Genomic DNA, 55995 nt, shown 5'->3' on the forward strand with positions numbered 1-55995 from the left:
CCGGTCGGCGGGCGCGGTGCCGGTCGGCAGCTTGTACGCGAGGGCGTCGAAGAGGTCGGTGTTGTCGTGGGCGTCCACGTACTCCACCGCCTCGCCGGGCTTCGCCGCGTACCCGGTCGGGGCGCCGTTGTAGTCGACCTGGGCGCCGGTGACGGACTTTCCGGAGCTGTCGGTGAAGGAGTAGCCGGCCAGATTGCCGGTCAGCCCGACCTTCAGCTGGTCCATCCCGTGCAGCAGCCGGGCCCTCTGCTCCTCCGGGGTGCCGTTCGCGGCCGAGCCGTTCGGGTCCGTGAACAGACCCGAGGCGAAGCCCTGCTGCGGGGCGGAGTTCAGCATGAAGTTGCCGCCGCGGGCGGCGTCCCGGATCCGGTCGTCGAAGGTGGCGATCCCGGTGCCGGCCATGTTGGCCTGGGTGGCCTGCTCGAACCGGGCGTTGTCGGCGACCGCGCCGAAGTTCCAGCCCTCGCCGTACAGGAAGACGTTCTTCCCGTCCACGCCGTCCGAGTCCGGCGTCATCCTCCGCAGCGCGGACTGCACGTCCAGCATGGTGGACTTCGGGTCCAGGCCCATCAGGTCGAAGCGGAAGCCGTCCACCTTGTACTCGCGCGCCCACAGCGTCACCGAGTCGACCACCAGCCGGTTCATCATGGCGTGCTCGGGCGCGGTGTCGGCGCAGCAGCTGTCCGTCGTCACCTTGCCGTCGGCGTCGAGCCGCTGGTAGTAGCCGGGGACCACCTTGTCCAGCACCGAGTGCTCGGCCTGGCCCGCGGCCGCGGTGTGGTTGTAGACCACGTCGAGCACCACCCGCAGCCCGGCCGCGTGCATCGCCTGCACCATCTGCCGGAACTGCACGGTGCGCGCCGTCCCCCCGGGGTCGGTGGCGTAGGAGCCCTCCGGCACGTTGTAGTGCAGCGGGTCGTAGCCCCAGTTGTACGCGTCGTCGGCGGCGACGGCCGCCACGCACTCCTGCTGCTTCGGGCCGTCCGGGGGAAGGGACTTGAGGTCGCAGGCCGGCAGCTTCTGGTCGGCCCGGTTCTCCCGGACGGTGGCGATGTCGAAGGTCGGCAGCAGGTGGATCGTGGTCACCCCGGCGTCGGCGAGCTCCCGCAGGTGCCGCATGCCGGCCGAGTTCGACTCGGTGAACGCCAGGTAGGTGCCGCGCTCGGCGGCCGGGACGGTGGGGTCCTCCACCGAGAAGTCCCGGACATGCAGCTCCTGGATCTGCTGCTGCGCGGGCGGGACGGCCTGCGGTCGGGCGTGGTCGTCCCAGCCCGCGGGCTTGAGCTCCCTGGCGTCGAGGTCGGCGACCAGGCTGCGCCGGGAGTCGGTGGACAGTGCCACCGAGTACGGGTCGGTGACGGTGTTGACCACCAGCTGCTGGGTCGAAGGAGCCCAGACCTTCACCTGGTACAGGTAGTACTTGCCGTCCAACTCGCGCTTGTCACGGACGACTTCCCACACTCCGGTCTCGTCGTCGAGCTTCAGCGGCAGCGTCTTCGGGGTGCCCCCGGTGGCGCTGTCGAAGACCTGGACGGAGACCTCCTGCGCGGTCGGCGCCCACAGCGACAGCGCCACCTTGCCGTTGTAGTGGGCCGGTCCGAAGTCCACCTTGCCGGTCCGCCCGGCGTACAGGTCGTCCAGCACGCCCGGGATCTGCACCCCGGTGGCGGCCAGGACGGCGCCGCTGGGCAGGTGTTCGGTGAACAGCAGCTGGCCGCGCAGCGCGGCCGGGACGCGGGCGGCGTCCCGGCCGTCCACGGTGAAGGCCCGGTAGCCCGCCAGGTGCGGGTACTTCGCCTTCTGGGCGTCGGTCGGCCCGCCCTTGACCGGGGTGAGCCGCAGCCACTGGCCGGGCTTGGTCAGCACGCCCTTGTCGGCCTTGATGCCGCCGGCCGGGTCGTACACCAGCTGGGCGCTGGTGCCGCCGGCCAGGGCCTCGTCGCCCGCGCCGTAGTTCGCCGGGACGAGGACGGTCCGCGCGTCGATCCACTGGGCCTTGGCCCCGGTGAGGTCGATCTGCGCGGAGGCGGCCGGGTTCTGCGGCAGCAGGTAGCCCTCGCGGCCGCCGAGGATCCAGACCTCCTTGCCGTTGACGGCGAGGTCCAGCGACTGGTCGGCGGGCAGGTCCTTGTCGTTGCCCTTGTGCAGGATGTAGCTGAGGCTGGTCGCCCCGGGGGCCAGCGGCACCTCGAAGACGGCGCCGAAGGCGTCGCGGCGCACCGGTGCCAGCGGCTTGCCCCAGTCGGTCGGGGTGGCCGCGCCGGTCCAGTCGTGCAGTCCCCAGCCGTCGTAGTCGCCGTCGGCCCGGTTGTAGTGGATGACGGCGGTGTTCGCGGGCTGGGTGTTGCCCGGGCCGGGGTCGGCGGTGCGCACGGCCGGGTCGCCCTGCTTGAGCCACACCTCCCCGGTGCTGCCGACGTCGAGGTGCCGGTCGGCGTCGACGTCCTTGACGCCGTCCTTCTCCACGACGAACCCGACGTCCGAGGCGCCGGGCTTCAGCCGCACGTAGGCGAAGGCGCCGTACGCGTCCCGTCCGGTGAAGGGGTGCCCGGCCGGCCACGGGGTGGCCTCGCCGTCGGCGAGGTCGCCCCAGGCGTAGAGGTTCCAGCCGTCGTAGTCGCCGTCCGGCCGGTTGTAGTGGACGACGGCGTACGGGCGGGAGCCCGCGGTGGGCACCGGCTTCGGTGCGGGGGCGCCGGTGGTGAAGCTCGCGGTGGCGGAGCGCAGGTGGCCGCCGGGGTCCTGCACGACGGCCTTGTAGCGGACCACCGTGCCGGGGGCGACGGCGCCGAGGTCCTGGGTGACCTTGTACACGCCGTTGTCGGCCGTGCCCAGGGTCTGCCAGGGCCCGTTGCCGATCTGGGCGGCGAAGCTCACCCGGTCGAAGCCACCGCCGTCGACCTTCGCACCGACCGTGACGAGTCCGCTCGAACCGTCCGCCGGCGGCCGCACCGCGAGCTGCGGAGCCGGGCCGACGGCCGCGAGCCGGGCGCCCGCCTTGAACACGACGGAGGACAGCGCCGGCACGGTGACGGTCACCTTGCGGTCGGCGCCGCTGGTGATCCGGTCCCCCGCGGACGGGTAGATCCGGTCGAAGCCCGTTCCCGCCGAGAAGGTGTCCAGAGTGACGGTCTTCGCCTCGGCGGCGTTGTTGACCGCGACCAGGTACTCGACCTGCTGCCCGGCGTCGATCCGGGAGAAGGCGTACACGCCCGCGCCGTCGGCGGCGTACCGCTCGACCTGGGCGCCGTCGGCCAGTGCCGGGTTGTCCCGGCGCAGCCGGGCCAACCCGGCGATGCCCTGGTAGAGCTCGCCGCCCTGCCCGTAGCGGTCGGCCGGGCCGGAGGGTCCGCCGAGCACCCGGTCGCCGTTGTAGGAGGCGGTCTTCGAGGCGAACAGGTCCTGCCGGGCGTCCTTGTCGCCGCCCGCGCCGGTGAAACCCTGCTCGTCGCCGTAGTAGACGACGGGCTGGCCGCGGGTGAGGAACTGCAGCTCGTTGCCGAGCCGGTCCTTCTTCAGCAGCGTGGCGTCGTCGGCGCCCGGGTTGTCGGCGAGCAGGAAGGAGCCGAAGCGGCCCATGTCGTGGTTGCCGAGGAAGGTCGGCAGCTCGTACGCGTCGGTGTCGGCACCGGTGTAGCGGTAGTCCTGGCCGTAGACGTCGGCGAGGCCGCGCGCCGAGCCGCCCTGGGAGACGTAGGAGCGGGCCGCGCCCTGGAACGGGAAGTCCAGGGTGGCCTGGAGCCTGCCCTTGGTGACGTACGGCGAGGTGACCGCCGGGTCCCCGGAGTAGACCTCGCCGAACATGAAGAACTTCTTGTTGCCCTGCTTGGCGGCGAAGTCCTTGAGGGCGGGCGCCCACTGCTGCCAGAAGGCCATGTTGACGTGCTTGACGGTGTCGATCCGGAAGCCGTCCACGCCGGCGTCCTTGACCCACTGCTGGTAGACCTTCTCGAAGCCCTTCACCACCTTGGGGTTCTGGGTGTCGAGGTCGTCCAGGCCGCTGAAGTCGCCCTCGGTGGCGGATTCGCCGACGAAGGTCGAGTCGCCCCGGTTGTGGTAGAGCGCCGGGTCGTTGAGCCAGGACGGGGTCTTGGCCCCGGCGTCGGCCGGGGTGCGGAAGACCGGGGTGTAGGGGAAGGAGTCCTTGGTGGTCCGCGGCCAGGGGGCTCCCGCGTCGGCGACGGCGGTCTCGTCCACCGGGTTCCCGTCCGCGTCGAGCGTCGGGTAGGCGCCGGCGGAGCGGTAGCCGTACTGCTTCTCGGCGTAGTCGACGACGTCGGCGGTGTGGTTGGTGATGACGTCGAAGAAGACCTTGATGCCGCGGGCGTGCGCCTTGGCTATCAGTTCCTTGAGCTGCTCGTTGGTGCCGAAGTGCGGGTCGACCTGGGTGAAGTCGGTGATCCAGTAACCGTGGTACCCGGCCGAGGCGTCGGCCCCGCTGCCCTGCACGGGCTTGTTCTTGAAGATCGGGGCCATCCAGATCGCGGTGGTGCCGAGGTTCTGGACGTAGTCGAGCCGCTGGATCAGCCCGGCGAGGTCGCCGCCGTGGTAGAAGCCCTTGTCGGCGGGGTCGAAGCCGTTCTCCAGCCGCCCGCCGGTGATGCCTCCGCCGTCGTTGGCGACGTCGCCGTTGGCGAAGCGGTCGGGCAGGACGAAGTAGAACTGTTCGCGGGTGAGGTCGTGCCGCCCGGCGGTGGCCGCCAGTGCGGCGTCCGAGGGCGGGGCCGGCGGGGCGGCGGCGAGGGCCGCGGGGGCGCCGCCGAGGGTGGCGGCGGTCAGTGCGACGGCCAGCAGGACGGCGGTGCGGCCCGGCGGTCTGCGGCGGCCGGTGGTTCGTCGGGCGGTGCTCCGTCGGGGACGGAGCGGGGCATCGGCCACTGAGGGCTCCCTTAGGGGAAGGGGCGATCGATTTTCCCAGGAAGCTAGCGGCCTGCAATATGTTTCAGCAAGATGCTGAAACCGTTTCGTGCCGGGAAATTCCAGGTCGGCGACCGTCTCCGACCACCCCGATTACTTCCTCGGAGCGACGGGCGTGACAATGGGACGTATGTCCGTCCCACCGGTACGCACCGAACCCCAGAGCACCCCCTACCCCGGTGGGAGCCGGCCCCTAGCCCTCAAGGGGGACAGCCGGTGAAGAATCCACTTCCAGAGGATGAGCAGACGGCTACGAGCGGTCTGGCAGACTTGCCGTCCATGGGGGAACCGACCGAGATCCAGCGAGGCGACGCCGGGCGCGCCGACGCGGCCAGTGGTGGCGGTTCCGAAGCAGCGAAGGCCCTCCCCGGCCGCCTGCCCGATGGAGCCACCCGTGCCGCACAGTCCCGTACCGCCGTCCTGCGCGACCGCATCGGCGCCCAGCGCCGGTCACCGGCCAGACCGCGGATCTGGTTCGAACTGGCACTGATCGGGATCAGTTACTGGATCTACTCGATCGTGCGCAACGCGGTTCCCGAACAGGAAGCGATAGCCCAGAAGCACACGCGCTGGATCTGGGACCTCGAACAGCACCTCGGCATCGCCGTCGAGCGCTCGATCAACCACGCCGTGGACAGCGTCGGGTGGCTCATCACCGGGATGAACTACTACTACGCGACGCTGCACTTCGTGATCACGATCGGCGTGCTGGTCTGGCTCTACCGCAGCCACCCCGGGCGCTACGTCGCGGCCCGCACCGTGCTGTTCGTGACCACCGGGATCGCCCTGGTCGGCTTCTACTTCTTCCCGCTGGCCCCGCCCCGGCTGATGACCGACGGCGGCTTCATCGACACCGTGAAGGTCCACGGGACCTGGGGCTCGATGGCCTCCGGGCCCGCCGCGCACGTCTCCAACCAGTACGCGGCCATGCCCTCGATGCACATCGGCTGGTCGATGTGGTGCGGCCTGGCGATCTTCTTCCTGGCCCGCCGGACGTGGGTCCGGGTGCTCGGCCTGCTGTACCCCGCCGCCACCCTGGTGGTCATCGTCTCCACCGCCAACCACTTCTGGATGGACGCCGTCGGCGGCGAGCTCTGCCTGGCCGTGGGCTTCCTCGCCGCCCGCTGGCTCTACCACGAGTGGGTCTACAAGCTGCCCAGGGTGCCCGCCCGGGAGACGCCGGCCGAGCAGCCGGTCACCGTGCCCGAGCAGTGGAGCGAGCCCGCGGTCAGCAGCGCACGCCGCTAGCGGCGCAGCGCCGGCCGGGCCCGCACGCCGGCCGCCCGGAACACCGAAGGGGCCCCGCACGGGGCCCCTTTCGCGTGCCCGTCAGCCGGAGCCGTAGAACAGCCGGTCCACCGCGCCCCGGGCCCGCCGGGTGATCCGCCGGTAGTCGTCCAGCAGCTCGCCGCTGTGCCCGGAGCCGTACCCGAGGTAGCGGGCCACCCCGGCCAGCTCCCGGGCCTCCCCCGGGAAGCTGTCCCCGGGCCGGCCGCGCACCAGCATCACCGCCGCCCGCACCCGGGAGGCCAGCACCCAGGCCGCGTCCAGCACCTCGGCGTCCTCCGACCCGACCAGCCCGGCCTGCGCGGCGGCCGCCAGTGCCGCCCTGGTCCGGGTGGTGCGCAGGGCCGGCAGCTCGTGCCCGTGCCGGAGCTGCAGCAGCTGCACCGTCCACTCGACGTCCGCCAGCCCGCCCCGGCCGATCTTGGTGTGGGTGGTCGGGTCGGCCCCGCGCGGCAGCCGCTCGGCCTCGATCCGCGCCTTGATCCGGCGGATCTCCACCAGGTCCCGCTCCGGCACCCCGCCGCCGGGGAAGCGCAGCGGGTCGATCAGCTGCCGGAACCGCGCGCCCAGCTCCTCGTCCCCGGCCACCGGCTCGGCCCGCAGCAGCGCCTGGCTCTCCCAGGCGTGCGACCAGCGCCGGTAGTAGGCCGCGTACGAGGCCAGGGTGCGCACCAGCGGGCCGCTGCGGCCCTCCGGCCGCAGGTCGGCGTCGACCAGCAGCGGTGGCTCGGTGGAGGGCGCGCCCAGCTGGGTGCGCAGCTCGTGGCAGACCGCCTGGGCGGCCCGGGCGGCCTCCTCCTCCAGCGAGCCCAGCAGCGGCTCGTGGACGAAGAGCACGTCCGCGTCCGAGCCGTAGCCCAGTTCGTGGCCGCCGAAGCGGCCCATCGCGATCACCGAGATCCGGGTCGGCAGGTCCCCGTGCTCGGCCTCCCACCCGGCGACGCAGGCGCGCAGCGCGCCGCCCAGGGTGGCGGCGTTGAGCGCGGTGAGCGCCTCCCCCGCGGTGTCCAGCGCCTCGGCGGGGTCCTCCCCGAGCCGCCCGAGCACGTCCGCCGCGGCGGTGCGGAACAGCTCCCGGCGGCGCACCGAGCGGGCGGCGGCCACCGCGGCGTGGGTGGATCCGGCCCGGCCGACGGCGGCCAGCACCTCCGACTGCAGCGCCGCCCGGCCGCGCGGCTCCAGGCCGCGCGGATCGCCCAGCATGGCCACCGCCTCGGGGGCGCGCAGCAGCAGGTCGGGGGCGAGCCGGCCGGCCGACAGCACCCGGGCCAACTGCTCGGCGGCGGCGCTCTCGTCCCGCAGCAGCCGCAGGTACCAGGGCGTGCGGCCGAGCGCGTCGGAGACCTGGCGGAAGTTGAGCAGCCCGGCGTCCGGGTCGGCGGACTCGGCGAACCAGCCGAGCAGCACCGGCAGCAGGGTCCGCTGGATCGCGGCCTTGCGGCTCACCCCGGAGGCGAGCGCGCTGAGGTGCCGCAGCGCGGCCGCCGGGTCCGCGTAGCCCAGCGCCTCCAGCCGCGCCCGGGCCGCGTCCGGGCTCAGCCCGGTGGCGCCCTGCGGCAGTTCGGCGACGGCGTCCAGCAGCGGCCGGTAGAACAGCTTCTCGTGCAGCCGCCGGACCTCCATCGCGTGCCGCTTCCACTCGCGCTGCAGCGCGGCCACCGGGTCGGCGCGGGTGTCGTCGTTGATCAGCGCCGCCAGCGAGCGGGCCAGCCGGCGCAGGTCCTCGTCGGCGGTGGGCATCAGGTGGGTGCGGCGCAGCCGGTACAGCTGGATGCGGTGCTCCAGCGAGCGCAGGAAGCGGTACGCGGCGTCCAGCGAGGCGGCGTCCGCCCGGCCCACGTACCCGCCCCGGGAGAGGGCGGCCAGCGCCTCCAGGGTGTTGCCGCTGCGCAGCGCCGGGTCGGTGCGGCCGTGCACCAGCTGGAGCAGCTGCACGGAGAACTCGACGTCGCGCAGCCCGCCCGGGCCGAGCTTGAGCTGGCGGTCCAGCTCGGTGGCCGGGATGGAGTCGACCACCCGGCGGCGCATCTGCTGCACGTCGGCGACGAAGTTCTCCCGGGCGGCGGCCTGCCAGACCATCGGGGCGAGCGCCTCGACGTACGCGGCGCCGAGTTCCTCGTCCCCTGCGACCGGGCGGGCCTTGAGCAGCGCCTGGAACTCCCAGGTCTTGGCCCAGCGCTGGTAGTAGGCGAGGTGGCTGGCGAGGGTGCGTACCAGCGGGCCGTTGCGCCCCTCGGGGCGCAGGTTGGCGTCCACCGGCCAGATCGTGCCCTCGCCGGTGGTGTCCGCGCACAGCCGGGTGAGGGCGGCGGCCAGCCGGGTCGCGGCCCTGATCGCCTCCGCTTCGTCCACGCCCTCGCGCGGCTCGGCGACGAAGACCACGTCCACGTCCGAGACGTAGTTGAGCTCGCGGCCGCCGCACTTGCCCATGCCGATCACGGCGAGCCGGCAGGCCGCGGCGGCCTCCGGGTCCTGCTCGGCGGCGAGGTCCAGGGCGGTCTGGAGGGTGGCACCGGCCAGGTCGGCGAGTTCGGCGGCGGTCTGCGCGAGGTCGGTGGTGCCGGTGAGGTCGCGGGCGGCGATGGCGAGCAGGCAGCGGCGGTAGGCGACGCGCAGCGCGTTGGCGGGGCCGAGCGCGTTGGCGGGGCCGAGGGCGTCGCCCCGGACGCCTTCGGCGAGGGCCCGGCGGAAGTCCTCCGGGCCGGGGTGCATGTCGCGCAGTTCGAAGGTGACCAGCACGTGCCAGTCGTGCGGGTGCCGGGCCAGGTGCTCGCCGAGCGCGGTGGAGACGCCGAGCACGCCGAGCAGCCGGTCGCGCAGCGGCTTGGAGGTGGTGAGGGTGTCGCGCAGGGTGTGCCGGTCGGCCTCGTCGGCGGCCTCCAGCAGCCGGGCCAGGCCGAGCAGCGCGAGGTCGGGGTCGGCGGTGGCGCCGAGCGCGTCCAGCAGCAGCGGGTCGTCGGCCAGGCCCTCCAGCCCGGGGCCCTCCAGCAGCCGCACCGCCCGCGCCGGGTCGGTGAACCCGCGCCGGACCAGCCGGTTCTCCGGCCGGCTGACCCGGCTCCCGGCCCGTTGCTCCTCGACCGCCATCGACCCCTCCGTCCGTCCGAGGACCGCCCTCGCACCCGCGTCCTCAGGGCCCGCCCCCGGATTCCCTGCCGGGTCCGAGCCGCGGGCCCTAGCAGGCTACGCGCCCCCGGTGCCCGCCGCCGGACGCGCCCGCCGGGTGGACACGGCCGGCCCCTCGACCGCCGTAGGCGTGACCTCGTCCCGGCCGCGCTCGTTCAGCCGGGCGCCGCAGCACGGCCTGCGGCCCCGCCCCCTCCCCCGCCCCCCGGAGCGCCGATGCCCACGACCGGCCCCGCCCGCCTGCCCTCGCTCACCGGGCTGCGCTTCTGGGCGGCCCTGCTGGTGGTGCTCTACCACCTCTCCCACAAGGTGGGCACGCTTCCGGTGCTCGGCCCGCTCGCCTGGTACGGCCGTTCGGGTGTGACGTTCTTCTTCGTGCTCTCCGGCTTCGTGCTGGCCTGGACGTACGGGGCCTCGCCCGCCCCGGCCGGGGCCCTGACCTTCGCCCGCCGCCGCTTCGCCCGGATCTGGCCGCTGCACCTGCTTTCCACCGTGCTGTCCCTGGGTGCGGACGCGGCGATCGGCGCGGTGCTTCCGGTGGTGGCCGCGCTCTGGTCGCTGGGACTGGTGCACCCGTGGGCGCTGCCCACGGTGTACGGCGGCAACCCGGCCTCCTGGTCGCTGGGCGCCGAGGCCTGGTTCTATCTGCTGTTCCCGCCGCTGCTGCGCCTGCTGGCCCCGCGCCGGCGCGCCTGGCTGCCGCTCGCGGCCCTGTGCACCGCGCTCGGCCCGGTGCTCTGGGCGGCCGGTGCCCTGCTGCCCGCCGACCCGACGGTGCGCGGCTGGCTGCTGGACTATCTGCCGCTGACCCGGACCCCGCAGTTCGTCCTCGGCGTGATCACCGGCCTGGCCGTGCGGCACGGCGCGCTCCCCCGGGTGCGGTCGGCGCGGTCGGGGCTCCTGCCGGCGGCCGCCGCCGTGGCGCTCTGGCACCTGCTGCTGGTCCCCTGGCACGCCGCCGTCCCGGACGCCCTCTGGTACGGCCCGTACAGCGCCTCCCAGTTGCTCCCCGCGCCGCTGTTCGCGGCCCTGCTGGCGGCCGCCGCCCGGCGCGACGCCGCCGGGTGCCCGCCCCGGCCGCTGGCGGGCCGCACGGCCGTCCGGCTCGGCGAGTGGTCGTTCGCCTGGTACCTGGTGCACGAGATCGGCATCCGCTGCTGGCTGTCCGTCCAGGGCCGCCCGGCGCCGGGGGCCGCGACGTTCGGTGTCTGGCTGCTGCTGGCCGGCGGTTCGCTGGCCGCCGCGGGCGTGCTGTACCGCTGGGTGGAGCGCCCCTGCGAGCGGCTGCTGCGCGGTGCCGACCGGGGCCGGGACGCGGCGGCGCCGCCGGCGCCCCGCGCGGTGCGGGTGGGGCGGCAGCGGCGCCGTGGTGCGACGGGGGATCAGCCCTCGGTGGAGCCGTCCAGGTTGATGTAGGCGTAGAAGACGCCGAGGTCGTAGCCGTCCTTGTCGGTGTCGAACAGCACCTTGATGTCGGTGTCCCCGTTGCGCAGGAACGGCGAGATGTCCCAGCGGTTGGAGTCGTAGCCGAAGTTGTTGCGGTTGTACGGGGTGCGGACGAACTGGTCGGCCGGGGTCAGCTCCTCGATGGTGGAGTTGAACGCGTCGTTGGAGGCGTGGTTGAGGTCGGAGAAGAGTGACAGGGGGCCGTTGGTGGACTTGATGGCGAGGGTGTCGCCGGTCCACTTGAGGTCGCCGTCGTAGACCACGAAGCCGAGCTTGCCCGCCACCGGGCCGGCGGCCGGGGTCCGGAGCCCGGTGAGGTCGAACTCGCGCGGCGGGCTGTCGGGCAGCTCGACCCGGAAGCCGTCCCACAGGTGGACGTGCCGGTAGGGCTTGCACTCGTTCTCGTAGGCGACCACGATCGTCCAGCCGCCCCAGCTGTGCGGCTTCACCACCGAGTCCATGTTGGCGACGGTGTAGGTGCCGTTGCCGGCCTGCCTGACCAGGTCGGTGATGTCGGCGGAGGCCTGGTAGCTGCTCTCCACGTCGGTGGTGATGTAGCCGATGGAGGGCTGGTCGTTGGCGATGTTGCGGTACTCGGGCTCGCCCGGGACCTTCAGGTACACCTCGTCGATCTGGTTCTCCGGCAGCACGACGTCGTCGATGCCGCGGGTGCCGCCCCAGTACAGCCGGGCGTACTTGACCCGGGAGCCGTCGATCAGGCCGAGGTCGGCGGAGCTGGCGGAGTAGATCGCGTCACCGAGCGGGCCGACCGAGCCCGGGTCGATGTTGATGTACTTCATCTCGTACTTGTTGTTGATCGGCCTGGGTCCGAGGCCCTTGCGGGCGTCCAGGCAGGGCGGCTGCTCCGGGTCGAGCGGCGCCTTGGTCTCGTCGCAGGTCATCAGCGAGTTGCTGATCCGGGTGATGGAGCCGTGGAAGTCGCCCTCGAAGCGGGTGGTGAACGGCAGTTGGTTCTCGGCGATCGTGGTGGCCCGCTGCTTCGCGCGCTGTGCGGGCTGGGCTTGCTGTGCATGCTGGACGCCCGCCTCCGGCCCGGGGGCCGTGCCCGAGCCACGGGCGTCGGCGATGGTCGGGGCGGCCAGCAGTTGGCCGGCGACGGCGGCGAAGGCGGCGCCCGCGACGCAGGTCCGGCGGAGGAGCAGACGGGTGGCGGTGGCACGACTGACGGAGGAGATCATGTGATCCTCTTTCAGGATGGACGGACGAGCAGGCCGGTCGGACCACAACCCTCCGTCACATAAGCATCACATTCCGCCACCGGTGCGGCGATTCCGCCGCAGGTCCACTCCATAGCAGGGCCCGCTGCCGCCCTCCTGGGCGACAGCGGGCCGACGGGGGTTTGAGCGGCCGTCACCCGCTCACAGCACCTGGAGGTTCTTCCGCAGCTCGAACGGCGTGACCTCGGAGCGGTACTCCTCCCACTCCTGGCGCTTGTTGCGCAGGAAGAAGTCGAAGACGTGCTCGCCGAGGGTCTCGGCGACGAGTTCGCTGCGCTGCATCAGGTCGATGGCCTCGCCGAGGTTCTGCGGCATCGGCTGGATGCCGAGGGCGCGGCGCTCGGAGTCGGACAGCGCCCAGACGTCGTCGTCGGCGCCGGGCGGGAGCTCGTAGCCCTCCTCGATGCCCTTCAGGCCGGCTGCGAGGGTGACGGCGTAGGCGAGGTACGGGTTGCAGCCGGTGTCCAGGGAGCGGACCTCGATCCGGGTGGAGCCCTGCTTGCCCGGCTTGTACATCGGCACCCGGATCAGCGCCGAGCGGTTGTTGTGGCCCCAGCAGATGTAGGACGGCGCCTCGCCGCCGGCCCCGGCGGTGCGCTGGGAGCCGCCCCAGATCCGCTTGTAGGAGTTCACCCACTGGTTGGTGACGGCGGCGGTCTCGGCGGCGTGCTTCAGCAGGCCCGCGATGAAGGACCGGCCGACCTTGGACAGCTGGTACTCGGCGCCGGACTCGTGGAACGCGTTGCGGTCGCCCTCGAACAGCGAGACGTGGGTGTGCATGCCGCTGCCGGGGTGCTCGGAGAACGGCTTGGGCATGAAGCTCGCGTGCACGCCCTGCTCCAGCGCGACCTCCTTCATGACCAGCCGGAAGGTCATGATGTTGTCGGCGGTGGACAGCGCGTCGGCGTAGCGCAGGTCGATCTCCTGCTGGCCGGGGGCGCCCTCGTGGTGCGAGAACTCGACCGAGATGCCCATCGACTCCAGCATGGTGATCGCCTGTCGGCGGAAGTCGTGGCCCACCCCGCGCGGGGTGTGGTCGAAGTAGCCGGAGTGGTCGGCGGGGATCGGCGGGGTGCCGTCGCCGGGCAGGTTCTTCAGCAGGAAGAACTCGATCTCCGGATGGGTGTAGAAGGTGAAGCCCTGCGCGGAGGCCTTCTCCAGGGTGCGCTTGAGCACGAACCGGGGGTCGGCGTAGGACGGCGATCCGTCCGGCATCAGGATGTCGCAGAACATCCGGGCGGTGCCCGGGGTCTCCGAGCGCCACGGCAGGATCTGGAAGGTGGTCGGGTCCGGCTTGGCGATCATGTCGGACTCGTACACCCGGGCGAAGCCCTCGATCGCCGAGCCGTCGAACCCGATGCCCTCCTCGAAGGCCTGCTCCAGCTCGGCCGGCGCCACCGCGACCGACTTCAGGAACCCGAGCACGTCGGTGAACCACAGCCGGACGAACCGGATGTCACGCTCTTCGAGCGTCCGAAGCACGAACTGCTGCTGCTTGCCCATGGGGACAGTCTCACCTCTGCTCTTTACGCTCGTGTTACGCCCCGGAGGCCGTGGAAAGACCTCGTAAAGCGGTTGCCCCCATCATGGCCGATCCCCGCCCGGCCCGGCAGCGCCGACCCCCGCCGCAGGCTCCCGCCCAGGACATCGCGTCAGTTGGACGATTACACTCGGGGCATGCCCAATCTCCGTCTCGCCCTGAGCCAGATCGACCCCTGGGTCGGTGACCTCGTCCGCAACGGCGACGAGGTGGTGCGCTGGACCAAGCGGGCCGCGGAGGCCGGCGCGCAGCTGGTCGCGTTCCCCGAGATGGCCCTCACCGGGTACCCGGTGGAGGATCTCGCCCTGCGCCACTCCTTCGTCGAGGCCTCCCGCGCCGCGCTGGTCGGGCTGGCCGGCCGCCTGGCCGCGGAGGGGCTGGGCGAGGTCCCGGTGCTGGTCGGCTACCTCGGGCGCTCCGAGCACGCCTCGCCGCGCTTCAACCGTCCGGCCGGCTCCCCGCAGAACTGCGCCGCGGTGCTGCACCGGGGCGAGGTGGTGACCCGGTTCGCCAAGCACCACCTGCCCAACTACGGCGTGTTCGACGAGTTCCGCTGGTTCGTCCCCGGCGACCAGCTGCCGGTGCTGCGGCTGCACGGGGTGGACGTCGCGCTGGCCGTCTGCGAGGACATCTGGCAGGACGGCGGCCGGGTCACCGCCGCCCGCGAGGCCGGCGCCGGGCTGCTGCTGGTGATCAACGGCTCCCCGTACGAGCGGAACAAGGACGACCAGCGGCTGGAGCTGGTGCGCCGCCGGGCGGCCGAGGCGGGCTGCACCCTGGCGTACGTCAACATGGTCGGCGGCCAGGACGAGCTGGTCTTCGACGGCGACTCGATCGTGGTCGGCGCGGGCGGCGAAGTCCTGGCCCGCTCCCCGCAGTTCGAGGAGCACCTGCTGGTGCTGGACCTCGACCTGCCGGCCGCCGCGGGGGACGACACCGACGGACTGCTGCTGAGCGACGGGCTGCACCTGGTCCGCACCGAGCTGGGCGGCGAACCGCAGGCCGCGCCCGCCATGGGGGTCCCCCCGGCCGAAGGCTGGGGGAGGCTCACCGCCGAGGTGGCGCCGCGGCGGTCCGACGAGGCCGAGATCTGGGCCGCGCTGGTCTCCGGCACCCGGGCGTACGTGACCAAGAACGGCTTCTCGTCCGTGCTGATCGGCCTCTCCGGCGGCATCGACTCGGCGGTGGTGGCCGCGATCGCGGTGGACGCGGTGGGCGCGCGGAACGTGCACGGCGTCTCGATGCCCAGCCGCTACTCCTCCCAGCACTCCCGGGACGACGCGGCCGAGCTGGCCCGCCGCACCGGACTGCCCCTGCGGACCGTCTCCATCGCCCCGATGTTCGACGCCTACCTGGCGGCGACCGAGCTGACCGGCCTCGCCGAGGAGAACCTCCAGTCCCGGCTGCGCGGCACCCTGCTGATGGCGATCTCCAACCAGGAGGGGCACATCGTGCTCGCGCCCGGCAACAAGAGCGAGCTGGCGGTCGGCTACTCGACGCTGTACGGCGACTCGGTGGGCGCCTACGGACCCATCAAGGACGTCTACAAGTCACTGGTGTTCCGGCTGGCCCGCTGGCGCAACGAGGAGGCCGTGCGGCGCGGCGAGGTGCCGCCGATCCCGGAGCACACCATCACCAAGCCGCCGTCCGCCGAGCTGCGGCCGGACCAGGTGGACACCGACTCGCTGCCCGACTACGACCTGCTGGACGGCGTGCTGGCCCGCTACATCGAGGGCGACGAGGGCCGGGACTCGATCGTGGCGGACGGCTTCGACCCGGCCGTGGTGGACCGGGTGGTCCGGCTGGTCGACACCGCCGAGTACAAGCGGCGCCAGTACCCGCCGGGCCCGAAGGTCTCGGCCAAGAACTTCGGCCGGGACCGCCGCCTGCCGATCACCAACCGCTGGCGGCGCGGCTGACCGCTACGCCGAGTACCGGTAGGTGGCGGCCACCGCGAGGTGGTCGCTGCCGTCCCGGGACAGGGTGCGGGAGTCCACCGGCGTGAGCCCGCCCTTGCTCATGATCTGGTCGATCCGGGCCATCGGGAAGGCCGCCGGCCAGCTGAAGCCGAAGCCGTCGCCGGCGGCGCCCTGGGCCGAGCGCATCTGCGAGGTGACCGGCGCCAGGCTGCGGTCGTTCATGGTGCCGTTGAGGTCGCCGAGCAGCAGGACCTTCTTCAGCGACTCGGCCTGGATCGCGTCGCCGAGCGCCTGCGCGCTGAGGTCCCGCTGGTTGACGGTGAAGCCGCCCTCGGCCTTCAGCCGCACCGAGGGCAGGTGCGCCACGTACACGGCGACCGGGCCCTGCGGGGTGGTGACCTCGGCCCGGAAGGCCCTGGTCCAGCCCATCTTGAGGTCCACCGGGGAGGCGTCCCCGATCGGGTACTTCGACCAGAGCCCGACCGTGCCCTCCACGGTGTGGTACGGGTAGGCGCCGGCGAGCCCGGTCTCGTACGAGCGCAGCTGCCGGCCGGCCAGCTCCTGCAGGGCGACGATCTGGGCGCCGGAGTCCACCAGGGTGCGGACGGTGCCCGGCACGTCGGTGTTGGCGGCGGCGACGTTGTGGCTGACCACCGTCCAGTCGCCCTTGCCGCCGCTCCTGTCGGACAGCAGCCCGCCGAACAGGTTGACCCAGAGCACGACGGGCAGCAGCAGGGCGAGCAGCGCGGTGGCGGAGCGGCGCAGCAGCGCGGGTACCAGCAGCACCGGGACGGCCAGGCCCAGCCAGGGCAGGAAGGTCTCCAGCAGGCTGCCGAGGTTGCCGACGCTGTTGGGCACCTCGGCGTGGAAGGCGAGCAGCGCGGCGGTGAGCACGGCCAGCACGGCGACCACCAGGCCGCGCCGCCAGGTGCCGCTGCCGCGGGCGTCCCGGCCCCAGTGGCGCAGGCCGAGGAAGCCGCCGCGACGCACCGCGGGGGCCGGGCCGTCGGCGTCGCCCCCGGGGGCCGCGATCCGCTCGGTCCTGTCCGCCTGCGCCATGAAGTGGCTCCCGTCGCTCGTGCCGTCGCCGCTCCGGTGTCCGGCCCGTCGTCGGGCGGGCAGGCACCGGACCGGTGCCGGTTTGATCGATTGTCCGGCTCAGCCTATGCCGGGACAGACGTCGGTCCCGCTGAGCGGGTTCCGGCGTGGCCCGGTTTGGTGAGCGAGGCCACGTTCGGGGCCGGGCCGGGCCGGGTCGGGCGGGGTCAGCGGGGTGCGAGGCCTTCGAGCACGGAGTCGACCAGCTTGCGGGCCAGGTCCGGGTCCTCCAGGTCGGAGTCGTCCCACAGGATGCTGCGGTAGAGGATCGGCCCCATCAGGAGGTCGTTGAGCAGTTCCAGGTCGAGGTCGTCGCGGATCACGCCCTCGGCGACGGCCTGGCCGATCAGGCGGAGCCCGACCTCCCGGCGCGGCTTGATCACCCGCTCCCGGTACGCGGAGTACAGCTCGGGCAGGGTCTGCATCTGGCCGAGGGCGGCCTTGAGCACCCAGCGGGTGCGCTTGGCCAGGCCGCGCCGGCGGACGTGGTCGACCAGGGCGATCAGGTCGGCCCGGGCGCCGGCGCCGGTGGGCTCCGGCAGCGGCTCCTCCAGCCGGCTGACCACGTCGACCAGCAGGGCCTCCTTGTTGGACCAGCGCCGGTAGATGGTGGCCTTGCCGACGCCGCCGGCGGCGGCGATGCCCTCGATGGTGAGCTCGGACAGCGCGGTACCGCCGGCCATCAGGTCCTCGACGGCCGTGAAGATGGCCTGCTCGGCGGCCTCGCTCCGGGGCCGGCCACGGCGTACCTCCGCGCAGTGCTGCCCGGTGTCGGCGGTCGGCGTGTCCGTCTTCATCCCCGCTGTCTCTCCCTCGCTCTCCCCTGCGGCGCTGGCGCCGTGGGGTGTCCCTCGGTGGGTCCGCGGCGGGGGCCCGCCCCGGACCGAGGCCCTGCCGCCCGGGGCGCACCCGGGCGACAGGGCCATTGTCGCTCAGTCACGGTGGGCCCGGCCGCTGGTCAGGCCTCCGCGGCCGCGGCCTCGCGCTCCTGGCCGCGCTGTTCGGGGGCCGGGCCGGCGGGGGCGGCCGAGCGGCGCGGCAGCAGGAACCAGGCGACGACGGCCCCGATCACCGAGACGCCCGCCGAGAGCGAGGCCACCACGTGCATGGCGTGGACGAAGGCGTCGTTCGCCGGGGCGATCAGCGCCTGGCCGCCGGGGATGCGGTCGGCGATGGCCAGGGTGGCCTCCAGCGACTCGCCGGCCTTGTCGCGCAGGCCCTCGGGCAGGTGGGTCAGGGTGTCGGCCATCCCGTCGCGGTAGACGGTGGAGAGCACCGCGCCGAGCACGGCGACCCCGAGCGAGCCGCCGACCTGGCGGAAGGTGTTGTTGACGGCCGAGCCGGCGCCGGCCTTCTCCCGGGGCAGCGAGGCCATGATCGCGACGGTGACCGGCGGCATGACGTGCGCCATGCCGGCGCCCATCACCAGGCCGAGCACGACCAGCACCCAGATCGGGGTGGTGGCGGTCAGCACGACGTAGCCGACGAAGCCGACCGCGACCAGCAGCATGCCGCAGGTCGCGGTGGCGGCGACGCCGAAGCGGTCGACCACCAGCCGGGCCCGCGGGGCGAACACCAGCTGGGCGGCGGCCAGCGGCAGCATCAGTACACCGGCCTGGAGGGCGCTGTAGCCGCGCACGCTCTGGATGTAGAAGACGCCGAAGAACGAGACGCCCATCAGCGCGAAGAAGATCACGCCGACGACCACCACGGACGCGCTGAACACCTTGTTGCGGAACCAGGTGACGTCCAGCGCGGGGAACGCGGTGCGGCGCTCGAACCAGACGAAGGCGACCAGCGCGACCACGCCGACCAGGGTCGGCACCCAGGCCTCGACCGCGGTGAAGTCGGCCAGCTCGCCGCCCTTGATGATGCCGTAGATCAGCGCGACCAGGCCGACGATCGACAGCAGCACGCCGATCGGGTCCATCCGGCCCGGGCTGGGGTCCTTGGACTCGGGAACCAGGATCACCATCGCGATCACCGCGACGACCACGATCGGGACGTTGATCAGGAAGACCGAGCCCCACCAGAAGTGCTCGATCAGCAGGCCGCCGGTGATCGGGCCGATGGCGATGGCCAGGCCGACCGCGCCGGCCCAGATCCCGATCGCCTTGGGCTGCTCGGAGCGCTCGAAGACGTTCATGATGATCGCCAGCGTGGCGGGCATCGCGAGCGCGCCGCCGACACCCATCAGGGCGCGGTAGCCGATGAGTTCACCGGGCGAGGCGGCCAGCGCGGACAGCAGCGAGGCGATGCCGAAGACCACCATGCCGGCCAGCAGCGCGCGCTTGCGGCCGAACCGGTCGCCGAGCAGGCCGGAGGTGAACAGCAGCCCGGCGAAGACCAGGGTGTAGGAGTTGATCGACCATTCCAGGTCGCTCTGGGTGGCCCCGAGTCCGACCGGCGCGGGCGTCGCGATGGTCTTCATCGCGACGTTGAGGATCGAGTTGTCGAGCACGACGACGAGCAGGGCGAGCAGCAGGGTGCCGAGGATCGCCCAGCGCCGACGGTGGATGGCTTCCGGCACGCGGGGTGGCGCGGCTGCGGTGGTCATGGGTGTTTCCCGTCCGTGGTGGTGTGGCACTGGCGGGCATTCCGAGCCGCATACGTCTCGTAACCCCCCGCACCAGAGTAGCGGGCGATACGATACGAGACGAATCCGTTTCGTAAAGAGCGGGCAAATTCGGCGGCCGCCGGCGCACCCCGGCGGAGGTGACCCGCGCGCCCGGTGTGTCCCGGATCGCACCGGGACGCCCGCACCCCTCTTTGCGCGGGCGCCGGGGCGTGCAAGCATGGAGGTGATCCGGGGACGCCGTACGGCGCCACGAGACGACAACCCTTCAGGAGTCCGTTCGATGAACGCTTCTACGCCTTCGCCTGCCCAGAACCGGGCGTCGACCGCCACCCTCTACGGCGGGGTCACCAACCGCCGTGTCACCGTCCGCGACCTCGCCGCCGCCAAGCAGCGCGGCGAGAAGTGGTCGATGCTCACCGCCTACGACGCCCTCACCGCAGGCGTGTTCGACGAGGCCGGCATCCCGGTGCTGCTGGTCGGCGACTCGGCGGGCAACTGCCACCTCGGCTACGAGACCACCGTCCCGGTGACCATGGATCAGATGGTGATGCTCTCCGCCGCCGTCGTCCGCGGCACCGAACGGGCCATGATCGTCGCCGACCTGCCGTTCGGCTCGTACCAGGAGTCCCCGGCGCAGGCCATGCACAACGCGGCCCGGCTGATGAAGGAGGCCGGGGTCGGCGCGGTCAAGCTGGAGGGCGGGGAGCGCAGCGCCCGCTCGATCGAGCTGCTGGTCGAGGCCGGCGTCCCGGTGATGGCCCACATCGGCCTCACCCCGCAGTCCGTGCACGCCCTCGGCGGCTACCCCGTCCAGGGCCGCGGCGACGAGGCGGCGCACCAGCTGCTGCGCGACGCCAAGGCCGTCCAGCAGGCGGGCGCCTTCGCCGTGGTGCTGGAGGCCGTCCCGGCCGAGCTGGCCGCCCAGGCCACCGAGCAGCTGGCGATCCCGACCGTCGGCATCGGCGGCGGACCGGACACCGACGCCCAGGTGCTGGTCTGGACCGACATGGCCGGCATGACGGCCGGCCGGGTGCCCAAGTTCGTCAAGCAGTACGCCGACCTGCGGACCGTCCTCGGCGACGCCGCCCGGGCGTACGCCGAGGACGTGCGCTCCGGCGCCTTCCCGGCGGCGGAGCACAGCTTCCACTGACGCCCGCTCCTCGCGGCCCGCGGCCCCGTTCCGGTTCGGAGCGGGGCCGCTGCCGTACCCGGGACCGCGTCCGGAGGCCGGAGAGCGCCTCCGGCGGCCGGTGACAGCGGCCTGACAGCGCCCGGCGCCGGCCGACAGGGAGCTGACAGCGCGGGCGGACACCCTGGGGGCATGACACGAATCGCGACAGCCCCGAACGACCGGGGAACCACCTCTCGGAACGCCGTGGAGGTGCACGGCATCGTCAAGCACTACGGCGAGACCAAGGCCCTCGACGGGGTCGACCTCACCGTCGAGGAAGGCACCGTCCTCGCCCTGCTCGGCCCCAACGGCGCGGGCAAGACCACCCTGGTGCGCGTCCTCTCCACCCTGATCAAGCCGGACGCCGGCACCGCGTTCGTCGGCGGCTACGACGTGCTGCGCCAGCCCAAGCAGCTGCGCCGCACGATCGGCCTCACCGGCCAGTACGCCTCCGTGGACGAGCTGCTCTCCGGGTACGAGAACCTCTACCTCATCGGCCGGCTGCTCGACCTCCCCCGCAAGGAGGCCAGGGCCCGGGCCGCCGAACTGCTGGAGCGCTTCTCGCTCACCGAGGCCGCCAAGCGGACCGCCAAGACCTACTCCGGCGGCATGCGCCGCCGCCTCGACCTGGCCGCCAGCATGATGGGCCGCCCCCGGGTGCTCTACCTGGACGAGCCCACCACCGGCCTGGACCCGCGCACCCGCAACGAGGTCTGGGACGAGGTGCAGCGCATGGTCGCCGAGGGCAGCACCGTGCTGCTGACCACCCAGTACATGGAGGAGGCGGAGCAGCTCGCGAACGAGCTGACCGTCATCGACCGCGGCCGGGTGATCGCCAACGGCGCCGTCTCCGAGCTCAAGGCCAAGGTCGGCGGCCAGACCCTCCAGGTCCGCCCGGCCGACCCGGCCGAGCTGCCCGAGATGGCCCGCTGCCTGCACCAGAGCGGCATCCTCAACGCCACCTTCTCCGCCGACACCGGCCTGCTCGCGGTGCCGATCACCGGCGAGGAGCAGCTGACCGCGGTGATCGGGGTGCTCGGCACCCGCGGCTTCGCCGTCGCCGGCATCGACACCAAGGTGCCCAGCCTGGACGAGGTCTTCCTCGCCATCACCGGCAAGCCCGCCTCCGCCGCGGTGCCCGCCCCCAGCCTCGCCAAGGAGCCCGTCGCATGACCACCGCCACGCTCACCCCGCCCCGGGCCCGGGACACCCGGCCGCCGGCGGAGGACTCCCGGATCGGCCTGGCCGGCACCCTGCGCCACGTCGGCGCGCTGACCCGGCGCAACCTGATGCGGATCAAGGCCGACCCGGAGTCGATGTTCGACGCCGTGCTGATGCCGATCATCTTCACCGTGCTGTTCGTCTACGTCTTCGGCGGCGCGATGGCCGGCAATCAGGACGACTACAAGCAGTACCTGATCCCCGGCCTGCTCGGACAGACCGGCCTCACCCTCGCGATGGCCGTCGGCACCGGCCTCAACAGCGACTTCCAGACCGGCGTGATGGACCGCTTCCGCACCCTGCCGATCGGCCGGGCCTCGGTCCTGCTGTCCAAGATCGTCGCCGAGACCCTGCGCGGACTGCTCTCCTTCGCGATCCTGATCGGCTTCGCGATGTGCATCGGCTTCGAGGTGCGGACCGGACCGCTGGAGGTGCTGGCCACCATCGGCCTGGCCCTGGTGTTCGGCATGTCGATCGTCTGGATCTCGATGCTGCTGGGCATGGCCCTGCGCAGCGCCCAGGCCGTCCAGGGCGTGGCCATGCTGGTCCTGATGCCGATGCAGTTCGGCAGCTCGATCTTCGCCAGGCCCGACACCATGCCGGGCTGGCTGAAGTCCTTCACCGAGGTCAACCCGCTGTCGGCGCTGGCCGACGCCTCCCGCTCGCTGCTCAACGGCGAGGGCCCGGTGGCCCACCCGGTGATGATCGTGCTGGTCTGGTCGGCCGCCGTCACCGCGATCTTCGCCCCGCTGGCGGTCGCCCGGTTCCGCAAGCGGACCTGACCCCACGACCGCCGTCGGCTCCCCCTCGACTTCCGCCGGGGAGGGCCGGCGGACGAGAACGGCCGGCCGCCCGGGACAGGCGCCGGCCGCGGAACGGGCCCGTGCGGCCGGTGACCGGGGGACGGGCGCCGGCCGCACGGGCCCGCGGGATCCGCGGAGTCCGGGGCTAGCCGATCAGCCCCTCCAGCAGCTCGAAGGCCTGCTCCTGGGACGTCCCGACCCCGCCGTCCCGGGCCTCCTCGTACTCGGCGTCGCCCATCACCTCCCGCAGGACGGCCTCCGTGCGCGCCCGCTCGGACCGCTCCAGGTAGCCGCCCTTGGGGCCGTTCAGCCCGCCGTGCGCGCCCATCAGCACGGCCGCCGCCCGGGCCCGCTCCAGGTCCCCGTCGCGCCCGGCGAAGCTGCACAGCACCGCCGTCACCGCGGGCACCACCATGACCGTCATGTGCTCGGCGAAGCCGCTCGCCGCCGTCACCGCCCGCAGCTGCCGCCAGCCGTCGCGCAGCATCTCGAACCCCGCCTCCGGATCGCCGGCCCGGGCCGTGATCCAGCCCCGGGCGCTCAGCAGCATCCCGGTCACCAGGCTCGGCGCGAAACCGCCGACCCGGACCGTGTCCAGCTCGTCCAGCTCGGCCAGCGCCAGCTCGAACTCGCCGCGCTGGGCGTGCAGGCCGCAGAGCGTCAGGTGGCCGAACATCAGGGCCCCGGTGGTGGACTGGTTGAGTCCCGGGGTCTCGATCGAGGCCAGTGCCTCCCGGACGACCCGCTCGCCGCGGTCCACGTCGTGCTCCAGCAGGGCGGTGCCCAGGTTCACCCGCAGGATCGGCACCTCCAGCGGCGCCCCCAGCTCCTCGACCAGCCCGATCGCCCGCTCGTACGCCTCCGCGGCGGCCGCGGACTCGCCCCGGTTGGCCAGCGACTCGCCGTGCGCCGCCAGCGCCTGGGAGATCCCCCAGAGGTTGCCCGCCCGCTCGTACAGCTCCAGCGAGCGCTTGCCGTCCACGATGCTCTGCTCCGCGCCGCTCGGCCAGTCGTTCAGCATCCTGGCCCGCACCTGCAGGATGAACGCCAGGTCGCTCGGCCCGCCGTGCCGCTCGCAGCCGAGCACGGCGTCGTCCAGCAGGTCCTTCATCACCTCCAGGCGGCCGGCCAGGAACGCGCCGAACACCCGCATCAGCGCCGGGAAGCGGTAGGACTGCGGCAGGTCCGGGGTGTAGGCGTCCATCAGCCGCTGGGCGACCTCGACCGCCTCCGGGTCGCCGAGAACCTCCAGGTTGCCCTCGAACAGCCCGATCAGCCGGAACATCGCGAGCAGCCGGCGGGCCTCCTCGACCACCGGCGCGGACAGCGGCAGCTCGTACGCGAACACACTGTGCTCCAGCGGCACCGCCCGCGGGGCGTCCGGGCCGAACGGGTCCGGACCGAGCGCGCCGACCGCGGTGTACCAGGTGCGCGCCTCCATGCTGTAGCCGCGCAGCGACCAGTACCAGCTCATGCCGACGGCGAGCAGCAGCGCCTGCTCCTCGTCCCGCAGGTCGATCGCCCGGCGCAGCGCCGCGCGAATGTTGTCCTGCTCGCGCTCCAGCACCGCCAGCCAGTGCAGCTGCCGGGGGCCGTGGATCTGCGTGTCCGCGACCGAGATCATGGTGCGGAAGTGCGCCAGGTGACGGGCCTCGGTGGCGGCGCGCTCCGCGGCGGACGCGGCCAGGCGCTCGGTCGCGTACTCGTGGATGGTCTCCAGCATCCGGTAGCGCGGCAGGCTGGCCCCGTCCAGGTCGGCCACCAGCAGGGACTTGTCGACCAGCGACAGCAGCAGGTCGGCGACCTCGCCGGTGGCCACCTCGACGCCGTCGGCGCAGACCGCCTCGGCGTCCTCCAGCTGCCAGCCGCCCGCGAACACCGCGAGCCGGCGCAGCACCGCCCGCTCCCGCTTGCCCAGCAGGTCCCAGCTCCAGTCGACCACCGCGCGCAGCGTCTGCTGGCGCGGCAGCAGGGTGCGGCTGCCCGCGGTGAGCAGCGCGAACCGGCCGTCCAGCCGGTCGGCTATCTGGCGCGCCGTCATCACCCGCAGCCGGGCGGCGGCCAGTTCGATGGCCAGCGGCAGCCCGTCCAGCCGGCGGCAGATCTCGGCGCACGCCTCCGGGTCGCCCTGCGGGTCGAAGCCGGGACGGGCGGCGGCCGCGCGCTCGACGAACAGCCGCAGCGCGACCGGGTCGGGCAGCGGCTCCACCGGCAGCACCGTCTCCCCCGGCACGCCCAGCGGCTCGCGGCTGGTGGCGAGCACCGTCAGCCCGGGGCACTCGGCGAGCAGGACGTCGGCGAGGTCGGCGGCCGCCTGGATCAGGTGCTCGCAGTTGTCCAGGACGAGCAGCATCCGGCGGTGGCCGCAGTGCTCGACCAGCCGGCGCAGCGGGTCCTCGGCCCGCTTCTCGATCACCTCGGCGACCATGCTGGTGCTGTGCAGCACGATCTCGCGCAGGCCGAGCGCCGAGACCACGGCGGCGGGCACCGCGTCCGGGCTCTCCAGCGGGGCGAGTTCGGCCACCCAGACGCCGTCCGGCCAGCGTCCGGCGGACTGCTCGGCGCGGCCGGCCTCGGTCGAGAGGCTGGTCTTGCCGGAGCCGCCGGGGCCGGTCAGGGTCACCAGTCGACGGTCCGTCAGCATCGCGCGCAGCGAAGCGAGATCGTCCTCGCGGCCGACGAAGCTGGTCAGCCGGCCGCGCAGGTTGCCGCCGGGGCGCGGGAGTTGGGGCGCCGCGGGGGCGGGGGTGGCGGCGGGGGCGGGATCCGGGTTCCGCCCCTCCTGGGCCGCCGGGGCCTTCGGGTCCGCCGGGGACGCCGGGACCACCGGGGCCGCCGGGTCCGTCTGGTCCGTCGGAGCGAGCAACTCGGCGTACAGGGAACGGAGTCCGCGCCCCGGGTCGACGCCGAGCTCGTCGGCCAGGGCGCGCCTGGTCCGCTCGTAGTGGCGCAGCGCCTCGGCCGTCCGCCCGCCCTCGTGCAGCGCCCGGATCATCAGCAGCTGCAATGGCTCGTCCAGCGGCTGCCGTTCGCACAGCTCGGCCAGTTCGGCGATCAGCTCGGCGGCCCGGCCGAGGCCGAGGTCCGCGGTGATCCGGTGGCGCCGGGCCTCCTCGTACTGGGCCTCCAGCCGGACGGCCGGTCCGGTGCGGTCCGGCAGGTCGGCGAGCGCGGGGCCGCGCCACAGGGCCAGGGCGACGCGCAGCCGCTCGGCCGCGAGCGCGTGGTCCCCGGCGTCCAGGGCGCGGCGGCCCTCACCGGTCAGCCGCTGGAAGTCGGCGAGGTCGGTGGCCGGGCCGGTCAGCCAGTACCCGGCCGGGCCGGAGCCGACCTCGTCCCGGCCGATGGTGCGGCGCAGCCGGCCGACCAGGGTCTGGAGCGCGGCGGAGGAGTCCTGCGGCGGCTCGGCCTCCCACACCTCGTCCACGAGCAGGTCGGCCGGCACCGGCCGGCCCTGCCGCAGGGCCAGGGCGGTGAGCAGGGCCCGCAGCCGGGCGCCGCCGATCGCTACCGGCGTGCCGTCGTCGTGGTGGGCCGTCGTCGTCCCGAGGATGCCGTAGTGCACCGCACCATTCTGGTCGATGCCCGGGGGAAGGGCCGCACAATTGTGCTGGGCCCCTCCCGGCCCCGGCACGTAGGGTGGAACGCCACCGCGCGCCCGGACGTTCACCCGGGACGGCTTGTCCGGTCACCGGCCCGCCCGGCATGATCGACCCGCCCGCGCCCGCCCGCCTTCCCCTCCCCACGGAGCACCCAGACCATGACCTTCGCCGCCACGCCGCGCTCCCGCAGCGAGGACCGCCGGATCAGCCCGGTGTTCTGGGCGCTCCTCGCCGTCCTCGGCACCTCCGGCTGGGCGGTGTACCAGGGTTACGGCAACGCCTCGTTCGGGGTGTTCCTGTTCGTGGTCGCGGGCTGGATGGTCTCCCTCTGCCTGCACGAGTACGCCCACGCGCGCACCGCGCTGCACGGCGGCGACATCACCGTCGGGGCCAAGGGCTACCTCACGCTCAACCCGCTGAAGTACGCCAACGTGCTGCTCAGCTTCGTGCTGCCGATCGTCTTCGTGATCCTCGGCGGCATCGGCCTGCCCGGCGGCTCGGTCTGGATCGAGCGGCACCGCGTCCAGGGCCGGCTCAAGCACAGCCTGATCTCGGCGGCCGGCCCGCTGGTCAACCTGCTCATCGCGGCGGCGCTGCTGATCCCGATCGGCGCGGGCTGGCTGGACGACCCGACCGTGCACGCGTTCTGGAACGGCTACGAGCTGACCATCTCGCCGTTCTCCGGCGCGCTGGGCTTCCTCGGCTTCCTCCAGCTGAGCGCCGCCGTGCTGAACCTGCTGCCGGTGCCCGGACTGGACGGCTACGGGATCGTCGAGCCCTGGCTGTCCTACAAGACCCGGCGCGCGGTCGAGCCGTTCGCGCCGTACGGGATGCTCGCGGTGTTCGCGCTGATGTGGCAGCCCCAGGTGAACCAGTTCTTCTTCGGGATCGTCCACGGCCTGATGACCCTGTTCGGCGTGGACCAGGACTACGCCACGCTCGGCCGGTACCTGTTCAGCTTCTGGAAGAACTAGCTCCTCCGGGGACCGCGGGCAGGGCCTCAGCCCTGCTCGGCGGCCGCCGCGGCGATCCGGGCCCGGCGGCGGTCCATCCACAGCACGTTGCTGGCCACGCCGGCCAGCGGCAGCCAGATCAGGCCCAGCCAGAAGCCCTGGACCAGCGAGACCACCAGGGCCACGAGCGCGAGGACGACGGCGGCCAGGGCGAAGAGGGACGTGCGAGGCATGGCGGGAGGCTCCTAGAACGGGTGCGGGCGGCCGGGTCACGGCCGCCACCCATTGTCGCCGACCTCACCTCCGGAGCCGGTCCAGGGGTGAGGTCGACACGGCCCCCGCCGGTCAGACGTCGGTGATCCGCAGGCCCGCGTGGGCCTTGTAGCGGCGGTTGACCGAGATCAGATTGGCGACCAGCGACTCCACCTGGTGGGCGTTGCGCAGCCGGCCCGCGTAGATGCCGCGCATCCCGGGGATGCGGCCGGCCAGGCCCCGCACGACGTCGGTGGCGTCCCGGTCGTCGCCGAGCACCATGACGTCGGTGTCGATGCTCTCCACCGACTCGTCCTGGAGCAGCACCGCCGAGAGGTGGTGGAACGCGGCGGTGACCCGGGAGTCCGGCAGCAGGGCGGCGGCCTGCTCGGCGGCGCTGCCCTCCTCCGGCTTCAGCGCGTACGCGCCCTGCTTGTCGAAGCCCAGCGGGTTGACGCAGTCGACGACGATCTTGCCCGTGAGCTCCTCGCGCAACGCGGTCAGGGTGGCGGCGTGGCCGTCCCACGGGACCGCGATGATCACCACGTCGCTCTCCCGGGCGACGGCGGCGTTGTCGGCGCCGCGCACGCCGAGGCCCAGCTCCGCCGCCGAGGCCTCGGCACGGGCGGCGTCACGGGAGCCGATGAGCACCTGCTGGCCGGCCTTGGCCAGCCGCAGGGCCAGTCCCCGCCCCTGGTCGCCGGTGCCGCCGAGGACACCGACCACCAGCTGCGAGACGTCCGGCACCTCGTGGGCCGGGTTTGTCGCTGAATCGAGGGAAGTCATGGGCCGATCCTGCCAAATCCCCGGCCCGGCGGGACATCCTGGCCCGCATGGACGCGGTGAGAGTTTCGGCACTCCGGGAACGGCTGACGGGAACGGGCTGGCTGGAGGCGGTCGGCGGCTTCGCCGGGGCGCTGCGCCGCTCGGTGGAACGGCGCGGGGCGAGCGGGCTGCTGCTGGTCGGCACCGAGGCGTACGAGCCCTGGCACCTGGCCGCCCACCTGGACGACGAGGCCGCGTGGTCGGACGTGCCCCGGCTGGCGCCCACCCTGCTGCGGCACAGCCCGCCGGCCGGCGCCCCCGCCCACCTGCTGCACGACCTGCGACGGCTCACCGGGGCCGGGCGCGGCGACACCGTGCTGGTGGTGGTCCCGGAGGCGGCCGGCGCCCCGCTGCTGGAGCGGGTGCAGGACGCCCGGCGGCGCGGCGCGACCGTGCTCGCGCTGGACGGCGGCGCCCCGGCCGGGCCCGGGGCGGCAGGCGGCGCGGGCGGGCCCGGGGGGCCTGACGGCTCCGGTGGCCTCGGCGAGCTCGCGCACGAGCGGCTGGCCGTCGGCACCGCCGCCGAGGGGCCCTTCGACCTCGCCCAGCACCTGGTCAGCGTCGCCGCCGGACAGCGGACCGACCGCCGCTCCGTCCGGGACCGGCTCGCCCGACTCGCCGAACGGCTGACCTCGACGCCCGCGATCAGCCGCTGGTGAACCGGCGCCCGAGCCACCGGTGCGCGCGTCCCGTCCGCCGACGGGCCGAAAATCCTTTGCGGAAGCGGTGACCGCCGTCCGAGGATGACGGTTCGTGAACGTCGACGAACCCCCGCGTCCCGCCGTGCCCGGGCGCGCCCGGAGGCTGCTGCGATCGCTGACGCCCGACCTGGCACCCTGGCGCGCCTCCCGCGACTTCCGCTACCTGTGGACCTCCGGCTGCGTCACCAGCTTCGGCGGCTTCCTGACCCTCGTCGCCGTACCGATGCAGATCAAGGAGCTCACCGGCTCCTCCTTCGCGGTCGGCCTGATCGGCGCCGTCGAACTCGTCCCGCTGATCGTCTTCGGTCTCTGGGGCGGCGCCCTCGCCGACGCCCTGGACCGCCGGAAGCTGGTGCTGCGGGCGGAGGTCGCGCTCGGCCTGCTGGCCGGGCTGCTGCTGGTCAACGCCCTGCTGCCGCACCCGCTGCTCTGGCCGATCTACCTGGTCGCCGCACTGGTCGCGGCCGCCGACGGCATCCAGCGCCCGGCGCTGGACTCACTCCTGCCCCGGCTCGTCCCGCACCAGCACCTGACCGCCGCGTTCGCCCTCAGGTCGCTGTACCACAACGCCGCTTCGGTGGCCGGTCCGGCGCTGGCCGGGGTCGTGGTGGCCTTCGCCGGGGTGCAGACCGCGTACGCGCTGGACATCCTCACCTTCGCGGTCTCGCTGCTGCTGCTCGTCCGGATCAAGGCGGTGCCGCCGCCCACCGGCGCCGAACGGCCGTCCGTCCGGGCGGTGCTGACCGGCGTCCGCTACGCCTGGAGCCGCAAGGACCTGCTCGGCACCTACGCGATCGACCTCTGCGCCATGCTGTTCGCCTACCCGGTGGCCGTCTTCCCGTTCCTGGCCTCGGAGTTGGGGGCGGACTGGGCGCTCGGCCCGATGTACGCCGCCTCCGCCCTCGGCGCCCTGCTGGTCGGCGCCACCAGCGGCTGGACCTCCCGCGTCCACCGGCACGGGCGGCTGCTGGTGGCCGCCGCCGTCGGCTGGGGCGCGGCGATGGCGCTCGCCGGACTGACCGAGCACATCGGGCTGGTGCTGCTCGGCCTGGCGCTGGCCGGCGGCGCCGACGAGATCAGCGGGCTCGCCCGCTCGACCATGTGGAACCAGTCCATCCCCGACGAGTTGCGCGGGCGGATGGCCGGCGTCGAACTGCTCAGCTACTCCGTCGGCCCGCAGCTCGGCCAGGTCCGGGCCGGCACCATGGCCGGGCTGGTCGGCGTGCGCGCCGCCGTCTGGGCCGGCGGCGTCGCCTGCGTGGTCGCCGTGCTCGCGGTCGCGGCCGCCCTCCCGAAGCTGCTCGGCTACGACGACCGCACCGACCCCCACGCCGCCGCCGTCCGCGCCGAGCACGAACGCACCGAACGGGAGGCCGCCCCGACGGCGTGACGAGCCCACCGGGCCGGCTACTCGGCGTCGTCCTTCGGCTTGTCGGTCCATCGCGGGTCGTTCTGCCACTCGCGGTTGCGCTCGTCGGCGATGCGCAGCGCCTGGGCGGCCTCCTCGGGGGTGGCGTACGGGCCCAGGCGGTCCTTCGCCGGGCACTCCGGGCCCTCTTCGACCTTGTTGTGCTTGATGCAGTAGAACCACTCGCCGGGTTTGCCGGTCGGCTTGCGGTTGAATCCGAGGGGCATGGCGCTCTCCCGTTCAGAAGGCCAGAAGGATGGGTCGGTACCGATCATTCCCCGCCCCGGCCCGGGCCGCACACCCCCCGGGGCCCCGGGGACCGGCGACTAGACTCGCGGCATGGCTCTCGTACCCGGCATCCAGTCCCCCACCCGCAAGGTCCCGGCGCACATCGCGCGCCCCGAGTACGTCGGCAAGTCCGCGCCGACGCCGTACACCGGGCCCGAGGTGCAGACCGCCGAGACGATCGAGAAGATGCGGATCGCGAGCGGGATCGCCGCCCGGGCGATGGAGGAGGCGGCCAAGCTGATCGCCCCCGGCGTCACCACCGACGCGCTGGACGCCGTCGCCCACGCCTACATGTGCGACCACGGCGCCTACCCGTCCGACCTCGGCTACCGGGGCTTCCCCAAGTCCGTCTGCACCTCGATCAACGAGGTGATCTGCCACGGCATCCCGGACTCGACCGTGCTCCAGGACGGCGACATCGTCAACATCGACGCCACCGCGTACATCCACGGGGTGCACGGCGACCTCAACGCCACCTACCTGGTCGGTGACGTGGACGAGGAGTCCCGGCTGCTGGTCGAGCGCACCCGGGAATCCCTCGCCCGGGCGATCAAGGCGGTCAAGCCGGGTCGTCAGATCAACGTCATCGGGCGGGTCATCGAGTCCTACGCCAAGCGCTTCGGGTACGGCGTGGTGCGGGACTTCACGGGACACGGCATCAACACGTCGTTCCACTCCGGCCTGATCATCCCGCACTACGACAGCGAGCGGGCCACCGAGGTGATCAAGCCGGGCATGACCTTCACCATCGAGCCGATGCTGACCCTGGGCACCTACGACTACGAGATCTGGGAGGACGGCTGGACGGTCGTCACCAAGGACCGCAAGCGCACCGCCCAGTTCGAGCACACCCTGGTGGTCACGGCGGACGGTGCGGAGATCCTCACCCTGCCGTGACCGGGGCGCGGCCGACGTGAGCCGCGCCGCCCGGCGTGACCCGCGCCGCCCGGTGGGCGCCCTAGCCGATCAGCCACTGCTCCTCGGCGACGGCGCCCACTTCGGTGCAGGCGTCGGTGAGCACGTCCAGTACCCGCAGCGGGTCCGGCAGTGGCTGCTCGGGCCCGCGCAGCCACCTCACGTGGGAGCCGTCCGGCAGCGCGGCCGGCGGCAGCAGGGTGTACGAGCCGCGGCAGTGCCAGCGCAGGCCGGGGTGCTCGGACATGGTGTCCGGGGTGGAGTCGAGCGCGCTCGGCCACCACTCGTCCTCGTCCTGCGGGGTGCCGCGGGTGGCGGTGAAGAACAGGTAGCGGTCCTCGCCGACGGCGGCGACCGGGCCCTCGACGCCCAGTGCGGTCAGCCGCTCCAGCGCCAGCCGTCCGGCCTCCGCCGGGACGTCCAGCACGTCGTGCACCCGGCCGGTGGCGGTGATGAAGTTGGCCTGCGGGTCGCGGGCGAGCCAGCGGGAGAGCTGCTCGGGGTCGGTGGTGGCCTGGGTCTGCCAGGCGAAGGACACCGGGTGCTGGGCGGGGGCCGGGCAGGCCACCCGGTCGCAGGAGCACCGGTAGCCGGCCGGGTGGGCGGCGGGCGCGAGCGGGAATCCGGCGCGCGCGGCGCCGAGCAGCTGATCGAGTCCGGCGGCCGGGTCGTCGGCGCCCCCCGCCCGCTGACGTTCACGCTTCTGCCACCAGGTCGTCCACCTGCTGCCGGCTTCCATCGGGCCCCTTCCGCGCAACTGCCGTGCCTGGTGCGACACAGCGTTCGACGTACCACTCGACGCAACGCACGGCGCCCCCGACTGCTTCCCGGGGTGCTCGGCCCTGACGTCCGCGCCCTGCCGGCCGTGGACCGGGGTCACCGGGCGGCCGACGCCCGGGTCACGGTACGCAGTCGCGGCAGCACGCTGTCCGCGCCAAATCGGCCGGAGGGCGCGCGGATTCGCGCCTCGCCCGGCCCGTACGGGCCCGCTGACCCGGGTGGACCCCGAGGGCGTAACAGGAAGGATAAGGGTGCGGAGGGCCTCCGGATGACCGGGGGCGGTGCCTCTCCGGTCACACTCGCGGTGACGCCCACGGGCGCACCCCGGGCACACTCCCGGCACGCCGCTCGCACGCGACGTCCCGCCCGCCCTCCCGTCCGGGAGCCCCCGGTCGTCCCGGCGCTCCCCCGCCGGCACCCCGTGCGGCGCCCCGGGCACGGCCCCGGCCCTGGTCCCGGTCCCGGTCCGGCGCGGAGGTGAGACCCTGGGGGGATGAAGAGCGCGGACACCGAATTCGTCGGCGGCCCCCTGGACGGGACGATCCTGCCCATCCCCCTGGGGCCGATGCTCGGCGTGCCCAAGAAGTACAAGGTTCCGGTCCCCGCGCACGGCGAGGCCGCCGCGCGCACACTGGTGTACGTCCGGAGCAAGCAGGTTCGGGGCCTGAGCTGGTTCTGGCGCTACGAGTACGACGAGGCGGCCACCGTCCGCGCCTCCGGCTGACGGGCCGCGCGCTTCGCCGTCGCCCTGCGTCGCCCTGCTTTGCCCCTGTTGCCCTGCGTTGCCCTTCGTTCGCCTCCTGGGGAGGTCGGCATGGCGAGGACGGTTCGGCACCCGAGGAGCCGCTCCCGGGCGGTGGAGCACCACAACCGGCAGGCCGCCGGCGTCACCGGGGTGCTGCTCCTGGTGGTGTGCCTCTACAGCGTGGCCATCGGGCCGAACGCCTGGCTCTGGTTCGGCTGGGTGGTGCTGCTGCTGGTGTCCGTGGCGCTGTTCACGGTCCGGCCGTGAAGCCCGTGAGGCCCGTGGGCCCCGCGAGGCCCGTACGACCCTCCCCCGGACCGCCCGGGCAGCGGCACCGCCCGTCCCGTTCCCCGGCGGGCTGCCCGGCGGCGCCCCCCGCGGGTTCTTTCCCGGCTTCTCCCCCCCGGGCCGGTCAGTCGTCCTCGGCGAGGATGAGGTACAGCTTCTTGCGGGCCTCGGTCAGTACGGTCAGGCCCTTGGCGCGCTGCGCCTCGGTGCCGGTGGCCATGACCTGCCGGATCGCCTGGTCGACGGCGGCGAGTGCCTGGCCGACCTCCTGGACGGCCTCCCAGTCGACCTCCCGGCCGGCCTCCGCCCACGGTTCGGCCGGCCCGGCGTCGGCCTCGGCCCGGCCCGCGTCGGTGAGCGAGACCAGCCGCTTGCCGCCGACCTCCTGCGCCGTGATCAGGCCCTCCTCCTCCAGCAGCTGGAGGTTGGGGTAGATCGACCCCGGGCTGGGCCGCCAGGCCCCTCCGGTCCGCTCGGTGATCTCGGCGATCATCTCGTAGCCGTGCATCGGCCGCTCCTTGAGCAGCGCCAGCAGCGAGGCCCGGACGTCACCGCGCCGGGCCCGGCCGCCGCGCCGCCCGTGCGGGCCTCCGCGCCGGCCGCCGTGGCCGCCGAAGCCGTGCCCGAACGGGCCGCCCATCGGCCGGCCGGGGCCGCCGCCGCCGAACGGCGGGCCGAACCCGCCGAACGCCTCCCGGCCCTCGACGCCCTCCCCGGGCATCCCCCGGAACTCCGGGCCCGGGCCGCGGCGCCGGCCGCCGCCCGGGCCGCCTCCGCGCGGGCCTTCCCAGCGGAATCGCATTCCTTGACCTTCCGAGCGCATCGCGCCCACCTCCGTCTCCACGGTTCGACGAGGCAGTCGAGTTACTGTCTCGATAGCTCGACGATATATCGGTGACTGTCGCTCGTCAACGGATTCCGACACGCCCACGGAGCACGACGCATCCCCCGTCCAGCCGCTACGGTGGCGGGCATGGCCGCAGAACGAGACCTCGCGACGCTGCTGCGCGCAATGAGCCCGCAGCTCAACCCGGGGCGGTACGTCTACTGCACGCTCCCCGCCCGGGTGCCCGCCGGCATGCGGCCGGTGGTGACCGTCGCCGAGCCCGAGGGGGTGACGATGGTGGTCGCCCAGGAGGAGGCGGACGCGCTCGGGCTGCGCTACGAGTACGTGGCGGCCTGGATCACCCTGCGGATCCACTCGGCGCTGGAGGCCGTCGGGCTGACCGCCGCGGTGTCCGGCCGGCTCGCCGAGGAGGGCATCAGCTGCAACGTGGTGGCCGGTTTCCACCACGACCACCTGTTCGTCGCCGCCGACGACGCCGACCGCGCCGTCCGCGCCCTGGAGGACCTCTCCGCCCGCTCCGCCTGAGCCCCCGCCGCTCGCCCCGGGTGGCCGCCGCCGACCGGGCCTTCGACACTGGGAGACGAGCCGCCCCGCCGGGACGGCCCCACCGGAAGGAGACGGCCGCCATGGCCATCTGCGTCACCTGCGGCAACGACTACTGGCTGGCCTTCGAGATCAAGACGGTCACCGGCGACACCTACACCTTCGACAGCTTCGAGTGCGCGATGGAGAAGCTCGCCCCGCGCTGCGAACAGTGCGACGTGCGCATCGTCGGCCACGGCGTCGAAGTCGCCGGCATGTTCTTCTGCTGCGCCAACTGCGCCCGCGTCAACGGCGGCCTCGGCGACCAGATCCGCGACGCCGTCGGCGCCCGCCCCGCCTGACCGGCGGGGCCCCGCGCCGGACGGCGGGGAGGGAAAGGGGCGGAAGAGTCGGCCTGTACGCCGGGTTCTGTCTCCCGGGTTGCTTGCGCGGCCCGGGGAGGCGGCCATCCATCTAGGGCTGCCGTTGCCGACAGCCTCGTGCGGTCCACCCGCGGACTCGGGCGAGCAGCCTTCAAACATCCGCGCACGGTGCCCGAGGGCACCGATCTTGACCTTGCTCCAGGTGGGGTTTACCTAGCCGGCCGGGTCACCCCGGTCGCTGGTGGTCTCTTACACCACCGTTTCACCCTTACCCACCACGAAAAGCGGTGGGCGGTCTGTTTTCTGTGGCACTGTCCCGCGGGTCACCCCGGGTGGGCGTTACCCACCACCCTGCTCTGTGGAGCCCGGACGTTCCTCGGCGGGTCTGGGACCCGTCGCGACCGCCCGGCCGACTCTTCCGCCGTAGTGGTCATGGTAGCCGCTCGGGCGGCGCCTCCCGTACACCGGACCGGACGGACGGCGCCTCGGCGCCGAGGCGGGCGGCCACCCGGGCGGCCGTCGCGCTCGCCCAGGCCGTGGTGGTGACCAGACCCAGGACGAGGACGGCGCCGCCGAGGCCGACCAGGATCCACCAGCCGGCGTGGCTGGCCCGGGCGAAGCCGGTCGCGACCGGCCCGACCACGGCCGAGGCGACGACCGTGCCGATCACCGCCACACCCAGCGACTGGCCGATCTGACGGCTGGTCGAGGCGACCGCGGCCGCCACGCCCGCCTGGGCGCGCGGCATGCCGGACACCGCGGCGTTGGTGATCGGCGCGTTGACCATGCCGAAGCCGAAGCCGAACAGCCCGTACGCGGCCAGCAGCAGGGCGGGCGGGGAGTCGGCGGCGAGCCGGGTCAGCAGCAGCCCGCTCGCGGCGAGGCCGAGCCCGGCCGCGACCAGCGGCAGGCGCGGGCCCCGGCTCGCGACGATCCGCCCGGACAGCGGCGCGCAGACCAGCATCATCCCGGCCATCGGCAGCGTCCACAGGCCGGCCTCGACCGGGCCGTAGTGGCGGACGTCCTGGAGGTAGAGGGTGTTGAGGAAGAGGAAGCCGCCGAGCGCGGCGAAGGCGCAGACCGCGGTGACGGTGGCGCCGGTGAACGGCGCGCTGGCGAAGAACCTCGGGTCCACCAGCGGCTCGGCCACCCGGCGCTCCCAGAGCGGGAAGGCGATCAGCGCGGCCCCGGCGGTGGAGGCCAGCGCGAGGATCAGCGGGGACGTCCAGCCGTTGGCCGGCCCCTCGATGATCGCGGCGGTGCCGCAGCCGAGCAGCACGATCATCAGCAGCTGCCCGACCGGGTCCAGCCGGCGCGCCCGGGGCGCCCGGGACTCGGGCACGAAGCGGGCGGTCAGCGCGATGGCGGCGAGCGCCACCGGGACGTTGATCAGGAAGATCGACGGCCAGCCCGCGCCGTCCACCAGGAAACCGCCGAGCAGCGGGCCGAGCGCCATCGAAATGCCGACCACGCCGCCCCAGACGCCGATCGCCCGGGCCCGCTCCTTCGGGTCGGTGAAGGTGTTGGTGATGATCGACATCGCCACCGGGTTGAGCATCGAGCCGCCCACCGCCTGGAGCGCCCGGAAGGCCACCAACCAGCCCAGGCTCGTCGCCTGGCTGCACAGCAGCGAGCCGAGCGCGAAGCAGACCAGCCCGGTCTGGAACACCCGGCGGCGACCGAAGCGGTCGGCCACCGAGCCGAACAGCATCAACAGCGAGGCCAGCACCAGGGTGTAGGCGTCGATGATCCACTGCAGCCCGGACGCCGGGGCGCCCAGGTCCCGCTGGATCACCGGCAGGGCGATGTTCACCACGGTGTTGTCGAGGCCGACAATGAACAGGCTCAGGCAGCAGATCGCCAGGACGAGCAGACGGCGGCGGGGGCCGGGCGCGGGCCCGGGGGCAGGCACGGGCGCGGCGGCGGCGCGGGGCTGGGGGGCGGGCACGGACCGATCCTCCCACCGCGGGGTGGCCCGGGGCGGGTTGGCGGCGCGTCCGGGTGGCGCGTCCGAGTGGCGCCTCCCGGGCCGCGGCGCCCCCGGCCGGGGGGGTGGCGCGGCCCGGCGGCCCCGGCGGGCTCAGCGCCCCAGCAGGGACTTCAGGTCCTTGGCGGCGAGCGCGACCGCGCCGTCGTAGCCCCCGGTGGCGAGCCGGAGCATGAAGGCCACGGCGTCGTCCGGGTGCGGGTCGGTGTACGGCTCGCCGTTGTAGTCCAGGAACAGCAGCATCGCCTCGAAGGCGGTGCGCTTGTTGCGGTCGATCAGGGGGTGGTTGCGGGCCAGGCTCTGGCCGAGGGCCGCCGCCTTGGACCAGAGGTCCGGGTAGGCGTCCTCGCCGAACAGGCTCGCCTGCGGGCGGGCGATCGCCGAGAGCAGGCCGCCGAGGTCGCGGACGGTCTCCGGACCGCCGGCGAGGTAGGTGACGTCGTCGAGGTCCAGGTACTCGGTCACAGGTCCTTGAGCCTCTCCAGCGTCTCCGCGTTGGCGGTGCGGATCCGGGCCACCATGGCCGCCCGGCGCTCGGCCCTGCTCTCCCGGCCGGCCTCGCGGCCGGCCTCCGGAGCGGTCTCCGGAGCGGTCGGCCCGGTGAGCGCCCTGGGGACGTCGGACTGGCGGACCTCGAAGGCGAGTTCGGCGGTGTCCGCGCCGTCCGGCGCCCCGGTCACCCGCACCCGCCCGGCCATCACCGCCTGCGCGGCCGCCCGCAGCGCGAACTCCAGCGCCGTCCGGGTCTCGGCCGGCAGGCCGGCGGGCAGGCGCACGGACAGGGACTCCTCCACGGCGTCGTCGTCGCCGGGCACCAGGTCCAGGGGTCGCAGGGTCATCGCACTCACTCTCCTCGCCGCTCACCGTACTGGTGAACAGCCGGGTGCCCCACCGAATTGCCTGCCGCTCCCGCCCGCGGCCGGGCAGTCGAGGGCGAAGGGGCGGGAGCGGGAGCGGCGGGGTCCGTACGGCGGGCGCAGTAGGGTTGCGGGGTTCGTGTGCCACAGATTGTCGAGGAGTCCGCTGTGCTGGTGCTGTTGCCGCCCTCGGAGGGCAAGGCCGGATCCGGGGACGGCGGGCCGGTGGCGCTGGAGCGGCTGTCGCTGCCCGGGCTGACGGCGGCGCGCGGCGCGGTACTGGACGCGCTGGTGCGCCTGTGCCGGGGCGACGAGGACACCGCCGCCGAGGTGCTCGGTCTCTCCCCCGGCCTGCGCGGCGAGATCGCCAAGAACGCCGGACTGCCGACGGCCGGGGCCCGCCCGGCGGGCGAGGTGTACACCGGGGTGCTGTTCGACAACCTCGGCCTGGCCACCCTGGACGCCGCCGCGTACGACCGGGCCGAGCGCTCGCTGCTGGTCTTCTCCGGCCTCTGGGGCGCCGTGCGGATCTCCGACCGGATCCCGTCCTACCGCTGCTCGATGGGCGTGAAACTCCCGGAGCTGGGGGCGCTCGGCGCGTACTGGCGGAGCGTGACGGCCACCGTGCTCCCGGAGGTCGCGGACGGGCTGGTGCTGGACCTGCGCAGCTCCGCGTACGCGGCGGCGTGGAAACCGGCCGGCGAGGTGGCCTCCCGGACCGCGACCGTCCGGGTGCTCCAGGAGCGCGACGGCAAGCGCACCGTGGTCAGCCACTTCAACAAGGCGACCAAGGGCCGGATCGTCCGGGACCTGCTGCTCGCCGGGGCCGAGCCGAAGACCCCCGGCGAGCTGATGGACGCGCTGCAGGAGCTGGGCCACCACGTCGAGCTCGCGGCACAGGGCACGGCGCGCAAGCCGTGGCAGCTGGACGTGGTGGTCACGGACGTGCACTGAGCACGTCCGTGACCGGCGGATCAGCGCAGGTGCGAGGTGTCGTTGAGCAGCCGCAGCGAGGCGTTGCCGTCCGCGTAGTACTGGACGGCGCAGATCGAGGCGGCGGACAGCTCCATCCGGTACATGGAGTCCGGCGGGGCGCCGAGCGCCAGCCGGACCAGGGTCTTGATCGGGCTGACGTGCGAGACCACCAGGACCGTCTTCCCCGCGTACCGGGCGATGATCTTGTCCCGGGCGACGCCGGCCCGGTGGGTGAGCGTGGTGAAGCTCTCCCCGCTGCCGGTCGGCCTGGCCTTGGCGGAGCCGAGCCAGGCGGTCAGGTCGTCCGGGTACCGCTCCCGCACCTCGGCGAAGGTCAGGCCCTCCCAGTCGCCGAAGTCAACCTCGCGCAGCCCGTCCTCGTACCGGACCTCCAGGCCGAGCCGGGCGGCGACGGTCTCGGCGGTCTGCCGGGTGCGGCGCATCGGGGAGGCGACGACCGCCTGGACGCTGCCGCGCGCGGCCAGCGCCTCGGCGGCCCGCTCGGCCTGCCAGCGGCCCTTGTCGGAGAGCTCCGGGTCGCCGCCGCCGCTGCCGGAGAAGCGCTTCTCCGGGGTGAGCGGGGTCTCGCCGTGGCGCAGCAGGACGAAGGTGGTGGGGGTGCCGAGGTCGGCCGGGGCCGCCCAGCCGGCCTTGGGCGCGGCGGTCTCCAGCGGGGGTTCCTCGACGGCGGCCGCCGGCTTGCGGGGCTCCCACTGGCGCCCGGCCTTGCCCGCGTCCATCGCCTCGTTGGCCAGCCGGTCGGCGTCCTTGTTCCGCTCGCGCGGGATCCAGGTGTACGTGACCCGGGCGCGCGGGAGGACGGTGCGCGCCTCGGCGGCGAGCGGCTGCATGTCGGGGTGCTTGATCTTCCAGCGCCCGGACATCTGCTCGACGACCAGCTTGGAGTCCATCCGGACGTCCACCGAGGCGTCCGGGTCCAGCTCGCGGGCCGCCTTGAGCCCGGCGATCAGGCCCTTGTACTCGGCCACGTTGTTGGTGGCGTGGCCGATGAACTCGGCGGCCTCGGCGACGATCTGCCCGGTGTCCCCGTCACGGACCACCGCGCCGTAGCCGGCCGGCCCCGGGTTGCCCCGGGACCCGCCGTCGGCCTCGACGATGAAGCGGGCCGCCACCGGCTCAGACGCCCGAGTCCGAGGTGCGGACCAGGATCCGCGAGCAGTTCTCGCAGCGGACCACCTTGTCGGCCGGCTCGGCCTTGATGGCGTTCAGCTCGGTGATGGAGAACTCGGTGCGGCAGCCCTCGCAGCGGCGCTGGTAGAGGCGGGCCGCGCCGACGCCGCCCTGGGTCTCGCGCAGCTTGGCGTACACCTTCAGCAGGTCGGCCGGGATGACGGTGGCGACGGTCTCGCGGTCGCGCTTGACCTTGTCGGCCTCGCCGTCGATCTCGGCGAAGGAGGCGTCGCGGCGACCCTCGGCCTCCTTGAGCACGATGGTGGAGTGCTCCAGGCGGGCGGACAGCTCCTCGACCCGGGTGTTGGCGCTCTCCTGGCGCTCCATGATCTCCAGCACGACCTCCTCCAGGTCGCCCTGGCGCTTGGCGAGCGAGCCGATCTCGTGCTGGAGGTTCTCCAGGTCCTTCGGCGAGGTGATCGCGCCGGAGTCCAGGCGCTGCTGGTTGCGGGCGGCACGGGAGCGGACCTGCTCGACGTCCTGCTCGGCCTTGGTCAGCTCGCGGGCGGTGTCGCCCTTCTGGGCCTCGGCGGCGACGACGAGGTCCTTGAGCGCGGTGTGGTCGGCGGTGGCCTTGTCGATCTCGGCGTGCTCGGGCAGGCTCCGGCGCCGGTGGGCCAGCTGGTCGAGCTTCGAGTCGATGGCCTGGAGGTCGAGCAGGCGGATCTGGTCGGCGGGCGCGGCGTTCAAGCGGAGAGCTCCTGTGAATCGGGTCAGGCGGTGAAGGACATGGGGGCGTGCGCGGTCCACGGGTCGGTGACCCGGTGGGAGACCTTGGTCTCCACGGCCCAGCCGCGCTTGTCGGCGACGGCCAGCAGGGCCCGCTCGGCCAGGGTGAGCCAGGGCCACTCGGTGGCCCAGTGGGCGGCGTCGAGCAGCGCGACGGGCGCCGCCTCGGCGGCCTCGGAGGCCGGGTGGTGACGCAGGTCGGCGGTCAGGTAGGCGTCCACGCCGGCCGACCGGACGTCGGCGAAGAAGCTGTCGCCCGAGCCGCCGCACACCGCGACGCGGCTGACCAGCCGGGTCGGGTCGCCGGAGACGCGGACGCCGGCGGCGGTGGCGGGCAGGCCCTTCGCCACCTGCGCGGCGAAGGCGGAGAGGGTCAGCGGGGGCTCCAGCAGGCCGATCCGGCCGGTGCCGCGGCGGCCCAGCGGGTCGGTCGGGTCCGGTACCAGCGGGCCGGTGACCCGCAGGCCCACCGCCTCGGCGAGCGCGTCCGAGACGCCGGGGTCGGCGTGGTCGGCGTTGGTGTGGGCGACGTGCAGGGCGATGCCGTTGGTGATCAGCGTGTGCACCACCCGGCCCTTGAAGGTGGTGGCGGCGACGCTGGTGGTGCCGCGCAGGTAGAGGGGGTGGTGGGTGACCACGAGGTCGGCGCCCCACTCCACGGCCTCGTCGACGACCGCCTGGACGGGGTCGACAGCGAAGAGCACGCGGTTGACCTCGGCCTGAGGGTCCCCGCAGACCAGGCCGACGGCGTCCCAGGACTCCGCCCACTGCGGCGGGTAGACCTCTTCGAGCGCGGTGATGACGTCGGACAGTTTCGGCACCTGTCGAGACTACCGTGCGCGCGGGCGCGGTCGGGCCTCGGCCGTTCGGCGGGCTGCCGGGGGAGTCGCGGCGGCTGTTCGGACGCGGGAGCTGCGGGCGTACGGGTGCGCGTCAATCTGTGACGGGAGGCGCCCGACGGGCCCGCGCGCTCCGTACGCGGCCGCGCGCCGGGCGCCCGTTACTCACAGCAGGGTTCTCGTACGAATTCGAAACCACGCCTTGATCACCCTTACGAGTGAAGTGACCGGCTCTGCGTTGAGGCTTCGGTTGGCTCGAAAGTAACTTCACTCCTGCGAACGGGAGTTGCACCGGCGGCAGCCACGACCCGGAGTCGGGCGGATGCCGCGCGGGCCGGACGGGATCCGGGTGAGCACTCCCGTGCCGGGGCGGCACCGCCGCCCCCTCCGGGGAAACCGATCAGGCCGGGCCGCCGCCCCGGGTGCCGCGAGCAGTGGGCACCCGGCGCGGCGGCGGAGACGAAGGGATGTGGTGGCGAATGAGGGCGGGCACATCGCTGCGTGCGGCCGGGGACAGGGGATCGGTGGAGCGCGGACCGGATGCGGCGGGTTCGTGGCCGGGGACGACACGGGCGGCACCGACCGGTGCCGGAGGCCGGAGAGGCGGCGGTGACCGGGACGTCACCGCCGGCGGCTTCCGGCGCGCGGCCGGGCCACCCGTGTCCTCGCCGCGCGTTCCTGCCCCTCCTTCCGGCGCCGCCCCTTCTTCCGGCAAGGCGCTTCGCTCCGCGCCTGCCCTTTCCTACGCTTCCGCTGCGGCCCCTTCGGCCGGGGCGGGGTGCCCGGCCGGCGCCACCGGGGTGAGCGGAGCATGAACGTGGCCACCCGGACCGTGACCCAGGCCCTGCGCCGGCTGAACTTCGCCTTCGCCGCCGACGGCAGCCACGCCGCCTGCCTCGCCTCCTCGGCCGACAGCGGCTGGTACGTGGAGAGCTGGCGGCTTCCGCAGGACGGCGGGCCGGCCGAGCCGACCCCACTGGCACTGCCCGGCAACCGCTCGGAGAGCCTGCGCTCGCAGCTGGTCGCCCTGCCGGACGGCTCGGTGCTGATCTGTCGGCACGACGGCGACCGGCACGACCTGGCCCGCCTGGCGCCGGGCGAAAGCTCCGCCGCGGAACAGCGGCTGGGTGCGCTCAGGATGGCCGGACTGCGGGTGCTGCCGCTCCCGGCACCGGCCGGGGCCGGGCCCCGGACACCGGTGGCGGTCGCCCTCGGCAGCGACACCCGCCCGGCGACCACCGCCTGGCTGGTGCGGACGGACGGCAGCGAGCCCGAACAGGTCGCCGAGATCCCCGGGTTGCACGGCGGCGGCACCTGGCTCGACCGTACGGGCACGCTGCTCGCGCTGGACCGGGTGAACGACGGCCTGGTCCGCAGCGTGGTGCTCGACCTGCGCACCGGCCGCACCACCCCGCTGCTGGAGATCGGCCCGCACAGCAACGACCGCCTCGTCCTGTTCGACCCGGAAAGCCGGTTCGCGATGGTGCGCAGCGACGCGCCCGGCACCGACCGGCTCGGCTGGGGCCTCCTCGGCACCGGGGAGCCGCTGCGGTTCCCGGAGTGCCTGCACGTCGCGGGCATGCTCCTGCGGCCGGTGGCCCTGCGGGTGGCGGCGGACGGCCCCCGGGTCGCGGTGCAGATCGACCACGGCGCGGGCTCGACACTCGCGCTGTGGCGGCCCGCCGCCGGACGGCTGGACCCGCTGCCGGCGCCGCCCGGGCGGCTCGGCGCGGTCGGCCACTGGGGCGAGGCCGGGCTTCGGCTGCCGTACTCCTCGCCCGACCGTCCGACGGCGCTGGCCACCCTGGACGTCGACGCGCTGCTGGCGCACGGCCCGCTCCCGGCCGCCTCCGCCCCGGTGCCGCTGCCGCTTCAACTCGCGCCACTGGCCTCGGGGTTGCCCGGCCCGTGGCGGGACACCGTCCTGCCCTGGCAGCCCGGCGGGATGCGCCCGGTACGGACCGCACCGCCCGGCTGGCGGCTGGACGGCAGCACCCCGCCCGGCGACGGCGGCCGCTGGCAGCCCGCGCAGAGCCTCGAACTGGCGGGCCCGGCAGGCCCGTTGGAGGCCGTGGTGTACGGCGGGGACAGCTGGCTGAGCAGCCCGCACCTGGTGCTGGCGCTGCACGGCGGCCCGGCGGACGCCTGGCGGCTGGAGTTCGACCCGGCGCTGCAGCGGATGGCCGCCGAGGGCCTGGCGGTGGTCGCGCCCAACCAGCGCGGCTCCACCGGCTACGGCGTGGCGCACGCGCTGGCCATCCGGGGCGCCTGGGGCGGCCCCGACCTGGACGACGTCCTGTACCTGCTGGACGGCATCGCGGGCCAGCGCGCCGCCCTGGGCCTGGAGCCGCCCGCCCTCTTCGGGGTCAGCTACGGCGCCTTCCTCGCGCTGCTGGCGGCCGCGCACGCGCCGGCCGGGCAGGTCGCCCGCTGCGCGGTGGTCGCACCGTTCCTGTCCGGCGCCCGGCTGCTGGCCGAAGCGGCGCCCCCCGTAGGGGCGTTGGCCACCCGCCTGGGCGGTGGCGAGCCGATCTCCGACGCCCGCGGACCGCGCGACGTCCTGCAACTCGCACACCGGCTGAGCGCGCCGCTGCTGATGGTGCACGGCAACCGGGACGAGGTCGTGCCGGTGAGCCAGTCCCGGTCGCTGCGGCACGAACTGCTGCGGATCGGCCGGGTCGAGGGCGAGGACTTCCGGTACGTCGAGGCGGCGGGCTCCGGGCACGAGGTGCTCGCCGACGAGGGCGCCGCCGTCCTGCACGAGCTGCTGGCCACGTTCCTGCGGACCGGCCGTCCGGGCTGATCCGCCGCCCGCCCGCCGAAGACCACGGACTCCCGGACCCTCCCGCACGACCAGGCGGCCCCGGCGCCGTGCTGGGCGATCCGAGTGAACTCTCCGCAGGTGAGTGCGGGCCGTCGGCCCGGCCCGGCGGCCTCCGGGCACCGCCCCGGTCCGCCGCGAGCCGGTGCGCCGACGACCCGGCTCCGGGCCCCGGACCAGCACGGGACTCGCGTCAGGATCTCGATAGGATCTCGCCCGTCCCGGCCGTTATGGTGGCCGGGGCACGGGCCGTGATCACCGGCTACGGGCGCGTACCGAGCACCCGATCGGGGACCCGACCGTGCGCCACCGGCGCCGGCCGGGCGCCGATGACCCGCACCCTCCGCACGGAAAAGACGAATCTCATGTCCGACACCCTCACCGACACCACCGGACCCGCGGTTACCGGGACCGACGCCGACGAGAAGACGGCCAAGGACACCGGGTCGCACGGCCGCCACCGCGGTGGCTCCGCCGACGACGACAGCCCGGAGACCGACCCGCACGGCCGCCACCGCGCGGCCGGCGCGCGGGGCTGACCGCACCCACCGCCAGGGCGTCGGCGCCAAGGGCACCGCGCAGCAGCACCGCACGGAGGCGCCACGCCCGAGGGCCCGCCGGGAGAGCACGGACTCCCCCGGCGGGCCCTCGCTCTTTCCCGGGCCCGCCCGGCCGTGCCCGCACCCGCACCCGGCCCGGCCCTCAGTCCATCGTGACGACCGTCCGCAGCGCCTCGCCGCTGCGCATCTGCGCGATCGCCTCGTTGACGTCGGCGAGCCCCACCCGGTGGCTGACCATCCCGTCGAGGTCGATCCGCCCGGCCCGCCAGAGGTCCACGACCAGCCCGATGGTGCGCGTCACCGTCGCCCCGCCGTACAGCGAGGGCAGCAGGCGCTTCTCGTTGAAGAACAGCTCGCCCATGGTGAACTGCGCGAGGTCGTCCTGCGCGCCCGCGCCGATGACCACCACCGCGCCGCCGCGCCGGGCGGCCTCGTAGCCGGCCCGGACGGTGGCCGCGCGGCCGACCGCCTCGAAGACGTAGTCGAAGCCGCCGCCGGGCAGCGTCCTGGCCGCCGCCTTCAGTTCCTCGGGCGCGATCGCCTCGGTGGCGCCGAAGGCCAGGGCGCGCTCGCGGCGCGAGGCCACCGGGTCGACGACGGTGATCCGGCCGGCGCCGCAGACCCGGGCGCCCTGCACGGTGGCCACGCCGACCCCGCCCGCCCCGATCACCGCGACGGAGGCGCCGGGCTCGACCCGGGCGGTGTTCACGGCGGCGCCGATGCCCGTGGTCACGCCGCAGCCGATCAGCGCGGCGGCCTCGTAGGGGAGGTCGGCGGGCACCTTGATGACGGCGTTCGCCGCGACCACGACCTCCTCGGCGAAGGCCCCGGTGCCGTAGAAGCCGGAGGCGTTCAGCTCGCCCTCGGCGATCCGGAAGCCCGGGGCGCCGAGGCCGCGCAGGCTGGCGATGCACAGGTGGCCGCGGTCCCGGCGGCAGTGGTCGCAGCGGCCGCACGGGGCCATCCAGCAGAGCACCACCCGGTCACCGGCGGCGAGGCCGGTGACGCCCTCGCCCACCTCCAGCACGTCCCCGGCGCCCTCGTGCCCGGGAACGAACGGCGCGGGCTGCGGCAGCACGCCGCTCATCGCGGAGAGGTCCGAGTGGCAGAGGCTGGCGGCGCGCATCCGGACCCGTACGGTGCCCGGCCCGAAGCCCACGGCCGTCACGTCCTCGCGGACGTCGAGGGTTTCCTGGCCGGTCTTGTGCAGGACGGCTGCGCGCATGGTGCTGCTCCCTGGGTGCCTGGTGTTCCTCGGATCGGCGGTCGCGCCGATTCTGGCACGGGCGGCGCGGCGCGACGAGAACGCGTTCCACAACATCCGACCGGCGGAACTGTGCGAAGCCGCTGTCCTTCCGCCACCGGAACACGCCATGATCACCACCGTGTCGATACCCCCACCGATGTCGTCGCCGACGTCGCCTCCGATGTCTGCGCCGACCTCCCCCGAGCGGCCCGCCCACGGCGGGCCCTGCCCCCGCTGCGACGCCGCGCTGACCGCCGACCGGCGCTTCACCGCCTGGTGCCCGGCCTGCGACTGGAACCTGTCCCCCGGCCAGGACGGCACCGCCGCGCCCACCCGGCGCGAGCGGGCGGCGGCCGAGCGCACCGACCGGCTGTTCGAGGAGCAGGCCGCGGGCGGCGACTCCCCCACCGCCCGCCGCGACTGGCTGCTGGCCTCCGCCGCCGCCGCTCCGGTCCACCTGGTCACCGTCGGCCTGTTCTGCCTGGCGCTCTGGCTGCTCGTCACCGGGAGCACGGTGCAACGCTGCGCCGGCGCGGTGGCGCTGGTGATCGCGGTCGCGCTGCGCCCCCGGCTCGGCCGGGTGCCGCGCGAGAACGTCCTCGACCGGGCCTCGGCCCCGGCGCTGTACGGGCTGGCGGACCGGGTGGCCGCCGAACTCGGTGCCGCGCCGGTGGCCGCGATCGAGGTCACCGACGAGTTCAACGCCTCCTACGGGCTGGTCGGGCTGCGCCGCCGTCCCGTCCTCCACCTGGGTCTGCCGCTCTGGGAGGTGCTGGACGACCGGCAGCGGATCGCCCTGCTCGGCCACGAGTTCGGCCATCACGTCAACGGCGACCACCGGCGCTCGCTCTGGCTGCACAGCGCGATCGTGGCGCTCGCGGCCTGGTACGACATGGTCCGGCCCGACCGTCCGGGCCGCGGCTCCGGCGACGAGGTCTCGCTGCTGATCCGGATCGGCGCGATGGTCGGCGCGGTCGTCCTGCGGGCCGTCGCCTGGCTGCTGCTCCAGGGCCTGTACCTGTTCGACCGGCTCACCTCCCGTGCCGGGCAGCAGGCCGAGTACCGCGCGGACGCCCTCGCCGTGCGGGTCGGCGGCAGCGAGGCGGCCGGTGGCCTGCTCGCGACGTTCCTGCTGTTCGGCCCGGTGTGCACGGCCGTGGACCGGATCCGCGCCGAGGAGCGCCGGCGTCCCCGGACGGTCCGCCGCGGCCGGGGCCGGACGGCCGAGCAGCCGGAGCAGCCCGAGCAGCCGAAGCCGCCCGCCCCGGACCTGCTCTGGGAGCGGCTGCGCGAGCACCTCGGCTCCGTCCCCGCCACCGAGCGCGAGCGCCTGCTGCGGCTCAGCGCCCGTGACCGTGCCGCCGTGGACTCCACCCACCCGCCGACCCATCTGCGGATCGCGCTGGTCGAGCGCGCGGAGGCCCGGCCGGCCGCCGTCACCGCCGCCCCCGCCGAGGTCGGGGCGATCGCCGCCGAGCTGGCCCCGCACCGCGCCCGGATCGCCGCCGACCTGCTCGCCGGCTGACCGGCGACCGGGCGGCGAGCAGGTCGGCGGCCGGGCGCGGTGAGCCCGCGCGGTACCGGCCGCCCCGGCGCCGCCGCCACCGCTACCGTCGAGTAGGGTCCGTGCACGTCCGCCCGCGTCCCGACCCCCGAGGAGCACCGCATGTCCGACCTGCTGCTGAGCGCCGAGCCGGCGCCCGAGGTGCTGGCGGCGTTCGAGGAGGCCACCGGGTTCATGCCGGTGGACGAGGGGCTCGCGCTGTACGCGGCGGCGGTGGCGGTGGCGCGCGGCACCGGGCTGCCGGTGCTGGAGATCGGCACCTACTGCGGCCGGTCGGCGATCCTGCTCGCGGCGGCGGCGCGGGAGGCCGGGACGGTCGCGCTGACCGTCGACCACCACCGCGGTTCGGAGGAGCAGCAGCCCGGCTGGGAGTACCACGACTCGACGCTGGTCGACCCCGAGGTCGGGCTGATGGACACCCTGCCGAGGTTCCGCCGCACCCTGCACGCCGCCGGGCTGGAGGAGCACGTGGTGGCGCTGGTCGGCCGTTCGCCGCGGATCGCCGCCCTGTGGGGGCGCCCGCTGGGCCTGGTGTTCATCGACGGCGGGCACACCGACGAGCACGCGACCGGCGACTACGAGGGCTGGGTGCCGCACCTGGCGCCGGAGGGCCTGCTGGTGGTGCACGACGTCTTCCCGGATCCGGCGGACGGCGGCCAGGCCCCGTACCGGGTGTACCTGCGGGCGCTGGCCGAGGGCTTCGAGGAGGTCTCGGTGACGGGCTCCCTGCGGGTCCTGCGCCGAGCCGCCCGGTAGCGCGTTCGTTCCCGCGTCCCCGCACCGATGCTCTAACGTCGTGCCAGGGCTGTCGGGCGGGGGTTCGAACGGTACGGTGGCCGCGCAGCACCAGGCAGAGCGCAGAGCATCGGCGGACGGTGGGGGCCAGCAGCGACATGACGGACCAGCAGAACAGCGCTCCGGCGGTCTGGGACCCCACCGCGCGAGGCGGCGCCGGCGGCTGGGTGCGCGGCCCGCAGCGCCCGGCCGACGCGCAGTCCGCCCCCGGGGCTCCCGCCGCCCCCCAGCCTCCCGCCGCCTCGCAGTCAGCGGCTCCGCAGTCCGCCGCCCACCCCGGCCCGATGGCCCCGCCGCCCGGGCCCGGCGCCGTCGGCGACCAGGGCCCGCCGCTGGGCGCCCGCCCGTACCTGGCCGCCTCGCCCGGCTACGATCCGCCGACCGCCCGGCTGTTCCCCACCGCGCCGCCGCCCCCGGCCGCCCCGCCCCCGGCCTCGCCGTTCCCCTCCCACGCGGGTCCGCAGTCCCACGCCCCGCAGCAGGCACCGCAGCAGGCCCCCGGCTACGACTACCTCCTGCAGCCGCCCGCCGCCCCGCCGCAGTCCCCGTACGGCGCCCAGCCCCCCTACGGCACCCAGCCCGACCGTCCGACCGGCCACGGGGACGACGAGGACCGGCCCACCAACCGCAGGACCCCGCTGCTGATCGGCCTGGCCGTGCTGCTGGTGCTGGCGCTCGGCGGCGGCCTGCTGTTCGCCCTCCAGGGCGGCGACAAGGACGACCGGGCCGCGCCCGCCCCGGCCTCCGCCCCGGCGACCGGCCCGGACAACCTGCCGCCCGCCCCCGCGCCCACGGGCGCGGACGGCGCGCCGAGCGCCTCCGCGAGCGCCTCCGGCCCGCCCACCGGCACGCCGTCCCCGACCGCGACCGGCCCCGGTCCGGCCGCCGGCGCGCAGGCCCAGGCGCTGGACAGCCTGCTCAGCGAGGGCGAGAACGCCAAGGCCCCGATCGGCAGCGCCGTCGCCAAGGTGACCAGCTGCCCGCCGAAGGCCGACATCGAGAGCGCCGCGCAGGACTTCGACAACGGCGCGAGCCAGCGGGCCGCCCTGCTGGCCAAGCTCTCCCAACTGACCGTCACGGACGTGCCGGGCGGCGCGGACGCGGTGAACTCGCTGAAGTCCGCCTGGCAGCTGTCGGCCGACATCGACAAGGCGTACGCGAGCTGGGCGCGCGCCGTCGCCGCCCAGGGCTGCACCGGCAGGGCCCCGGCCACCCCCGACAAGAAGCGCGCGGACGAGCTCAACCCGAAGGCCACCCAGGCGAAGACGGACTTCATGACCAAGTGGAACGTGATCGCGAAGAACTACGGTCTGACTCCGCGCACCCAGGACAGGATCTGACCGACCAGTGACCGGTTCCGCCGCCCGACCGCCCCGCCGCTCCGCCCTGCTGCGCGCCACCACGGCCGCGGCCGTGGCCGTTCCGCTCTGCACGGCGGGCTGGTTCGGCTGGCGGGCCCTCGACCACTCCGGCCCGGCGGGCGCCGCGGCGGCCCCGGCCAGGTCGTCCCCGGGCTCGGCCCCGGCCACCGAGCCCCCGGCTCCGAGTGCGGCTCCGACGGCCACGGACCAGCCGGCCGCCACCGGCACGCCCCTCACCCCTCCGGTCGCGCCGGCGCCCACCGACAGCGGCCCCGCCGGCAGCGCCCCCTCGGCCGGGACCCCGGCCCCGCCCGCCGACACCGCCACCGTCCTGGCCGGCCGCACCGTCCTGCTCGACCCCGGCCACAACCCCGGCAACTCCGCCCACACCGCCGAGATCAACCGTCAGGTGGACATCGGCAACGCCCGCAAGGAGTGCGACACCACCGGCACCGAGACCAACGCGGGCTACTCCGAGGCCGAGTACACCCTGGACGTCTCCCGCCGGGCCCGCGCCATCCTGACCGCCCTGGGCGCCAAGGTGGTGCTGGCGCAGGACGGCGACCGCCCCTGGGGCCCGTGCATCGACGAACGCGCCCGCGCGGGCGCCGACGCGCACGCCGACGTCGCGCTCTCGGTGCACGGGGACGGCGGCCCGGCGAGCGGCAGCGGATTCCACGTGATCATGCCCGCCAGGGTGGTGGCCGGAAAGGCGGACAACGCGGCCGTCGTCGATCCCTCGCACCGGCTCGGCCTCCTGCTGCGCGAGCGGTTCCACGCCGCGACCGGCGAACCGTACGCGGACTACATCGCCAAGGACGGCCTGGACACCCGCTCCGACCTGGGCGGCCTCAACCTCTCCACCGTCCCCAAGGTGTTCATCGAGTGCGGTAACATGCGCAACTCGACGGACGCGAAGCGGATGACGGACCCTCAGTGGCGCCAGCAGGCGGCCCAGGGGATCGCCGACGCGCTGACCGCGTTCCTGACGACCCAAGAGAAGACCGAAGAGCGACACGGGAGTTGAACCGCACACCCCCGGAGGACGACGCTCCGCCCGGACCGCACGGTTTGCAACGACTTCGCCCCATTCCCGGTCCCGCCGTGCACCGGCAGGACGGTTGGGCCTAGGCTTCTGGTCCGTTCGGGAGTTTCGGCCGGTCGGCCCGACCGTACGAACCACCGTCCACGACACGTCAACGAGGGGAACGTTAGTGAATCTGCGCGCTCTCACCAGGGGAGACGCCGCCGTCGCAGGCGCGGCCGTCCTGCTCTTCATCGCCTCCTTCCTGCCCTATCTGGCCGCGGACTGCAGCGGCCGGCTCTGTGCGGACGCCTCAAAGAACGCGTGGAGCACCGATCTGTTCCCCGTCCTGCCCTCGATCTACCTGCTCGGCATCGTCGCCGCCGCGCTGATCCTGGTGCAGCGCTTCCAGGGCCAGGCCGCGGCCAACCGACAGGTCCTCGGCCTGCGACTCGACCAGTGGGGCATCGCCTTCGCGGTCGCCGCGCTGTGGACCTCGGTCTGGTCCCTGGGCGCCAGCCCGTACGGCCCGAACGTCAGCCACGGCTTCGGCGCCTGGCTCGGCTTCATCGCGCTGATCGTGCTCGCCGGCGCGGCCGCCGCGAGCCCCCTGGTGCCCGCGCTGAAGGCCCCGCTGGTCTCCGACCGCCCGGCGGCCGTCCCCGGCCAGTACGGCTACCCGGGCCAGCCCGGTCACCCGGGTGCGCCCGGCCAGCCCGGTCAGTACGGCTACCCGGCCCAGGGCCACGACCCGGCGTTCGGCGGCCAGGGCGGCTACGGCTACCCGGGCGCCGGCCAGCCGCAGCCCGGCCAGCCGGTCCAGCCGCACGACGCCGGCGCCCCGGTGCCGCAGCCGGCCCCGGCCGCGCAGCAGCAGGCGGCCGCCCCGGCGGCGGACTTCCAGCCGTTCTGGTTCGCCGTCCCGGCCCCGCGCCAGCTGGCCCCGAAGGACAACCCGGCCGGCGCCCCGGTCGGCGAGGTCGTGCCGGGCACCTGGTACCTGGCCGTCGAGCAGCGCGGCGCCGCGCTGGTCGCGCAGCTGCCGGACGGCAGCCAGGGCGTGCTGGCCGACACCACGGGCATCCAGCGCGGCTGACCGCCCGCGGGCACGTACCGCGAAGGGGCGGGACCGGTTCTTCGGTCCCGCCCCTTCGCATGAGCGCCCGCCTTCCGTACGCGCGCTCGACCGCCGTACGCGTCCGCACGCTCGATCGCCGTACGCGTCCGACTGCGCGCCCGCCTGCCCGCTCGCGCGCACGGCTGTCGCACGCGCGTCCGGCTCAGCAGCAGTCCTCGACCACCAGCCCGGCCGGCAGCTGCTCCCCGCCGAAGACCGAGACCGTCGCCGGGTCCCCGCCGAGCGCGGCCACCGCGAGCAGCAGCGCCCCGGCCGTCCAGGTGGTGCGCTCCTCCGGCCAGATCGCGTCGTCCTCGAAGACGTACCCGGTCCAGTACGAGCCGTCCTCGTGCCGCAGGTGCTTCTGGATCCAGCGCAGGATGTCCACCGCGCGGTCGGACTGGCCGATCGCCCAGAGCGCGAGCGCCAGCTCGGCGCTCTCCCCGCCGGTCACCCACGGGCGGTCGCTGACGCAGCGCACGCCGAGGCCGGGGACGACGAAGCGCTCCCAGTCCCGCTCGATCCGGGCCACCGCCGCGTCGCCGCGCAGGCCGGTGCCGAGCACCGGGTAGTACCAGTCCATCGAGTAGCGGTCCTTGTCCAGGAACCGCTCGGGGTGGTGGGAGACGGCGTGCCCCAGCCGCCCGGCCGCGAGCTCCCAGTCGGGCTGCGGCTCCTCCAGGTACTCGGCGACGGCCAGGCCGCAGCGCAGCGCGTGGAGGATGCTGGACGAGCCGGTGAGCAGCGCCTCGTCGGTGGCGGTGCCGTCCTCGGAGACCCGCCAGGCGATCGGGCCGCCGGGCAGCCGCAGTCCGACGATGAAGTCCAGGGCGCGCCGGACGACCGGCCAGATCCACTCCAGGAAGGCGTCGTCGCCGGTGCTGAGGTGGTGGTGCCAGACCCCGACCGCGACGTACGCGCAGAAGTTGCTCTCCTTGGCCCGGTCGGTGACCACGCCGTCGGTGTAGGCGGCGTACCAGGAACCGTCCGGGTTCTGGGCGGCGGCGAGCCAGCGGTAGGCGGCCTCGGCGGCGGCGTGCTCGCCGGCCGTGTCGAGGGCCATCGCGGCCTCGGTGTGGTCCCAGGGGTCGAGGTGGTGGCCGGCGAACCACGGTATGGCGCCGTCGGGGCGCTGCTCGGCCAGGATGCTGCGGACGGTGTCGGCGGCCTGCTCGGCGTCGAGCACCCCGTCGAGCAGCAGCACCTCGGGGACGGCGGCGGTCATGCCGTCCTGCCCGGCGCGCGGTTGGGCTTGGAGGCGTACGCGACGAAGCTCTTGCCGATCACCGGGTTGAGCGCCCGCTCGGCGGCCTTGGTGAGGCTGCTGATCACCGGGGTGCCGACGATGTCCCAGACCAGCAGCTGGTGGTACGCCTTCACCGGCAGCGCCTTGTCGTTGTCGACGCCGACCGCGCACTTGATCCACCAGTACGGCGAGTGCAGCGCGTGCGCGTGGTGGGTGCCGTACGGCTCCAGGCCGGCGTCCTTGAGCTTGCCGAGCAGCTCGTCGCCCCGGTAGATCCGGATGTGGCCGCCCTCGTTCGCGTGGTACTCGTCGGACAGGGCCCAGCAGATCTTCTCGGGCAGCCAGCGCGGCACGGTGACGGCGAGCAGGCCGCCCGGCTTGAGGACCCGGAACATCTCGTCGAGCACGCCCTTGTCGTCCGGGATGTGCTCCATCACCTCGGAGATGATGATCTTGTCGAAGGACTCGTCCTCGAACGGCAGGGCCAGCGCGTTGCCCTCCATGGCGACCGCCGACGCCCCCTCGGGGGCCTCACCGGCCTGCTCCATCGCCGCGAACCACTTCCTGACCTCGGCGATCTCCCCGGCGTTCTGGTCGAGGGCGATCACGTTGGCGCCGCGGCGGTAGCACTCGAACGCGTGCCGGCCCCCGCCGCAGCCCAGGTCGAGCACCCGGTCGCCAGGGGCGAGCGGGAAGCGCGAGAAATCGACGGTCAGCACTGCTGGACTCCCATTCCTATTGCTGCCAAGCGTTCTTGACGCCTCGTCAGGCTTCGTTCAGCACGTCGCGCTGCGCCGGGCGGGCCCCGACCCGCCGTCACCGACCCGCCGTCACCGACCCGCCGTCACCGGCCGGGCCGCCGACCGGGCCGCCGACCTCCCGTGCGCGTCGACAGGGCCCTAGGCCACGTACCGCCAGCCCGGCCCCGACCGGGCCCGGGCGCCGGCGCCGGTGGCGATCGCCGCCCGGTAGGCCTCGGCGGTCAGCTCGGCCGCCCGCTCCCAGGTGAACCGGGCCAGCACCCGCCGCCGTCCGGCCGCACCGAGTCCGGCCCGCAGCTCGGGGTCGTCCAGCAGCCGGCCGAGCGCGGCGGCCAGCGCGTCCGCCTCCCCCGGCGGCACCGCCAGGCAGGTCTCCCCGTCCGGCCCGGCCACCTCGGGGATCGCCCCGCCGGTGGTGGCGACCAGCGGGGTGCCGGTGGCCATCGCCTCGGCGGCGGGCAGCGAGAAGCCCTCGTACAGGGAGGGGACGCAGGCCACCTCGGCCGAGCGGTAGAGGTCGACCAGCTCGCGGTCGGTCAGTCCGCTGCGGAACTCGATGTGCCCGGCCAGCCCGAAGCGGCGCACCGCCTCGGCCACCGGCCCGTCCTCCTTCTGCGGCTTGCCGACCACCACCAGGTGGGCGTCCCGCTCGGTGCGCACCTTGGCGAGCGCCTCGACCAGGAAGACCAGGCCCTTCAGCGGGACGTCCGCGCTGGAGGTGGTGACGATCCGGCCGGGGACGCGCCCGATCTCCGCCGAGGGCGACCAGAGCCGGGTGTCGGCGCCGATCGGCACCACCGAGATCGCGTCCGGCGCGGCGCCCAGGTGCTCGGCGATCTCGCGCTGCGAGGTCCCGGAGACGGTGATCACGTGGTCCAGCCGGGCGGCGACCCGGCGCTGCATCCGGGTGAAGGCGTACCAGCGGCGCAGCGAGAGCCGCTTGCCCCGGGTGGTGGCGGCGTCCAGCTCCAGCTGCCGGTCCACGGTGATCGGGTGGTGGATCGTGGTGACCAGCGGGAAGCCGTGCCGGGCCAGGCCGAGCAGGCCGTAGCCGAGGGTCTGGTTGTCGTGGACCACGTCGTAGCGGCCCTTGTGGGCGGCCAGGTACTGGCGGGCGCGCAGCGAGAAGGTGAGCGGCTCGGGGAAGCCGCCGGTGCGCATGGTGGCGAACTCCAGCACGTCCACCGGGCCGCGGAACTCGCCCCGGGCCGGGGTGCGGAAGGGGTCGTCGGCGCGGTAGAGGTCCAGGCTGGGCAGCTCCACCAGGCGCACCGAGCCGGGGCCGTCGACCTCGTCGAGCACCGGGTAGGGCTGGGCACCGATCACGTCCACGTGGTGGCCGAGCCGTGCCAGCTCGCGGGAGAGGTGTCGTACGTACACGCCCTGACCCCCGCAGAAGGGGTCACCGCGGTACGACAGCAGGGCAATCCGCAGCGGCTGCGCGGTCATCCTGGGCCCTCTTCTCTAGCTGCTATCGGTGCTGCCGGTCGTGCTTCCGGTCGCTAAAGTAGATCAGGTTTCAGTGGCTGGGGAACTCGTCGTCGACCACGTGAACAATGAGAGACCTCGAAGATACCGGCCCGTAGCTTTTCCCCAGGAGCCAGGGCTGGTGATTCCCGCCACGCCGAATCCTGCCGACCTGTGGAGCACGCCGCCACTCTCGCCCGCCCGGGAGCCCCCTTGCCGCCACCCCCTCCTTCGACGTTGCCGCCGGTCTCCCCTCCGGGCGAGCCGCCGCTGACCGCGCGCCAGGCCGAACGGCGCCGGCGCATCCTGCGGGCCGCCACCGCACTGGCGGTGCGCGGCGGGTACGAGGCGGTGCAGATGCGGGAGGTCGCGGAGAGCGCGCAGGTCGCCCTCGGCACGCTCTACCGGTACTTCCCGTCCAAGGTGCACCTGCTGGTGGCGGTGATGCTGGAGCAGCTGCAGGGCCTCCACGAGCACATCCGGCGCCACCCGCCGACCGACCTCGAACCGGCGCTGCGGGTCGCCGACACCCTCACCCGGGCCTTCCACGCGCTGCAGCGCGAGCCGCTGCTGGCCGAGGCCATGGTCCGGGCGCTGTCCTT

46 protein-coding genes and 1 other RNA gene (2 of these 47 only partly in view) are annotated in these 55995 nt (G+C 74.2%); 23 read left to right on the forward strand and 24 right to left on the reverse strand.

The genetic code is table 11. The features are described from left to right. Positions 1–4878, reverse strand: partial view of a pullulanase-type alpha-1,6-glucosidase gene (gene pulA / locus ACFVUY_RS12350; RefSeq protein WP_387729513.1) — the 5' portion only. Its footprint begins 645 nt before the window's first position; only the first 4878 of its 5523 coding nucleotides appear in the window; it begins with the start codon at positions 4876–4878; its stop codon lies off the left edge, out of view. Positions 4879–5196: 318 nt separating this feature from the next. On the opposite strand from pulA, the gene ACFVUY_RS12355 reads away from it, so the two are divergent. Further along, positions 5197–6165, forward strand: coding sequence for a phosphatase PAP2 family protein (locus ACFVUY_RS12355; protein ID WP_387689337.1), 969 nt, complete (start codon positions 5197–5199; stop codon positions 6163–6165). 81 nt (positions 6166–6246) lie between these two features. On the opposite strand, the gene ACFVUY_RS12360 is transcribed toward ACFVUY_RS12355, so the two are convergent. Beyond that, the gene (locus ACFVUY_RS12360; RefSeq protein WP_387729516.1) at positions 6247–9291 is read right to left on the reverse strand and encodes a bifunctional [glutamine synthetase] adenylyltransferase/[glutamine synthetase]-adenylyl-L-tyrosine phosphorylase; all 3045 of its coding nucleotides are present in this window, start codon (positions 9289–9291) and stop codon (positions 6247–6249) included. A gap of 255 nt (positions 9292–9546) precedes the next feature. Here ACFVUY_RS12360 and ACFVUY_RS12365 point away from each other — a divergent pair, with 255 nt between their 5' ends. After that, positions 9547–10746 (forward strand): acyltransferase family protein, encoded by a 1200-nt coding sequence (locus ACFVUY_RS12365; protein WP_387729518.1) that lies wholly within the window; start codon positions 9547–9549, stop codon positions 10744–10746. Here ACFVUY_RS12365 and ACFVUY_RS12370 read toward each other — a convergent pair. Both ACFVUY_RS12370 and glnA read right to left on the reverse strand, forming a co-directional pair. Then, positions 10713–11975: a hypothetical protein gene (locus ACFVUY_RS12370; protein WP_387729520.1), complete on the reverse strand. Its 1263-nt coding sequence runs from the start codon at positions 11973–11975 to the stop codon at positions 10713–10715. The genes ACFVUY_RS12365 and ACFVUY_RS12370 overlap by 34 nt on opposite strands. A gap of 180 nt (positions 11976–12155) precedes the next feature. Further along, positions 12156–13517, reverse strand: coding sequence for a type I glutamate--ammonia ligase (glnA, locus tag ACFVUY_RS12375; protein ID WP_380540346.1), 1362 nt, complete (start codon positions 13515–13517; stop codon positions 12156–12158). 174 nt (positions 13518–13691) lie between these two features. On the opposite strand from glnA, the gene ACFVUY_RS12380 reads away from it, so the two are divergent. Next, entirely contained in the window at positions 13692–15473 is a 1782-nt protein-coding gene (locus ACFVUY_RS12380) for an NAD+ synthase (protein ID WP_387689350.1), read from the forward strand. Positions 15474–15476: 3 nt separating this feature from the next. Here the strand turns inward: ACFVUY_RS12380 and ACFVUY_RS12385 are convergent, their stop codons facing one another. The 3 genes from ACFVUY_RS12385 to ACFVUY_RS12395 form a co-directional block, all read right to left on the reverse strand. Next, positions 15477–16532, reverse strand: coding sequence for an endonuclease/exonuclease/phosphatase family protein (locus ACFVUY_RS12385; RefSeq protein WP_387729522.1), 1056 nt, complete (start codon positions 16530–16532; stop codon positions 15477–15479). A 206-nt stretch (positions 16533–16738) separates the two neighbouring features. After that, a complete protein-coding gene (locus tag ACFVUY_RS12390) occupies positions 16739–17368 on the reverse strand; it encodes a TetR/AcrR family transcriptional regulator (protein ID WP_387689356.1) in 630 nt (209 codons plus the stop codon). Positions 17369–17529: 161 nt separating this feature from the next. Further along, positions 17530–19128, reverse strand: coding sequence for an MFS transporter (locus ACFVUY_RS12395; protein WP_387729525.1), 1599 nt, complete (start codon positions 19126–19128; stop codon positions 17530–17532). Between the two features lie 301 nt (positions 19129–19429). Here ACFVUY_RS12395 and panB point away from each other — a divergent pair, with 301 nt between their 5' ends. The 3 genes from panB to ACFVUY_RS12410 all read left to right on the forward strand — a co-directional run bounded on the left by panB (position 19430) and on the right by ACFVUY_RS12410 (position 22323). Continuing rightward, a complete protein-coding gene (panB, locus tag ACFVUY_RS12400; protein WP_387689361.1) occupies positions 19430–20299 on the forward strand; it encodes a 3-methyl-2-oxobutanoate hydroxymethyltransferase in 870 nt (289 codons plus the stop codon). A 171-nt stretch (positions 20300–20470) separates the two neighbouring features. Next, positions 20471–21493 (forward strand): ATP-binding cassette domain-containing protein, encoded by a 1023-nt coding sequence (locus tag ACFVUY_RS12405; RefSeq protein ID WP_387689364.1) that lies wholly within the window; start codon positions 20471–20473, stop codon positions 21491–21493. Next, entirely contained in the window at positions 21490–22323 is an 834-nt protein-coding gene (locus ACFVUY_RS12410; protein WP_387689367.1) for an ABC transporter permease, read from the forward strand. The genes ACFVUY_RS12405 and ACFVUY_RS12410 overlap by 4 nt, the downstream gene beginning before the upstream one ends. 166 nt (positions 22324–22489) lie before the next feature. Here ACFVUY_RS12410 and ACFVUY_RS12415 read toward each other — a convergent pair whose 3' ends face one another. After that, a complete protein-coding gene (locus tag ACFVUY_RS12415) occupies positions 22490–25909 on the reverse strand; it encodes a BTAD domain-containing putative transcriptional regulator (protein ID WP_387729527.1) in 3420 nt (1139 codons plus the stop codon). Between the two features lie 195 nt (positions 25910–26104). Between ACFVUY_RS12415 and ACFVUY_RS12420 the strand changes: the two genes are divergently transcribed. Next, positions 26105–26920 carry a site-2 protease family protein gene (locus ACFVUY_RS12420; protein ID WP_387729529.1) on the forward strand — a complete coding sequence of 272 codons (816 nt, stop codon included), beginning with the start codon at positions 26105–26107 and terminating at the stop codon, positions 26918–26920. A gap of 26 nt (positions 26921–26946) precedes the next feature. Here the strand turns inward: ACFVUY_RS12420 and ACFVUY_RS12425 are convergent, their stop codons facing one another. Beyond that, positions 26947–27132 carry a hypothetical protein gene (locus ACFVUY_RS12425; protein WP_359896925.1) on the reverse strand — a complete coding sequence of 62 codons (186 nt, stop codon included), beginning with the start codon at positions 27130–27132 and terminating at the stop codon, positions 26947–26949. Between the two features lie 112 nt (positions 27133–27244). Then, positions 27245–27937, reverse strand: coding sequence for an NADPH-dependent F420 reductase (gene npdG / locus ACFVUY_RS12430; protein ID WP_359896923.1), 693 nt, complete (start codon positions 27935–27937; stop codon positions 27245–27247). 47 nt (positions 27938–27984) lie between these two features. On the opposite strand from npdG, the gene ACFVUY_RS12435 reads away from it, so the two are divergent. Then, positions 27985–28635 (forward strand): hypothetical protein, encoded by a 651-nt coding sequence (locus tag ACFVUY_RS12435; protein WP_387729531.1) that lies wholly within the window; start codon positions 27985–27987, stop codon positions 28633–28635. A 94-nt stretch (positions 28636–28729) separates the two neighbouring features. After that, on the forward strand, positions 28730–30067 hold the full coding sequence (locus ACFVUY_RS12440) for an MFS transporter (protein WP_387729533.1): 1338 nt from the start codon (positions 28730–28732) through the stop codon (positions 30065–30067). A 17-nt stretch (positions 30068–30084) separates the two neighbouring features. Here ACFVUY_RS12440 and ACFVUY_RS12445 read toward each other — a convergent pair whose 3' ends face one another. Beyond that, positions 30085–30312, reverse strand: a complete 228-nt coding sequence (locus ACFVUY_RS12445; protein ID WP_387729535.1) for a hypothetical protein — start codon at positions 30310–30312, stop codon at positions 30085–30087. Between the two features lie 112 nt (positions 30313–30424). Here ACFVUY_RS12445 and map point away from each other — a divergent pair, with 112 nt between their 5' ends. Continuing rightward, positions 30425–31270, forward strand: a complete 846-nt coding sequence (map, locus tag ACFVUY_RS12450; protein ID WP_359896918.1) for a type I methionyl aminopeptidase — start codon at positions 30425–30427, stop codon at positions 31268–31270. 61 nt (positions 31271–31331) lie between these two features. On the opposite strand, the gene ACFVUY_RS12455 is transcribed toward map, so the two are convergent. Then, a complete protein-coding gene (locus tag ACFVUY_RS12455; protein WP_359896917.1) occupies positions 31332–32027 on the reverse strand; it encodes a bifunctional DNA primase/polymerase in 696 nt (231 codons plus the stop codon). Between the two features lie 534 nt (positions 32028–32561). On the opposite strand from ACFVUY_RS12455, the gene ACFVUY_RS12460 reads away from it, so the two are divergent. Continuing rightward, the gene (locus ACFVUY_RS12460) at positions 32562–32792 is read left to right on the forward strand and encodes a hypothetical protein (protein WP_359896915.1); all 231 of its coding nucleotides are present in this window, start codon (positions 32562–32564) and stop codon (positions 32790–32792) included. A gap of 90 nt (positions 32793–32882) precedes the next feature. Beyond that, on the forward strand, positions 32883–33080 hold the full coding sequence (locus ACFVUY_RS12465) for a hypothetical protein (protein ID WP_387729537.1): 198 nt from the start codon (positions 32883–32885) through the stop codon (positions 33078–33080). Positions 33081–33225: 145 nt separating this feature from the next. Here ACFVUY_RS12465 and ACFVUY_RS12470 read toward each other — a convergent pair whose 3' ends face one another. Beyond that, positions 33226–33903, reverse strand: a complete 678-nt coding sequence (locus ACFVUY_RS12470; protein WP_359896911.1) for a PadR family transcriptional regulator — start codon at positions 33901–33903, stop codon at positions 33226–33228. A 171-nt stretch (positions 33904–34074) separates the two neighbouring features. On the opposite strand from ACFVUY_RS12470, the gene ACFVUY_RS12475 reads away from it, so the two are divergent. Together ACFVUY_RS12475 and ACFVUY_RS12480 are read left to right on the forward strand one after the other, a co-directional pair. Next, positions 34075–34473 carry an ACT domain-containing protein gene (locus ACFVUY_RS12475; protein WP_359896909.1) on the forward strand — a complete coding sequence of 133 codons (399 nt, stop codon included), beginning with the start codon at positions 34075–34077 and terminating at the stop codon, positions 34471–34473. A 101-nt stretch (positions 34474–34574) separates the two neighbouring features. Then, positions 34575–34832 carry a Prokaryotic metallothionein gene (locus tag ACFVUY_RS12480; RefSeq protein ID WP_359896907.1) on the forward strand — a complete coding sequence of 86 codons (258 nt, stop codon included), beginning with the start codon at positions 34575–34577 and terminating at the stop codon, positions 34830–34832. Between the two features lie 40 nt (positions 34833–34872). Here the strand turns inward: ACFVUY_RS12480 and rnpB are convergent. From rnpB to ACFVUY_RS12500, 4 genes are all read right to left on the reverse strand, one after another. After that, positions 34873–35270: RNase P RNA component class A (gene rnpB / locus ACFVUY_RS12485), an RNA gene on the reverse strand. A gap of 13 nt (positions 35271–35283) precedes the next feature. After that, positions 35284–36765 carry a DHA2 family efflux MFS transporter permease subunit gene (locus ACFVUY_RS12490; RefSeq protein ID WP_387689661.1) on the reverse strand — a complete coding sequence of 494 codons (1482 nt, stop codon included), beginning with the start codon at positions 36763–36765 and terminating at the stop codon, positions 35284–35286. Between the two features lie 168 nt (positions 36766–36933). Beyond that, positions 36934–37305, reverse strand: a complete 372-nt coding sequence (locus ACFVUY_RS12495; protein ID WP_387689392.1) for a type II toxin-antitoxin system death-on-curing family toxin — start codon at positions 37303–37305, stop codon at positions 36934–36936. Continuing rightward, positions 37302–37679 carry a hypothetical protein gene (locus tag ACFVUY_RS12500; RefSeq protein ID WP_387689395.1) on the reverse strand — a complete coding sequence of 126 codons (378 nt, stop codon included), beginning with the start codon at positions 37677–37679 and terminating at the stop codon, positions 37302–37304. Before ACFVUY_RS12500 ends, ACFVUY_RS12495 begins: the two co-directional genes overlap by 4 nt. Before the next feature lie 186 nt (positions 37680–37865). Here ACFVUY_RS12500 and yaaA point away from each other — a divergent pair, with 186 nt between their 5' ends. After that, positions 37866–38651, forward strand: a complete 786-nt coding sequence (yaaA, locus tag ACFVUY_RS12505) for a peroxide stress protein YaaA (RefSeq protein ID WP_387689397.1) — start codon at positions 37866–37868, stop codon at positions 38649–38651. A gap of 20 nt (positions 38652–38671) precedes the next feature. Here yaaA and ACFVUY_RS12510 read toward each other — a convergent pair whose 3' ends face one another. Genes ACFVUY_RS12510 through ACFVUY_RS12520 form a run of 3 tightly spaced genes read right to left on the reverse strand, consistent with a single transcriptional unit; the run spans position 38672 to position 41413 of the window. Next, on the reverse strand, positions 38672–39805 hold the full coding sequence (locus ACFVUY_RS12510) for a bifunctional RNase H/acid phosphatase (protein ID WP_387689400.1): 1134 nt from the start codon (positions 39803–39805) through the stop codon (positions 38672–38674). A 4-nt stretch (positions 39806–39809) separates the two neighbouring features. Continuing rightward, the gene (locus ACFVUY_RS12515) at positions 39810–40553 is read right to left on the reverse strand and encodes a zinc ribbon domain-containing protein (RefSeq protein WP_387689403.1); all 744 of its coding nucleotides are present in this window, start codon (positions 40551–40553) and stop codon (positions 39810–39812) included. 23 nt (positions 40554–40576) lie between these two features. Further along, positions 40577–41413 carry a Nif3-like dinuclear metal center hexameric protein gene (locus ACFVUY_RS12520; protein WP_387729540.1) on the reverse strand — a complete coding sequence of 279 codons (837 nt, stop codon included), beginning with the start codon at positions 41411–41413 and terminating at the stop codon, positions 40577–40579. Positions 41414–42242: 829 nt separating this feature from the next. On the opposite strand from ACFVUY_RS12520, the gene ACFVUY_RS12525 reads away from it, so the two are divergent. Together ACFVUY_RS12525 and ACFVUY_RS12530 are read left to right on the forward strand one after the other, a co-directional pair. Further along, positions 42243–44234 (forward strand): alpha/beta hydrolase family protein, encoded by a 1992-nt coding sequence (locus tag ACFVUY_RS12525; protein WP_387729542.1) that lies wholly within the window; start codon positions 42243–42245, stop codon positions 44232–44234. A 383-nt stretch (positions 44235–44617) separates the two neighbouring features. After that, on the forward strand, positions 44618–44791 hold the full coding sequence (locus ACFVUY_RS12530) for a hypothetical protein (RefSeq protein ID WP_380352529.1): 174 nt from the start codon (positions 44618–44620) through the stop codon (positions 44789–44791). Between the two features lie 163 nt (positions 44792–44954). On the opposite strand, the gene ACFVUY_RS12535 is transcribed toward ACFVUY_RS12530, so the two are convergent. Beyond that, positions 44955–46037, reverse strand: coding sequence for an alcohol dehydrogenase catalytic domain-containing protein (locus ACFVUY_RS12535; protein ID WP_387729544.1), 1083 nt, complete (start codon positions 46035–46037; stop codon positions 44955–44957). Positions 46038–46239: 202 nt separating this feature from the next. On the opposite strand from ACFVUY_RS12535, the gene ACFVUY_RS12540 reads away from it, so the two are divergent. The 5 genes from ACFVUY_RS12540 (at position 46240) to ACFVUY_RS12560 (ending at position 51898) form a co-directional block, all read left to right on the forward strand. Then, a complete protein-coding gene (locus ACFVUY_RS12540) occupies positions 46240–47583 on the forward strand; it encodes a M48 family metalloprotease (RefSeq protein ID WP_387729545.1) in 1344 nt (447 codons plus the stop codon). Positions 47584–47724: 141 nt separating this feature from the next. Then, positions 47725–48378: a class I SAM-dependent methyltransferase gene (locus ACFVUY_RS12545; protein WP_359896888.1), complete on the forward strand. Its 654-nt coding sequence runs from the start codon at positions 47725–47727 to the stop codon at positions 48376–48378. 137 nt (positions 48379–48515) lie between these two features. Then, positions 48516–49757, forward strand: coding sequence for a hypothetical protein (locus ACFVUY_RS12550; RefSeq protein ID WP_387729547.1), 1242 nt, complete (start codon positions 48516–48518; stop codon positions 49755–49757). A 7-nt stretch (positions 49758–49764) separates the two neighbouring features. Then, positions 49765–50805, forward strand: coding sequence for an N-acetylmuramoyl-L-alanine amidase (locus tag ACFVUY_RS12555; RefSeq protein WP_387729550.1), 1041 nt, complete (start codon positions 49765–49767; stop codon positions 50803–50805). A 187-nt stretch (positions 50806–50992) separates the two neighbouring features. After that, positions 50993–51898, forward strand: a complete 906-nt coding sequence (locus ACFVUY_RS12560; RefSeq protein WP_387729552.1) for a hypothetical protein — start codon at positions 50993–50995, stop codon at positions 51896–51898. 184 nt (positions 51899–52082) lie between these two features. Here ACFVUY_RS12560 and ACFVUY_RS12565 read toward each other — a convergent pair whose 3' ends face one another. The 3 genes from ACFVUY_RS12565 to ACFVUY_RS12575 form a co-directional block, all read right to left on the reverse strand. After that, the gene (locus tag ACFVUY_RS12565; RefSeq protein WP_380352536.1) at positions 52083–53144 is read right to left on the reverse strand and encodes a prenyltransferase; all 1062 of its coding nucleotides are present in this window, start codon (positions 53142–53144) and stop codon (positions 52083–52085) included. Continuing rightward, positions 53141–53884 carry a class I SAM-dependent methyltransferase gene (locus tag ACFVUY_RS12570; protein ID WP_387689432.1) on the reverse strand — a complete coding sequence of 248 codons (744 nt, stop codon included), beginning with the start codon at positions 53882–53884 and terminating at the stop codon, positions 53141–53143. Before ACFVUY_RS12570 ends, ACFVUY_RS12565 begins: the two co-directional genes overlap by 4 nt. Before the next feature lie 180 nt (positions 53885–54064). After that, positions 54065–55375 carry a glycosyltransferase family 4 protein gene (locus tag ACFVUY_RS12575; protein ID WP_387689435.1) on the reverse strand — a complete coding sequence of 437 codons (1311 nt, stop codon included), beginning with the start codon at positions 55373–55375 and terminating at the stop codon, positions 54065–54067. A 255-nt stretch (positions 55376–55630) separates the two neighbouring features. On the opposite strand from ACFVUY_RS12575, the gene ACFVUY_RS12580 reads away from it, so the two are divergent. Next, a protein-coding gene (locus ACFVUY_RS12580) for a TetR family transcriptional regulator (RefSeq protein WP_359896874.1) crosses the window boundary here: on the forward strand, positions 55631–55995 show its 5' portion. It continues 232 nt past the right edge of the window; the window shows 365 of its 597 coding nt (coding positions 1–365); its start codon is at positions 55631–55633; the stop codon falls past the right edge of the window.

Source organism: Kitasatospora sp. NPDC058063 (assembly GCF_042885395.1).
Taxonomy (GTDB): Bacteria; Actinomycetota; Actinomycetes; order Streptomycetales; family Streptomycetaceae; genus Kitasatospora; species Kitasatospora lactacystinica.

Excerpts from the sequence above, each read along its gene's own strand:
- ACFVUY_RS12355 (WP_387689337.1), top strand. The coding sequence starts at position 5,197 with ATGGGGGAACCGACCGAGATCCAGCGAGGCGACGCCGGGCGCGCCGAC.
- ACFVUY_RS12360 (WP_387729516.1), bottom strand. The coding sequence starts at position 9,291 with ATGGCGGTCGAGGAGCAACGGGCCGGGAGCCGGGTCAGCCGGCCGGAG.
- ACFVUY_RS12365 (WP_387729518.1), top strand. The coding sequence starts at position 9,547 with ATGCCCACGACCGGCCCCGCCCGCCTGCCCTCGCTCACCGGGCTGCGC.
- ACFVUY_RS12370 (WP_387729520.1), bottom strand. The coding sequence starts at position 11,975 with ATGATCTCCTCCGTCAGTCGTGCCACCGCCACCCGTCTGCTCCTCCGC.
- glnA (WP_380540346.1), bottom strand. The coding sequence starts at position 13,517 with ATGGGCAAGCAGCAGCAGTTCGTGCTTCGGACGCTCGAAGAGCGTGAC.
- ACFVUY_RS12380 (WP_387689350.1), top strand. The coding sequence starts at position 13,692 with ATGCCCAATCTCCGTCTCGCCCTGAGCCAGATCGACCCCTGGGTCGGT.
- ACFVUY_RS12385 (WP_387729522.1), bottom strand. The coding sequence starts at position 16,532 with ATGGCGCAGGCGGACAGGACCGAGCGGATCGCGGCCCCCGGGGGCGAC.
- ACFVUY_RS12390 (WP_387689356.1), bottom strand. The coding sequence starts at position 17,368 with ATGAAGACGGACACGCCGACCGCCGACACCGGGCAGCACTGCGCGGAG.
- ACFVUY_RS12395 (WP_387729525.1), bottom strand. The coding sequence starts at position 19,128 with ATGACCACCGCAGCCGCGCCACCCCGCGTGCCGGAAGCCATCCACCGT.
- panB (WP_387689361.1), top strand. The coding sequence starts at position 19,430 with ATGAACGCTTCTACGCCTTCGCCTGCCCAGAACCGGGCGTCGACCGCC.
- ACFVUY_RS12405 (WP_387689364.1), top strand. The coding sequence starts at position 20,471 with ATGACACGAATCGCGACAGCCCCGAACGACCGGGGAACCACCTCTCGG.
- ACFVUY_RS12410 (WP_387689367.1), top strand. The coding sequence starts at position 21,490 with ATGACCACCGCCACGCTCACCCCGCCCCGGGCCCGGGACACCCGGCCG.
- ACFVUY_RS12420 (WP_387729529.1), top strand. The coding sequence starts at position 26,105 with ATGACCTTCGCCGCCACGCCGCGCTCCCGCAGCGAGGACCGCCGGATC.
- ACFVUY_RS12425 (WP_359896925.1), bottom strand. The coding sequence starts at position 27,132 with ATGCCTCGCACGTCCCTCTTCGCCCTGGCCGCCGTCGTCCTCGCGCTC.
- npdG (WP_359896923.1), bottom strand. The coding sequence starts at position 27,937 with ATGACTTCCCTCGATTCAGCGACAAACCCGGCCCACGAGGTGCCGGAC.
- ACFVUY_RS12435 (WP_387729531.1), top strand. The coding sequence starts at position 27,985 with ATGGACGCGGTGAGAGTTTCGGCACTCCGGGAACGGCTGACGGGAACG.
- ACFVUY_RS12445 (WP_387729535.1), bottom strand. The coding sequence starts at position 30,312 with ATGCCCCTCGGATTCAACCGCAAGCCGACCGGCAAACCCGGCGAGTGG.
- map (WP_359896918.1), top strand. The coding sequence starts at position 30,425 with ATGGCTCTCGTACCCGGCATCCAGTCCCCCACCCGCAAGGTCCCGGCG.
- ACFVUY_RS12455 (WP_359896917.1), bottom strand. The coding sequence starts at position 32,027 with ATGGAAGCCGGCAGCAGGTGGACGACCTGGTGGCAGAAGCGTGAACGT.
- ACFVUY_RS12460 (WP_359896915.1), top strand. The coding sequence starts at position 32,562 with ATGAAGAGCGCGGACACCGAATTCGTCGGCGGCCCCCTGGACGGGACG.
- ACFVUY_RS12465 (WP_387729537.1), top strand. The coding sequence starts at position 32,883 with ATGGCGAGGACGGTTCGGCACCCGAGGAGCCGCTCCCGGGCGGTGGAG.
- ACFVUY_RS12470 (WP_359896911.1), bottom strand. The coding sequence starts at position 33,903 with ATGCGATTCCGCTGGGAAGGCCCGCGCGGAGGCGGCCCGGGCGGCGGC.
- ACFVUY_RS12475 (WP_359896909.1), top strand. The coding sequence starts at position 34,075 with ATGGCCGCAGAACGAGACCTCGCGACGCTGCTGCGCGCAATGAGCCCG.
- ACFVUY_RS12480 (WP_359896907.1), top strand. The coding sequence starts at position 34,575 with ATGGCCATCTGCGTCACCTGCGGCAACGACTACTGGCTGGCCTTCGAG.
- ACFVUY_RS12500 (WP_387689395.1), bottom strand. The coding sequence starts at position 37,679 with ATGACCCTGCGACCCCTGGACCTGGTGCCCGGCGACGACGACGCCGTG.
- ACFVUY_RS12525 (WP_387729542.1), top strand. The coding sequence starts at position 42,243 with ATGAACGTGGCCACCCGGACCGTGACCCAGGCCCTGCGCCGGCTGAAC.
- ACFVUY_RS12530 (WP_380352529.1), top strand. The coding sequence starts at position 44,618 with ATGTCCGACACCCTCACCGACACCACCGGACCCGCGGTTACCGGGACC.
- ACFVUY_RS12535 (WP_387729544.1), bottom strand. The coding sequence starts at position 46,037 with ATGCGCGCAGCCGTCCTGCACAAGACCGGCCAGGAAACCCTCGACGTC.
- ACFVUY_RS12540 (WP_387729545.1), top strand. The coding sequence starts at position 46,240 with ATGTCTGCGCCGACCTCCCCCGAGCGGCCCGCCCACGGCGGGCCCTGC.
- ACFVUY_RS12545 (WP_359896888.1), top strand. The coding sequence starts at position 47,725 with ATGTCCGACCTGCTGCTGAGCGCCGAGCCGGCGCCCGAGGTGCTGGCG.
- ACFVUY_RS12550 (WP_387729547.1), top strand. The coding sequence starts at position 48,516 with ATGACGGACCAGCAGAACAGCGCTCCGGCGGTCTGGGACCCCACCGCG.
- ACFVUY_RS12565 (WP_380352536.1), bottom strand. The coding sequence starts at position 53,144 with ATGACCGCCGCCGTCCCCGAGGTGCTGCTGCTCGACGGGGTGCTCGAC.
- ACFVUY_RS12575 (WP_387689435.1), bottom strand. The coding sequence starts at position 55,375 with ATGACCGCGCAGCCGCTGCGGATTGCCCTGCTGTCGTACCGCGGTGAC.